At 38.4% G+C, this 57,671-nt stretch carries 46 protein-coding genes and 4 tRNA genes (1 of these 50 running past the window's edge); 27 read left to right on the plus strand and 23 right to left on the minus strand.

From position 1 onward, the window contains the following. Nucleotides 1–124 precede the first annotated feature (124 nt). Nucleotides 125–1,327 carry a YbfB/YjiJ family MFS transporter gene (locus H5084_RS11305; protein WP_182690520.1) on the minus strand — a complete coding sequence of 401 codons (1,203 nt, stop codon included), beginning with the start codon at nt 1,325–1,327 and terminating at the stop codon, nt 125–127. Between the two features lie 167 nt (nt 1,328–1,494). On the opposite strand from H5084_RS11305, the gene H5084_RS11310 reads away from it, so the two are divergent. Further along, nucleotides 1,495–2,328 (plus strand): LysR family transcriptional regulator, encoded by an 834-nt coding sequence (locus H5084_RS11310; protein WP_182690521.1) that lies wholly within the window; start codon nt 1,495–1,497, stop codon nt 2,326–2,328. A 376-nt stretch (nt 2,329–2,704) separates the two neighbouring features. Here the strand turns inward: H5084_RS11310 and H5084_RS11315 are convergent, their stop codons facing one another. The 3 genes from H5084_RS11315 to H5084_RS11325 form a co-directional block, all read right to left on the minus strand. Beyond that, nucleotides 2,705–4,783, minus strand: coding sequence for a DUF4962 domain-containing protein (locus H5084_RS11315; RefSeq protein ID WP_182690522.1), 2,079 nt, complete (start codon nt 4,781–4,783; stop codon nt 2,705–2,707). A 467-nt stretch (nt 4,784–5,250) separates the two neighbouring features. Beyond that, a complete protein-coding gene (locus H5084_RS11320; RefSeq protein WP_028867296.1) occupies nt 5,251–5,628 on the minus strand; it encodes a DUF3461 family protein in 378 nt (125 codons plus the stop codon). A gap of 465 nt (nt 5,629–6,093) precedes the next feature. Then, a complete protein-coding gene (locus H5084_RS11325; protein WP_182690523.1) occupies nt 6,094–7,506 on the minus strand; it encodes a sodium:alanine symporter family protein in 1,413 nt (470 codons plus the stop codon). A 213-nt stretch (nt 7,507–7,719) separates the two neighbouring features. On the opposite strand from H5084_RS11325, the gene H5084_RS11330 reads away from it, so the two are divergent. From H5084_RS11330 to H5084_RS11340, 3 genes are all read left to right on the plus strand, one after another. After that, nucleotides 7,720–8,328 (plus strand): DUF5610 domain-containing protein, encoded by a 609-nt coding sequence (locus H5084_RS11330; RefSeq protein WP_182690524.1) that lies wholly within the window; start codon nt 7,720–7,722, stop codon nt 8,326–8,328. Nucleotides 8,329–8,856: 528 nt separating this feature from the next. Beyond that, nucleotides 8,857–10,335 carry an ABC transporter substrate-binding protein gene (locus H5084_RS11335; RefSeq protein ID WP_182690525.1) on the plus strand — a complete coding sequence of 493 codons (1,479 nt, stop codon included), beginning with the start codon at nt 8,857–8,859 and terminating at the stop codon, nt 10,333–10,335. Then, on the plus strand, nt 10,319–11,950 hold the full coding sequence (locus H5084_RS11340; protein ID WP_051368903.1) for a GGDEF domain-containing protein: 1,632 nt from the start codon (nt 10,319–10,321) through the stop codon (nt 11,948–11,950). Before H5084_RS11335 ends, H5084_RS11340 begins: the two co-directional genes overlap by 17 nt. A gap of 122 nt (nt 11,951–12,072) precedes the next feature. Here the strand turns inward: H5084_RS11340 and H5084_RS11345 are convergent, their stop codons facing one another. Continuing rightward, nucleotides 12,073–12,393 (minus strand): hypothetical protein, encoded by a 321-nt coding sequence (locus H5084_RS11345; RefSeq protein WP_182690526.1) that lies wholly within the window; start codon nt 12,391–12,393, stop codon nt 12,073–12,075. 92 nt (nt 12,394–12,485) lie between these two features. Next, nucleotides 12,486–13,502 carry an EF-P beta-lysylation protein EpmB gene (epmB, locus tag H5084_RS11350; protein WP_182690527.1) on the minus strand — a complete coding sequence of 339 codons (1,017 nt, stop codon included), beginning with the start codon at nt 13,500–13,502 and terminating at the stop codon, nt 12,486–12,488. Between the two features lie 29 nt (nt 13,503–13,531). Between epmB and efp the strand changes: the two genes are divergently transcribed. After that, a complete protein-coding gene (gene efp / locus H5084_RS11355; protein ID WP_028867301.1) occupies nt 13,532–14,101 on the plus strand; it encodes an elongation factor P in 570 nt (189 codons plus the stop codon). 102 nt (nt 14,102–14,203) lie between these two features. On the opposite strand, the gene frdD is transcribed toward efp, so the two are convergent. The 4 genes from frdD to frdA form a co-directional block, all read right to left on the minus strand. Beyond that, a complete protein-coding gene (frdD, locus tag H5084_RS11360; protein WP_051368907.1) occupies nt 14,204–14,608 on the minus strand; it encodes a fumarate reductase subunit FrdD in 405 nt (134 codons plus the stop codon). A gap of 10 nt (nt 14,609–14,618) precedes the next feature. After that, entirely contained in the window at nt 14,619–15,008 is a 390-nt protein-coding gene (locus H5084_RS11365; protein WP_028867303.1) for a fumarate reductase, read from the minus strand. Nucleotides 15,009–15,119: 111 nt separating this feature from the next. After that, the gene (locus H5084_RS11370) at nt 15,120–15,893 is read right to left on the minus strand and encodes a succinate dehydrogenase/fumarate reductase iron-sulfur subunit (protein ID WP_409077636.1); all 774 of its coding nucleotides are present in this window, start codon (nt 15,891–15,893) and stop codon (nt 15,120–15,122) included. 2 nt (nt 15,894–15,895) lie between these two features. After that, nucleotides 15,896–17,665 (minus strand): fumarate reductase (quinol) flavoprotein subunit, encoded by a 1,770-nt coding sequence (frdA, locus tag H5084_RS11375; protein ID WP_182690528.1) that lies wholly within the window; start codon nt 17,663–17,665, stop codon nt 15,896–15,898. 356 nt (nt 17,666–18,021) lie between these two features. On the opposite strand from frdA, the gene epmA reads away from it, so the two are divergent. From epmA to H5084_RS11390, 3 genes are read left to right on the plus strand one after another with little or no spacing between them, the layout of a single operon-like run. Next, nucleotides 18,022–19,002 (plus strand): elongation factor P--(R)-beta-lysine ligase, encoded by a 981-nt coding sequence (gene epmA, locus H5084_RS11380; protein ID WP_182690529.1) that lies wholly within the window; start codon nt 18,022–18,024, stop codon nt 19,000–19,002. 44 nt (nt 19,003–19,046) lie between these two features. Further along, the gene (locus tag H5084_RS11385) at nt 19,047–19,274 is read left to right on the plus strand and encodes a hypothetical protein (RefSeq protein WP_028867307.1); all 228 of its coding nucleotides are present in this window, start codon (nt 19,047–19,049) and stop codon (nt 19,272–19,274) included. A 54-nt stretch (nt 19,275–19,328) separates the two neighbouring features. Further along, nucleotides 19,329–19,589 (plus strand): DUF4404 family protein, encoded by a 261-nt coding sequence (locus tag H5084_RS11390; RefSeq protein ID WP_028867308.1) that lies wholly within the window; start codon nt 19,329–19,331, stop codon nt 19,587–19,589. A 248-nt stretch (nt 19,590–19,837) separates the two neighbouring features. On the opposite strand, the gene rpsT is transcribed toward H5084_RS11390, so the two are convergent. After that, on the minus strand, nt 19,838–20,098 hold the full coding sequence (gene rpsT / locus H5084_RS11395; RefSeq protein WP_028867309.1) for a 30S ribosomal protein S20: 261 nt from the start codon (nt 20,096–20,098) through the stop codon (nt 19,838–19,840). A gap of 306 nt (nt 20,099–20,404) precedes the next feature. Between rpsT and murJ the strand changes: the two genes are divergently transcribed. The 13 genes from murJ to H5084_RS11460 all read left to right on the plus strand — a co-directional run bounded on the left by murJ (nt 20,405) and on the right by H5084_RS11460 (nt 36,083). After that, nucleotides 20,405–21,964, plus strand: a complete 1,560-nt coding sequence (gene murJ / locus H5084_RS11400) for a murein biosynthesis integral membrane protein MurJ (RefSeq protein ID WP_182690530.1) — start codon at nt 20,405–20,407, stop codon at nt 21,962–21,964. A gap of 109 nt (nt 21,965–22,073) precedes the next feature. Beyond that, nucleotides 22,074–23,003, plus strand: coding sequence for a bifunctional riboflavin kinase/FAD synthetase (gene ribF / locus H5084_RS11405; protein ID WP_182690531.1), 930 nt, complete (start codon nt 22,074–22,076; stop codon nt 23,001–23,003). Nucleotides 23,004–23,029: 26 nt separating this feature from the next. Further along, on the plus strand, nt 23,030–25,864 hold the full coding sequence (ileS, locus tag H5084_RS11410; protein ID WP_182690532.1) for an isoleucine--tRNA ligase: 2,835 nt from the start codon (nt 23,030–23,032) through the stop codon (nt 25,862–25,864). A gap of 120 nt (nt 25,865–25,984) precedes the next feature. Then, on the plus strand, nt 25,985–26,524 hold the full coding sequence (lspA, locus tag H5084_RS11415) for a signal peptidase II (RefSeq protein ID WP_182690533.1): 540 nt from the start codon (nt 25,985–25,987) through the stop codon (nt 26,522–26,524). Nucleotides 26,525–26,536: 12 nt separating this feature from the next. Continuing rightward, nucleotides 26,537–27,004: an FKBP-type peptidyl-prolyl cis-trans isomerase gene (fkpB, locus tag H5084_RS11420; protein ID WP_245600351.1), complete on the plus strand. Its 468-nt coding sequence runs from the start codon at nt 26,537–26,539 to the stop codon at nt 27,002–27,004. A 24-nt stretch (nt 27,005–27,028) separates the two neighbouring features. After that, a complete protein-coding gene (gene ispH, locus H5084_RS11425) occupies nt 27,029–27,973 on the plus strand; it encodes a 4-hydroxy-3-methylbut-2-enyl diphosphate reductase (protein WP_182690534.1) in 945 nt (314 codons plus the stop codon). Between the two features lie 146 nt (nt 27,974–28,119). Beyond that, complete coding sequence (locus tag H5084_RS11430; protein ID WP_182690535.1) at nt 28,120–28,644, plus strand: GspH/FimT family pseudopilin; 525 nt, start codon at nt 28,120–28,122, stop codon at nt 28,642–28,644. Next, nucleotides 28,641–29,120: a type IV pilus modification protein PilV gene (pilV, locus tag H5084_RS11435; protein WP_182690536.1), complete on the plus strand. Its 480-nt coding sequence runs from the start codon at nt 28,641–28,643 to the stop codon at nt 29,118–29,120. The genes H5084_RS11430 and pilV overlap by 4 nt, the downstream gene beginning before the upstream one ends. After that, nucleotides 29,108–29,872 carry a PilW family protein gene (locus H5084_RS11440; RefSeq protein WP_182690537.1) on the plus strand — a complete coding sequence of 255 codons (765 nt, stop codon included), beginning with the start codon at nt 29,108–29,110 and terminating at the stop codon, nt 29,870–29,872. The genes pilV and H5084_RS11440 overlap by 13 nt, the downstream gene beginning before the upstream one ends. A 1-nt stretch (nt 29,873) precedes the next feature. Beyond that, the gene (locus tag H5084_RS11445) at nt 29,874–30,350 is read left to right on the plus strand and encodes a hypothetical protein (protein WP_182690538.1); all 477 of its coding nucleotides are present in this window, start codon (nt 29,874–29,876) and stop codon (nt 30,348–30,350) included. 6 nt (nt 30,351–30,356) lie between these two features. After that, nucleotides 30,357–30,764: a type IV pilin protein gene (locus tag H5084_RS11450; protein ID WP_182690539.1), complete on the plus strand. Its 408-nt coding sequence runs from the start codon at nt 30,357–30,359 to the stop codon at nt 30,762–30,764. Nucleotides 30,765–30,781: 17 nt separating this feature from the next. After that, nucleotides 30,782–35,377, plus strand: a complete 4,596-nt coding sequence (locus H5084_RS11455; protein ID WP_182690540.1) for a pilus assembly protein — start codon at nt 30,782–30,784, stop codon at nt 35,375–35,377. A 367-nt stretch (nt 35,378–35,744) separates the two neighbouring features. After that, the gene (locus tag H5084_RS11460) at nt 35,745–36,083 is read left to right on the plus strand and encodes a P-II family nitrogen regulator (protein WP_028867321.1); all 339 of its coding nucleotides are present in this window, start codon (nt 35,745–35,747) and stop codon (nt 36,081–36,083) included. Between the two features lie 135 nt (nt 36,084–36,218). On the opposite strand, the gene H5084_RS11465 is transcribed toward H5084_RS11460, so the two are convergent. Continuing rightward, the gene (locus H5084_RS11465; RefSeq protein ID WP_182690541.1) at nt 36,219–37,010 is read right to left on the minus strand and encodes an outer membrane protein assembly factor BamD; all 792 of its coding nucleotides are present in this window, start codon (nt 37,008–37,010) and stop codon (nt 36,219–36,221) included. A gap of 159 nt (nt 37,011–37,169) precedes the next feature. On the opposite strand from H5084_RS11465, the gene rluD reads away from it, so the two are divergent. The 3 genes from rluD (at nt 37,170) to clpB (ending at nt 41,790) form a co-directional block, all read left to right on the plus strand. Further along, nucleotides 37,170–38,150: a 23S rRNA pseudouridine(1911/1915/1917) synthase RluD gene (rluD, locus tag H5084_RS11470; protein ID WP_182690542.1), complete on the plus strand. Its 981-nt coding sequence runs from the start codon at nt 37,170–37,172 to the stop codon at nt 38,148–38,150. 9 nt (nt 38,151–38,159) lie between these two features. Next, nucleotides 38,160–38,915, plus strand: coding sequence for a peptidoglycan editing factor PgeF (gene pgeF, locus H5084_RS11475; protein ID WP_182690543.1), 756 nt, complete (start codon nt 38,160–38,162; stop codon nt 38,913–38,915). Between the two features lie 298 nt (nt 38,916–39,213). After that, nucleotides 39,214–41,790, plus strand: a complete 2,577-nt coding sequence (gene clpB / locus H5084_RS11480) for an ATP-dependent chaperone ClpB (RefSeq protein WP_182690544.1) — start codon at nt 39,214–39,216, stop codon at nt 41,788–41,790. A 180-nt stretch (nt 41,791–41,970) separates the two neighbouring features. Here clpB and H5084_RS11485 read toward each other — a convergent pair whose 3' ends face one another. The 3 genes from H5084_RS11485 to nagB all read right to left on the minus strand — a co-directional run bounded on the left by H5084_RS11485 (nt 41,971) and on the right by nagB (nt 45,444). Further along, nucleotides 41,971–43,203, minus strand: coding sequence for an ROK family protein (locus tag H5084_RS11485; protein ID WP_259396779.1), 1,233 nt, complete (start codon nt 43,201–43,203; stop codon nt 41,971–41,973). A gap of 193 nt (nt 43,204–43,396) precedes the next feature. Further along, nucleotides 43,397–44,533 carry an N-acetylglucosamine-6-phosphate deacetylase gene (nagA, locus tag H5084_RS11490; protein ID WP_182690545.1) on the minus strand — a complete coding sequence of 379 codons (1,137 nt, stop codon included), beginning with the start codon at nt 44,531–44,533 and terminating at the stop codon, nt 43,397–43,399. A gap of 110 nt (nt 44,534–44,643) precedes the next feature. Then, nucleotides 44,644–45,444 (minus strand): glucosamine-6-phosphate deaminase, encoded by an 801-nt coding sequence (gene nagB / locus H5084_RS11495; RefSeq protein ID WP_182690546.1) that lies wholly within the window; start codon nt 45,442–45,444, stop codon nt 44,644–44,646. Nucleotides 45,445–45,712: 268 nt separating this feature from the next. On the opposite strand from nagB, the gene nagE reads away from it, so the two are divergent. Together nagE and glnS are read left to right on the plus strand one after the other, a co-directional pair. Next, the gene (gene nagE / locus H5084_RS11500; protein WP_182690547.1) at nt 45,713–47,179 is read left to right on the plus strand and encodes an N-acetylglucosamine-specific PTS transporter subunit IIBC; all 1,467 of its coding nucleotides are present in this window, start codon (nt 45,713–45,715) and stop codon (nt 47,177–47,179) included. 391 nt (nt 47,180–47,570) lie between these two features. Beyond that, a complete protein-coding gene (gene glnS, locus H5084_RS11505) occupies nt 47,571–49,232 on the plus strand; it encodes a glutamine--tRNA ligase (RefSeq protein ID WP_182690548.1) in 1,662 nt (553 codons plus the stop codon). Nucleotides 49,233–49,543: 311 nt separating this feature from the next. On the opposite strand, the gene H5084_RS11510 is transcribed toward glnS, so the two are convergent. The 4 genes from H5084_RS11510 to H5084_RS11525 form a co-directional block, all read right to left on the minus strand. Then, nucleotides 49,544–50,230, minus strand: a complete 687-nt coding sequence (locus H5084_RS11510; RefSeq protein ID WP_182690549.1) for an exonuclease domain-containing protein — start codon at nt 50,228–50,230, stop codon at nt 49,544–49,546. Next, on the minus strand, nt 50,230–52,074 hold the full coding sequence (locus tag H5084_RS11515; protein ID WP_182690550.1) for a DUF294 nucleotidyltransferase-like domain-containing protein: 1,845 nt from the start codon (nt 52,072–52,074) through the stop codon (nt 50,230–50,232). The genes H5084_RS11510 and H5084_RS11515 overlap by 1 nt, the downstream gene beginning before the upstream one ends. 84 nt (nt 52,075–52,158) lie before the next feature. After that, a complete protein-coding gene (locus tag H5084_RS11520) occupies nt 52,159–53,877 on the minus strand; it encodes a sodium:solute symporter family protein (RefSeq protein WP_182690551.1) in 1,719 nt (572 codons plus the stop codon). Nucleotides 53,878–53,892: 15 nt separating this feature from the next. Then, on the minus strand, nt 53,893–54,156 hold the full coding sequence (locus H5084_RS11525; RefSeq protein ID WP_028867334.1) for a DUF4212 domain-containing protein: 264 nt from the start codon (nt 54,154–54,156) through the stop codon (nt 53,893–53,895). 573 nt (nt 54,157–54,729) lie between these two features. Here H5084_RS11525 and H5084_RS11530 point away from each other — a divergent pair. Further along, nucleotides 54,730–55,878, plus strand: a complete 1,149-nt coding sequence (locus H5084_RS11530; RefSeq protein ID WP_182690552.1) for a PilT/PilU family type 4a pilus ATPase — start codon at nt 54,730–54,732, stop codon at nt 55,876–55,878. 1,345 nt (nt 55,879–57,223) lie between these two features. On the opposite strand, the gene H5084_RS11535 is transcribed toward H5084_RS11530, so the two are convergent. The 4 genes from H5084_RS11535 to H5084_RS11550 all read right to left on the minus strand — a co-directional run. Continuing rightward, nucleotides 57,224–57,300, minus strand: a tRNA-Asp gene (locus H5084_RS11535). A gap of 64 nt (nt 57,301–57,364) precedes the next feature. Next, nucleotides 57,365–57,441, minus strand: a tRNA-Asp gene (locus H5084_RS11540). Nucleotides 57,442–57,515: 74 nt separating this feature from the next. Beyond that, nucleotides 57,516–57,592 (minus strand) — tRNA-Asp (locus tag H5084_RS11545). Nucleotides 57,593–57,652: 60 nt separating this feature from the next. Further along, nucleotides 57,653–57,671 (minus strand) — tRNA-Asp (locus tag H5084_RS11550); it runs 58 nt beyond the window's last position.

Consider the following 57,671-nt stretch of genomic DNA (forward strand, 5'->3'; position numbering starts at 1 on the left):
GCTAGGTAAAGGTAAAGGTAAAGGTAAAGGTAAAGGTAAAGAGTAAGGATGAAGGCTAAATGAGTAAGGCGACTATTGAAGAAGGGGACTCGCTTTTTGGTCGAACGTCGGCTAAATCACTCCTCTATTCGGGTGTCTTCGCGGTAGTAAGACGAAGCGCCGCTGCGCTTTTATCAAGATTTAACAAAGCAAACAAAAACAGCGTGCCAATCATCACGATACTGGCAGACAGGTATAACCCAATATCATAACTTCCAAGTGCTTCAGTAAGGTATCCGGTTGATACGGGGGCAATAATTTGTGCCGCACCATAGGATAAGGTCATTGTGCCCATGAATTTCGCTGGGTTGCTAGGGTAAAACTTGCCTGCCATGGTTAATACTAGGCTGACACAGGCGATAAAAGTGCCGCCAAACAGGAACGCACTTAATACTACAATTGGTAAGCTGTCATTGATGGCAGGCAGAATAATACCTACTGCTTGTAAAATATAAGCAGCTAATAAGGCTTTTAAGTAACCGATATTGCGTGCGATTCGATCCCATATTAGCGGTGCTGGGGTTGCTGCGATGCCAATGAGTAGAAAGGCAATACTGCCTTGTCCTTGTAAACCTTCAACACGCTCGACAATATCCACAATAAAAGTCGAGCTGACGGCATAGCCATAACCTGCACAAAAATAAGCTAACATCATCAACGATTTAAAGGCTTTGCTTGGTGGGCTATCCTGAACTACGGCTCCCGCTTTAATACCGGCTAAAGGATGCGGCATCCATAACCATGCGGGGATCGCGAATAGTACGCCCATCACTGCTAATGCTACCCACTGTTGTTGCCAGTCGGCGGTCATCGTCAGCATTAATTCTATTAATATTGAGGTCACTATAATACTCAGTCCAGCACCGGAGAAGTGGATACCCAATTCTGCACGATGATGATTGTTCACTAACCATTTCAATATCAGCCCCGAGGCAATAATTAAACCTCCCGAAGCGCAGACCCCAGCAATGAAACGTAATATCGACCAAGTGAACATATCGGTTGTCATGACCATTGCCGCTGAAGTGACAATGGTTAATACAAGATACAGTCGGTGTAAGTTATATTTGTAGTTGAGGTTGTGCATGCTAGCAGCAAGCAATACACCACACATGTAGCCTATGAAGTTGGTACTTGCTAACCATCCACCACCTAATTCCGTTAAGCCTGCCCCATCCTGCATTATCGGTAACAACAAGCTATAGGAAAATCTCGCGATACCAACGGTGACAATTAAGCTACAGATCCCTGCAAAATAAACACGCGTTTTGGTGAGTGCTAATAACATTTTTAATCACTTTTCAACGAAACCATCAATAAACCATACGTCAACCTGTTAATCTTAAAAATTGAATTATTTAGAACAAAAGCTTCTTATAAAAAGAATGGTATGTGAGATACTTAATTGAAGTGCTAATAAAAGTTTTTAATGGAAACTGCAAATGGAAGTTATCAATGGAAATTTTAACGCTCAAGACTTTTAAAGCAGTGGTTGATGAAAATGGCATTAAAGGTGCCGCTGATAAGCTACATACGGTTCAATCTAATATTACTAATCGCATTAAAAAACTTGAAAAAGAGTTGGGGACCAAGTTATTTAGTCTTATTGGCCGAAAGTTACAGTTAACACCGAGTGGGCAGCAGCTTTACGAATATGCCGACCAGATTTTGCAGTTAGAATATCAAGCAACCTCGGCTATTTTGCGTAATAAAGGCACGTACGAGTTAAGAGTGGGCATGCCTGAAACATTTGCTGCTGTGCATATGCCGTTGGCACTGAAACAACTCAAGCAAAACCACGCTGATATTAGAACCAAAATTCATACTGATACCAGTGACCGATTGGTGTCTTCTGTGCTGAATAATAAGGTGGATTGCGCTGCGATAGGTAATGCTCCTGAACATGAAAACCTGATTGTTATCCCGATAGTGAAAGAAGAATTGATTATGGTGACTTCGCGAGACAGTGGACATGATCCAGTTTTATTAGTACGTGATGAAGGTTGTGGTTATAGAAAACACGCGATACTTTGGCAACAAAAGGCAGGCCGCTCTAATGATGAGCTGATGGTAATGAGTAGTGCCGATGGTGTATTAGGTTGCATCGCGGCCGGTTTAGGTTACACCATTATCGGTAAAAACATGGTAGTTGGAAGCCGCTACGAAAAATCATTGGTCATGACACCAGTCAGCCACGGCCCCAAACACGTCCAACTCTCAATTGTCTACCGCAAAGGCAGCCCGTTAGAGTCAGGCATATTGACCCTAGCAAAGCTGTTAACTAAGTAGAGATTGCTATGTATTCAATGTTGATTACTTGGTTTTTAGTTACTGAACCATCAGTACTGCCGTCGACAGGATGCAATATCAGTGAGTAATAATTCTACTGCTTCAATCAGTAGAAACGAGCCAATTTCCTAGATTAGGAGGTTTTGATAATTTAGAACCATTTTGGGCTTCCAAGGTGGAACAACAAGCAACAATTATTCATTAAGCTTCAATGAGCGTAGACGAATTACACTCTCACATTTCATCGACAATATAGAAAAAGCACTCATTGTTGCGACGACAAAAAAAGGCCGCCTATATCGCTATAGGCGGCCTTTTTAACTTTTCACTCAGTAAGAATGCACTACAAACTTAACGTATGTATTAACGTCAAAGCTTAAAGCTCGATAGTCACTACTTCACCATCAATCGTCAACTCTAACGAATTACCCGCTAATTTATAGCTAACATCGGTTTTAGGACCATTGATTTTGCTTGGTACTAATAGCGTTAAAATATTATGCTCTTTCTTTGCTTTAAACTTAGCTTCAACATGACGGTGTACTTCAAGGTCTGCGTATTCAGCTGGGTCAACTTCACCAAAACCTTCTACGTTTTCAATTGAAAGTAGGTCGTCTTTACAATCGTTAATAAATGACACATCTAATAACGCGTTATCACCAATGATTTTGAATGAATCTTTCGCTGTTTCTGTTTTGAATGTGGTGTGTAATAACCAAGTCAGATCTTGCTCTGTTTTTAACGTCGCAGTATCACGCATTACGAATACTTTACCTTTAGCAAACCAGATTTTACGTTTGTAAGATTCTAAATCAGGGTTATGGAATTGGTATGAAGTTGATGCATCACCTTCCACAAATAACAGGTCAGATTCAGTATCGTAATCGCTGATTTTACCGCCTGCTTCAATACAGTATCGATCTTGATGCTCGCCTTCAAACTTAGTGGTTGTGTTCTCTGCGTACTGACCTTTGCCACCAAATAATGGGAGGTTTTTAGAGAACGTACGACGACGCCATTTGATGTGCATGTCTACACCGAAACCACCGTAGTAACCTGTGATAGCGGCTAATGTATCGCCAAATGCATGTAGTGTGTACGCATTTTGGTCGCCGTGTGAATGGCTGATTGAACCAAACGGGCTACATTTGTAAACCATGTGAATGTGTTCTTCACGGTTGGTCATATTACTGTGGAATGCTGCCCAGCCTGTGGTTGGGAATACTTTAAGTAGTGGTTTACCTGAAGGTCTAACTTCAGGCATGTCATTCCATAGGTAATCAAAACGTAGGTCATCGTAACCAAAGTCCCACCAACCAAAATTGTAGAATTTAGTATGCGCTTCAGTATCACGCGCTTTTAATTGGTTGTAGTACCAAATGTATTCAGGTTTGTTATTAACGCCGGCAAAATGTTTGATGTTGTAAGCGAGTTTAAGGCCTGGGAAATCGCCAATACTTGATTGGTCACAAAAGCTTGCTCGTTTTGAGTGAACAGGCATGCAGTACAGTGGGAAATCACCGGTATTTTTATAGAATTCTTTGTTGAACATGTTGATAGAGGTGTAGCTTTTTAATAGATCAAAAGATTCCCCTAAGAAGGCCATTTGTGTGTTCCAGTAATCTGGGCCTTCAGCCCATGCACCGTCTTTACCGCCCCATGGTGGGTAATGCGTTGCATAGTATTCAATACCGTATTCGATGTATTCACGGGCTTTAGGGTATTCGTTGTAAAGCGCGATACACGTTGGAATCACTGCCGAGCTGATACTGCGAACGCCGTGACTATTGAGTGGATTTGCTAATAAATCCACGGTTACTTTAAGGTGATGCATGATCTCTTCTAAACGAACAATCAGTGCTTTTTTAACTGTTTCACGTTCTTCTTCTGAGAAGTAAGCGTGTAGCCAATCATAACCCCAAGCCATTGCTGCGATAACACGGAAAGCCGCTTCGTCGTTGTAACCACGTGAGGTGACGCCTTCTGGATCGTAACCGGCTAATTGTAATGTCCATGCTTTTGCTTTCGCGATGATTGCGTCATCTTCCAAAACAATACCTGCGATAGACAGGTTACGCGTTGCATTGAATGCTTCTTGACAGCTCACGTACATTTGACGCCAGTAAGGACGCCACAACGAGGCTTTACCAACCGTTTCTTCTGGGTAAGCTTTTGGTTCTGCATAAGGTGCAACGTCTAAAAACTTATTAGTAGAGTTGTTCATGAACGCATCAAATTTACAGTACCCTGCATCGTTTTTAAGATTTGTTTTGAATGCAGCAAGATCCTTGCTTTGAACTAATAGGCGAGGATGCTCAACGCTTAAATTATCAAGGAAAGAAAGGTCGATATCGGCTTTTTCAACTTTAACAGGCATCACATCAATAAGATTACCTGCAGACTTGTCGTTTTCTAGTTTGATCGCTTTAATCGCGTCAAAAGACTTGTTAGACATTTAATACCTCTAATTTATGAAATTAATAAACCTATGTACTCGCCTCGTTCAATGTCACTGATATACGCTGTTGAGTAAGGAATGTTAAATAATGCCAATGCTTTTAAGTAGCTTCATTATCTCGCAGGTTAATAGCGTTGGATAAAGTATTGAGCTGAAATAAGGTAAATCATTAATTATCAATGGCTTAAAAATTTCATCACTCATTAGTATTGGTTGTATTGCGAGTGAGAGGGCTACTCTGCACTCTAGTACGTATTTTATATCATTTGTATTACTTAATTACAATATAGCAAGGGTTAGAGGTATGAATTTTAGGGCTAGCTCACAAGCTGTTAAAAGTCATCTATTAGGTTGCGTGTGGATAAGAGGGCAATAAGGCAATAAAAAAGCGACGGGATAAGCGTCGCTTTTGATTTTTAGCGTGAAGACTGTGCTGCAGTAGCTGTTACTTTATTACGTAAGGTTTATAGCTTTTCTATTTTTTTCTCAATTTCTAATATTTTGCTATCCACTACTAATTGTAAGTGTTTTAGATCAGACAAAATTTGTTGTTTAAGCTCTTTTTCTGAACTCTCTTGTAGGCTAAGGCTATCTAGCTCTTTAATTATTTTATGTAGTGTTGGGTTGATTTCAGATAGGTCTGTAAATTGTTCAGTATTTTGACCGCCACTGACTCGTTTGATTTGGCGTTGGAATTTAAATTTACTGCTTCGACCAATTAACATGCCACTATGTTTGCGGAAATATACTTTTAAAATATCTTTATCGCCTTCCTGACGTAATGAGTAGCGTTTGATATTTTCTGGGTTACGGATGCCGACATCTCTAAGATTTGGGTACATTTTTTCTCCTTTCAGTCTAATGCTAATGTGATTTAAAATAGTATGACTTTCAGTGTGGACTATCAAAAAAAAATATCAATTCTTATTATCTCTAATTGTTTAGTTATGCCGATCCAAGTCAATTTATGTCTGGTTATCCGCCTTCATTTGTATCTGTAGTCATTTGAAATTTATCAGTGTTAACCATCATTACTGTCAATCATGGATTTATGGTGATGACTAAAACAATCAACTTACTGGCGCTTAATTTTCTAATACTGCTCTGTATTGATTTGTATTTACGTATTAAATGAAATGGTTATTTGAGTCGCAATTGACGGCTCAGAGGTAATGTCATGGGGAATACTTTAGCGGGCATAAATATGTAAGGGGCGCTGATATTTTGATGTGATAGAAGTAAAAAAGGCCCAAAATAGCAAATGATTTTGAGCCTGTTGTTGGTATTATTTTAACTAATTAGTTAACTTATTTTTTAACTTCCCAGATACCCGGTTCTATTTTTTTATCTAGCTCTGGTAGCTTAGTGCGATCAAAAGTAGGGACTTTTCCGGCATCAAGTTGTTGGTTGTAATCTTTTGCTAATTTAATCACTTCATTTGAAAGTAATAGAATAGCAATCAAGTTGACGATCGCCATTAATCCCATTGATACATCAGCTAAAGACCAAATAACACTATTACTTTGCGTTGCACCAAACAGAATCATTGCTAGAACTGTAATACGCAAAACAATCAAACCACGTGTATTTTTATGTTGTAAAAATACTAAGTTAGTTTCAGCGTAAGAATAGTTAGCAATAATAGAGGTAAAAGCAAAAAACAATAAAGCAATCGCCACAAATGAACCACCCCAATCACCGACTTGTATATCAAGTGCACGTTGTGTGATTTCCACACCACCCATACCAGTGAATGACTCTAAGCCACCTGATAATAAGATAATTGATGCCGTTGCTGTACAGATAACAATAGTGTCGATAAATACACCTAGCATTTGCACATAACCTTGTGATGCAGGATGTGGAGGGTAAGGTGATGCGGTTGCTGCGGCATTTGCAGCACTACCCATACCGGCTTCATTTGAGAATAAACCGCGTTGTACACCGGTCATGATCATTGCGCCAAAGGCACCGCCAGCCGCTTCTTGCCATCCAAAGGCAGAGTCGACTATCATACCAATAATGGCAGGTAATTCGGTGATGTTAATAATCACAACAAATAGTGCAATCAATAAGTAGACTAAGGCCATTGCAGGAACAATTCTTTCTGCTACTTTTGCAATACCACGAATACCAGTGAAAATGACGGCACCAGAGACAATCGCTAATATGATACCGACGGTTAATTTATCAAAATCGAATGACTCATGTAATGCTGCAGTAATTGAGTTGGCTTGTACGGCATTAAACACTAAACCAAATGCAATGATGAGGAAAATGGCAAATAAACTACCCATCCAGCGTGCATTTAACCCACGCTCCATATAATAAGCGGGACCGCCTCGAAAGTTACCATCTTCATCATGTACTTTATAAGCTTGAGCTAGCGTACTTTCAGCGAAGCTGGTTGCCATACCTAATAAAGCAATTACCCACATCCAAAAAATAGCACCCGGGCCACCCACAGTGATTGCGATTGCAACACCTGCTAAGTTACCTGTTCCAACACGTGCGGCTAAACTGGTCGATAGAGCTTGAAAAGAAGAGATACCTTCTTTGTCTGATTTGCGACTGCCCTTCATCACTGTAAAAGTGTGAAAGAAATGGCGAAATTGGATGAAACCTAATCGTATAGTGAAGTAAACCCCTGTACCGATCAGTAAATAAACGAGGATTTGTCCCCATAATAATCCATTGATGGCGTTAAGTAGCGTTAACATAAAGATACCTTTTTAATAGATTGCGCCGATCCCTTTAAAATAATTAAAACGCAATAGGGTGATGAATAAGCGCAGGATATTATCAAATATTAGTTTTTTTTTCTTATTTTTATGTGGCAAGCTTAATTTTACAAAAAAAGGCTGATTATTTCTTCAGTTTTAGGCGGTTCAGCCGATAAGGCGTTACATTATTTAGCTCTATGGAAGGTGTTTATGCAAATTAATTCGCGTCAAACTTATGTTGAAGTTGAGCAGGGTGGTAAAACCCTTAAAAATGAAGCAGCAGCTACTAAAAACGAACCTGCTACTACTGAAAGCTTGCAACAAATTAATAAAAAACAGTTAAACGCTGCGATATTGCAAGGTGCGGTAGATCAGTCTAATAAATCCAGCAGTAGTATTAAAGATCAACCCCTAGCCTTGGTATTAAAAACCGCACTACAAGGTATTAATGATGCGTTAAAAGAGATTGAACCGACTCAATCGTTGCAACAAAGTTATGAGTCTGAAATTGATTTTAGCCCAGAAGCAACGGCTGAACGTATTGTGACATTTAGTACTAATTTTTTCAGTGCCTACCAAGATCAGCATCCAGAGTTAGACCCACAACAAGCCCGTGATACTTTTGCTGATTTGATGTTAGAAGGTGTTAAGCAAGGTGTTGGTGAAGCAAAAGATATATTAAAAGCTTTATCGGTACTAGAAGGGGATGTTGAACAGGATATCGATAAGACAATGTCATTTATTTTGGATGGGTTTGAAAAATTTAGAAACCCTGAGCCTACTGTCGAAAGCGAAGTTACCGAAGGCAATGTTGTTTAAGTGGCATTGTAGCCACTAATCACACTACAATTCAAAATAATGCATTGTAGAAAGTACAATTATAAAAAGCCTAATGGTAGCTACGCAATCGACTGTCATTGTAAGTGATGTTGGCAATACTCTAGACCTGTTAATACGACCCTGTAAATAATTCTGGCGGTGTGCCTTCAACTCATTTATTTTGAATAGCTTCTTTACTTACCTCACTTAAAATTCAGTTGCCCTGAAAGGGGTGTTTTCTCGTTGTTTTTTAAAGAAATGTTTTACAATATTTTTATCAATTAAATCAACGCTCTCATAAAACTGTAACGTAGCACGAATTTTAACTACCCACTTCCCGCTATTGCATCGAATCTGTTTATATTTATTGCATAATATGAGTTAATATATGGCTGTTTTTATTTATTGTTGATGTAGTCAATTACATTAACCTTTTTCAGATTGAGCGTATATATGGCCCGGTATGATTTTTTTTGTAAATTAAACTTTTTTTGTCAATTTTCTTCAGTACTTTGTTTTTATTTATTAATGACTAGTTTTGTTTTTGCAATTGATAATGAACAGTCGATTATTGATCCTGAAAAATTACATATAGGTCTTACTTTAGAGCCTACTTCGTTAGATCCGACTACAGATGCTTCCGCCGTTATTCAACGTATTACCTATCAAAATATTTTTGAAGGGTTAACTCAAATTAACCAAAAAGGGCAGGTTCTGTCTAGCTTGGCAAAAAGTTGGGTAATTAGTGATGATGGCTTAACTTATACCTTCCTATTACATGAGGGTGTTTATTTTCATAATGGTGTTTTGCTTACTGCTGATATTGCTCGATCTTCTTTAATGCGTCTAATGAATAAGGCTAGTCATAACCCTATTAAGCATAAATTTGCACATATCAACACGATTACCGTCAATAATGATAATGAGGTAAAAGTACAGTTGCAATGGCCTGATCCCCATTTTTTGTTTAACTTAGGTTTAGGTGGTGCCGTCATTCAAGAGCCAAAGAGTTATTCGACTAATGGTCAAAAACCAATGGGGACTGGGCCTTATATTTTTCAGGAATGGGAAAAAGGAAACTTTTTAAAGCTTAGGGGGAACCCTAATTATTGGCAGACCTTACCTTCCATCAAACAAGTGTTGATTACTTTTGTGCCTACACGCTCAGAAGTCGTTGAGTTATTAACGCAGAGTACAATTGATGGTTATGACAATATGTCTGAAATTAATTTTTTACAGATTTTGAGTACACAATCTCGTTATAAGCAAGTGTTTGGGCAGACGCAAGGTGAAATTATTATCGCCTTTAATCATGCTAATAAAATGTTAGCTTCTTTGCCGATCCGCAAAGCCATTAGTTATGCGATAGATAAAAATAAAATAAAATCTAATTTGTATTTTGGTGAAAGTGAATTGATTAGTAGCTTTTTTCCTGCCGGTCATGAAGCTAGTTTACATTTGTCTGAAGGGTATTCATTCAATTTAGATAAAGCAAAATCGTTAATGGAAGGCAATATAGTAGCGATAAAACCATTACGTTTAATTATTCCACCAACCACCTACGCCCGTTATATAGGGGTATACATTCCACAAATGTTAGAACAGATTAATATTCCAGTGAGTGTGGAGTCGGTGACCTGGGAGGAATGGACAAAAAGAGTGTATATTGACAAAGACTATGATTTGTCAGTCGTTGCACACACCGAAGCCAATGACTTAGAAGTTTATGCTAAAGATAATTATTATTTTAATTATAGTAATGTTGAATATAAACAACTAATGAAAAAATTAATGAAAACAACGCCGCAACGACAGCGCATACCACTGTTGAAAAAGGCGCAAAGGTTATTAATTGAAGATGCAGCCAGTGTCTTTTTAATGATGTTACCGAAAACAGGTATTTGGGATAGTCGTCTGCAGGGATATTGGGTAGACGAGCCATTACCCGCTCTCATTTTTTCACAAATTTCTTGGAGAAATAATACCATGAATGTATTGGTACAATAATAATATGGTACGTATACGAGATAGACTAAGTTTACGTGTTATTACTTTGACCATTGTCTTAGCAGCAATGAGTGGCATTGTTGGGGTTTCTGGCATTCTCTCACTGCAAGAGTTCAAAGAGGATTACCAAAAAGTAAAAGATGATCACTTTGAAACTTTACTCGATATAACAGAGTTGAAAGGCCAAGCTAATGAAATGTTAAGAACCACCAGTGGTATGTTTTTGGCTGAGAATAAAAATGATCTGCAGTGGGATGTTTTACATGTCACGGATAAAAAACAATGGACTGAAAAATTATTTAAAAACATTGCTGACGCGACTGATAATTACCAAGACTTAGATGAATTGAAACGTCGCTTGTATGAACAAACTGATCAGACCTTAGCTGCTATGTTGATTAAGTATGATATCTCCGATGATTTTTATATCCAATATACAAAAGCAGAAGCCTACAAGCATCAAAAAATGCAGCAAGGTGATCATACATTAGTGATCGCGACTGAAAATATCCTGTCTCTTTTTAGTCCAATGAACAATAAAAATTTAGCCATAGACCAAACAGTGAAGTTGGAAGATGTCAGCGCACTAATTAATCAAATTAAAGATAAAATACCAGAACAAGAATATACCCAGTTGATCGCTTTGTTTATTGCGGATGATTCGCTTTTTTCTATTTATTCAAGCTATGTTACGCAACTCGAACGTATCAAAGTACTACGCTTGGATAATAGACAGTTGAGTTATTTAATTGCCGCTGTCACTGGTAAGAGCATTTTATCAATACAGAAAAAATTCCTGATTAATCTCCATAAAATAGAAGAAGAAATAGCGGTGCGTAAAACGCGTTTGTATATTCTATTATTTATTTGCTTTTCAACGGCATTGGTTTTAGCTTTATTACAAATTGGGTTTTTAAAACGTGTTGAGTTGATCCGTAAAGTGATTAATGCGGGATATAATAATACTCAGCACGAGATTCCAATTAAAGGTAAAGATGAGTTTAGTAAAATGGCGATTGCCGTTAAAAGCTATATCGATGAGCTGTTAAAAAAAGAACATGAAATATCTGAGAATAATAAAAAATTAAAACATTTAGCGACCCATGATGGCTTAACTAATATCTATAATCGCCGTTATTTTGATGCAAATTTTTTAAAGGAGCATGTGCGCTATTTACGCTACAAAGAAGCTTATTGTCTAGCAATGTTCGACTTAGACCATTTTAAGCATATTAATGATGCCCATGGTCATGATATTGGAGATAGGGTGTTAATTGAATTTACTAAGCGGGTGTCTGAAAAAATGCGTAAAACGGATATATTTGCGCGTTTCGGCGGCGAGGAGTTTGCATTATTAATGCCGCGTACTAATGAACATAATGCGACGAGATTAATGCAACGTATCATTGAAGAGACTAATTCCACACCTTGTATTATTGGTAAATTAAAAATTGATTTTACGACCAGTATTGGGTTAGTAGAAGTACAAAAAATAGAAGATATTCAAGATGCATCAAAGCAATTGATATTTGCCGATAAAGCGCTATATCAAGCTAAGCAGACAGGGCGTAATAAACTTTGTGTGTATAGTGCTGACATTGAGGATAAAGAGTAGCAGTTGTTGATGGTATTATTTTGTAACATAACTTTGCAGCATACTTTATAACTTACTTTATAACGTACTTTATGACATGCGAGCGTTCAGCACGCATGTCATTGCTTGTATTTTCTGCTCTATTACTTAGGTTTTAAATTTTCTTTAAAAGCATTTAATGTTTTAAATAATAATTCAATCTTAACCACAATCGCTGGCAGCTGCGTTTTGTAGTGATCTTCGTTATCCGTTTGAATCGCTTGTAAGTCTGCCGCTAACTCTTCTACGTAGGGTAAAAAAGTATCTGAGTGGTTAGTAAACGGCGTATCATTAGTAAAAATATGAGCAAAACCCGCTGTTTTTTGTTTACGTAATTCAGCTAGTGCTTTATCTGCATCTACTGCGCGGTGATAAATTATTTTAATGTTTTCTTGAAGCTGTGCTTGTACGTTTTCTTTGCTCATCAGATTCTCCTGTGTGAACGTGTCGATATCAATAACCAACAGATCTTACTGTGTGTTATTAATTCGTTGCGATTAATTGTTAGTCCGCTTTATTATAACGAATGTATTAAGGTTTTACTTTGCTGTCCTGCAATTTCTCTACTTAAGCGGGGTACTAAATAACCCGGTAGCTCACTTTGCATCGCTTTATGTAGTTTTTGGGCCACTGTTTCATCAATATCAAAGTGCGCAGCCCCTTGTACTTTATCTAACAAGAATAAATAATACGGTAAAATGTTGGCTGAAAACAATGCTTCACTCAATGCGACGAGTGCTTCTGTATTATCATTAATACCTTTTAATAACACACTTTGATTCAATAATTGTATACCTGCTTGGTGACAACGTTGCATAGCTTGTATAAAGTCCTCATCAACCTCTTGTTGATGGTTAATATGCAGTACTAATACAACCTTAAATCGACTTCGTTGTAAACGATCCGCTAACGCTTGTGTAATACGTGACGGGATCACCACGGGTAAACGGGTGTGTATGCGTAAACGTGTTAACTGTGGCAAGGCTTCAAGCTGATCAAATAACTCAAATAGCTGCTTATCCTTAGTCATTAATGGATCACCCCCACTGAGAATAACTTCATTCACTTCAGGGTTATTTTGGATATAAGCAATAATATTAGCCAGTTCTGATTTGTTAATACTATTTTCAGCATAAGGGAAATGTCGTCTAAAGCAATATCGACAATTTACTGCACAACCTGTTTTTAAAATGAGTAAAACACGGCTTTTATATTTATGTAATAACCCTTGCTGTTGATTATTTTGTTCCACCAATGGGTCGGTAGTAAAACCCTTCACCGTTAATTCTTCATCGTTAATTGGCAATACTTGTTTTAATAAAGGATCATTAATATTGCCTTTTTGCATCTTCTTTACAAAGGGCATGGGAACCAGCATCGGGAATTGTTTTCTCGCAAGTTGACTGATTAGGTCATTTTCCTGCTCAATCTCCAATATTTCTAACAGTTGTTGCGGATTTTTCACTGCTTCTGCTAGTTCCTTTTGCCATGTTGGCAAGTCAGCGGTATTATTCACGTTAATAATTTTGGGCATTTTTTATCAGTTTAGTAATAGAGGTTATAATGGCAACATATAGTACCAGTGATTTTAAAGGCGGGCTAAAATTCATGCTCGATAATGAACCATGTGTGATCATGGAAAATGAATATGTTAAACCTGGTAAAGGCCAAGCATTCAGTCGAGTTAAATACCGCAAACTTATTTCAGGTAAGGTAGTGGATAAAACATTTAAGTCAAATGAAACAGTAGAATCTGCTGATGTAATGGACTTTGATCTTGCTTACTTATACAACGACGGTGAGTTTTTCCACTTTATGGACAACAATACATTTGAACAGATCGCTGCGGATGTTAATGCAGTAGGTGATATGGACAAGTGGTTGGTAGAACAAAACATTTGTACTATTACGACGTGGAATGATGCACCGATTGCAGTTATGCCACCAAACTTTGTTGAATTAGAAGTCACTGAAACAGATCCTGGCTTAAAGGGTGATACGGCTGGAACAGGCGGTAAACCTGCAACATTATCAACCGGTGCCGTTGTACGTGTTCCTTTATTCATTCAAATTGGTGAAGTGATTAAAGTAGATACACGCAGTGGTGAATACGTTGGTCGTGTTAAGAAATAAGCGATTAAATGTGTTGAACATTTAGTATTATTTATACTACGTTTAAACAAAAACCAGCATCAGCTGGTTTTTTTATAGCAATAATAGGTTCATATTCAACACTTACAGACTGAGCATTTGTAATAATAAAGTAAAAACAAATACACTGACTGCAAAAGCAAATCCATAGCAAATCACCTGTTGCCAATCTCGACCACGTTTAATACCTAGGTCATGTAATGAATGGAAGATGCGGTGTAGGGTATGCCATAAAGGTAATGCCACTAATACCAATACGATTGGTGCGCCATACCAACTGCTTACAAACTGATGAAGTTTTTCATAGCTTAGATGTTCGGCATCAATCAGCCCTAGTGGTATTAATAGCCCTGTGACTAATACCATTACTGGTGTTAAGAAGGCCGTTAGCATGCCTCCTGCGCCAAATAATCCCCAAAATATCGGTTCATGGGAGCGAATATATTTTTTCTCTGGTAATTGATTCGTTGTTGTTTGTTGAGCGTTCATGAAACCTCCTCTAGAGCATGATGACCACTAGGCAAAAAATAGTGACAATAATGAATGAAATGTAATGGCCCGCAACAATGAATTTTGCATCGAGTGGTTTACCTTTGATGTAGAGATCCACGGCTTTAGGCGCTAATGAAAACCAAGTAATGGTATGGTACAAAGCAATCAATAAAACCAATAAATGGAAAATGATTGAAATAGGATGTTGTAAGGCACTTAACCATGCGTTGAATGCCTCTTCTCCTTGGCTTAAACGGAACACTCCCCATGCCAAAATAAGGCTATATAGCGTGATTAAAATACTGCTGCCTTCTCTAATCATATATTTGCTATAGAAAGCATTCTTTAACCACCAGTCATTGTTCATTTCTCGTTGATACGGTTTACGTTTACTCATTTTATTCACTCCAAAATAACAGATAGCAAACTTACTGTGATCGGCATGGATATTAATACGAGTCGATATAAATAGTTTGCTATGACCTGATCAATGTTTTGTATCGTGTCTCTAGTCCGGTTTAAACATACCAATTAAATAATCTTTACTGCTTTCCACTTTTAATAACTGGATAGCGGCTGCGGGATCAACTCCTTTTGGACAAACCACTGAGCAATAACCGACAAAGGTACAAGACCAAACTCCTTCTTCTTGATTGACTATTTTCATCCGCTCAGCACTGCCTGCATCTCGACTATCTCGGTTATAGCGAGCTAATAATGCAAGTGCTGCTGGGCCTGTGAATTTTTTATCGAGGCCATATTGTGGACAAGCTGAATAGCACAAACCACAATTGATACACATTGAAAATTGTTTGTATTTTTCCATTTGTTCGGGAGTTTGTTTGTAAGTACCTTCCGAGAGACATTTATCATCAGTTGCAGGAATAATATAAGGTTTGATCTCTTCTAACTTTTTAATGAAATCACCCATATCGACTACTAAATCACGTTCAATAGGGAAGTTAGCTAATGCTTCAAGTTTAACTTTCTGCGGGTAGTAGTCTCGTAGAAAAGCTTTACAGCCTAACTTAGGGATATTATTTACCATTAAACCACAGCTGCCACATATCGCCATTCTGCATGACCACCTAAAGCTGACGCTGCTATCAAGGTGATCTTTAATATATTGCAGCGCTTCTAAGATAGACATATCTGGGTTATATGGCACTTCAAACAGTTGTGGAAAGGGTTTGTCATCTTGCTCTGGTCGATAACGAAGGATCTCGACTTCGATGACTTTATTGGCCATTGTTGAATGAGCTGGCATTGTTTGAGCTGACATAATCATTTCTCCTTCGTTTCAGAGGCAGCGCCATACACTCGCTCTGCTGGCTGGCTCTTGGTGATGGTGACATCGGCATATTTAATTACGGGCGCATTGTCAGCTTGGAAATAAGCTAATGAATGTTTTAAATAGTTGATATCATCACGGGTTTGGTAATCATCAATTCGCTGATGTGAACCACGTGACTCTTTTCGTAAAATGGCGCTATGTGCCATCGCTTCAGCAGTATCTAATAAATAACCTAGCTCAATGGCATATAAAAATTCGGTGTTGAATACGCTCGATTTATCATTAATTTGAATCGATTTGTAACGTTGTTTTAGCTCTGCCAGGGTATCAATGGTTTGTTGCATTGATGCTTGGGTTCTATAGATCCCGACACCTTGCTCCATACAGTCCCCCATTGCTTGGCGAATATCTGCCATTTTTTCTGTACCATTACTGTTTAATAATGCTTCGGTACGGGCAATCACTTGCTCTGCTTGTTGGCGTAGTGGAGTGATATCTTGGTGTGTGGCTTGTTGTGCATATTCGGCAGCTTGTTGTCCTGCCAACTGGCCAAAAACAGCTAATTCAGTTAACGAATTTGAACCTAGGCGATTTGCTCCATGCAAGCCAACGGATGCACATTCTCCAATCGCATATAAACCCGCTAAGCTAGTGGCTGTTTTGGCGTCGGTAGCAATGCCACCCATGGTATAATGTACGGTTGGACGTACCGGAATCGGTTCGTGTACTGGGTCAACACCGACATAAGCTTTCGCTAGTTCTCGAATAAAGGGCAAGCGCTCGTTGATTTTTGCTTCTCCTAAGTGGCGTAGGTCTAAATGCACCACATCACCTCGATCACCACTGATCACATTACCTTTTTGTTGTTCTTGCCAAAAACATTGGCTAATTTTATCGCGTGGGCCTAGTTCCATATGTTTATTTTTAGGCTGACCAATTGGAGTCTCTGGTCCAAGCCCATAATCTTGAAGATAACGGTAGCCATCTTTATTGATTAATACACCTCCTTCACCACGACAACCTTCAGTCATTAATATGCCTGAACCAGGTAAGCCGGTTGGATGGTATTGTATAAACTCCATATCACGTAATGCCACGCCATGGCGGTAGGCTAATGACATTCCATCACCAGTTACGATGCCACCGTTGGTATTGTAAGTATAAACACGTGCTGCACCGCCCGTTGCCATGATCACTGATTTAGCTTGAATAAGTTTCGCTTCACCTTCTGCGATATCTAAAATCACAACACCCTGAATTTTGTTATCTTCAACAATTAAATCAAGGCAAAAGTGTTCATCGAATCGAGTGATCTTAGGGTGTTTAATGGAAGTTTGAAAAAGCGTATGAAGGATATGGAAGCCGCTTTTATCGGCTGCGAACCAAGTGCGCTCTTTTTTCATGCCACCGAAGGCGCGCACGTTAATACTACCGTCATCTTTGCGGCTCCAAGGGCAGCCCCAGTGTTCTAACTGTGTTAATTGCTTCGCTGCATTTTCAACAAAGTACTGCACTACATCTTGCTCGCACAACCAGTCTCCGCCGGAGACAGTGTCCTCAAAATGTTGATCTAATGAATCACTATCTTGAACGACACCGGCGGCACCACCTTCCGCGGCAACGGTGTGACTTCGCATAGGATAAACTTTTGAGATCAGGGCTATCTCAAGTTGTGGGTGATTTTCTGCAATTTCGATGGCCGCTCTTAACCCTGAACCGCCCGCACCAATAATTGCAACGTCTGTTTTGATTATCTGCATAAAACTCTCCAACAAAATGAAATATTTGTTCGAAAATCAGTCTATCAGTTTGATCCTTAAAAACATTGATCAAAACAGGGTTAATTAACGTGAAATTAATATAAAAACCATGTATTAAAAACACGCCTTAAAAAACATAATAAATGAGTTTAAATTGTTTATAAAAGTGTGTTCTTGGTAATAGTTTTTTCGTAAAATTTATGAGCTTGTTTTTAAACATCGCGAGATCCAAATGAAGTTATGTTGAGAAACGTTAATCGCTTTAATCTTTCTTATAATTGTTTCATTTTCAATATTTTTAAAGCACTATTTATAAGCCACGTTATTATCAAGCTTGCGCTTAAAAAGGAAATAAAATGAATTGGTTACCAAGTGCCTCATTAGCACAATTACAGGCACGAGCCGATATGCTAAAAACAATCAGGGATTTTTTTAGTGAACGACAAGTATTGGAAGTTGAAACACCTTCTTTAAGCCAAGCAGGCGTTACGGACGTGCATTTACAGTGTTTTAAAACAAAATTTGTTGGCCGTAATATTAGTGATAAACCTCTCGTTGATGGTGGTGTAGCTTTGTATTTACAAACATCGCCTGAGTTTCATATGAAACGCCTACTTGCTGCTGGTAGTGGTTGTATTTATCAGATATCAAAAGTGTATCGAAATGAAGAATCGGGGCGTTTTCATAACCCTGAGTTCTCTTTATTAGAATGGTATCGAGTTGGTTTTGATCATCATCAGTTGATGGATGAAATGTCTCTGTTACTCAGTGATATTTTACATTGTGACACACCGCTACGTTGTACTTATCAACAAGTTTTTTTAACGCATTTAAATGTTGATCCTTTAGCTGCAACAATTACCGAACTTAAATTAGCAGGGGCACACCTGCAACTAGGTGAGGTATTAGATAATGAAACTGATAAAGACACCATTTTACAATTGTTATTTTGTATTGCCATCGAGTGTAAAATAGGCCAAGACGTGCCATGTTTTGTTTATGACTTTCCAGCTTCACAGGCTGCATTAGCAAGAATTAATAAAAAAGATCCACGTGTTGCTGACCGTTTTGAGGTGTACTATAAAAGTGTTGAGCTCGCGAATGGATTTTACGAGTTAAATAGCAGCCAAGAGCAGTTGCATCGTTTTCAATCAGATAATCAACTACGACAAAAAATGGGATTAGCTGAAATGCCTATTGATCATAAGTTTGTTGCTTGTTTAGATCATTTGCCTGATTGTGCAGGAGTGGCGTTAGGGTTAGATAGATTGTTAATGTTATCTAGCAAACAGTCTCATATTAATGATGTATTGAGTTTTAGTGTTGATAATGCCTGAGCTTAAACTGCCACATAGCTTGATCAAAATACAGGGAATAAAAGATGGCAAAGTTATGGTTAACCGATAAGAGCTACCCTATTTGGTCTTATCTGTTACGTATTATTTATTGGTTGCTTGCTATTTATCTATCGAGCTTATTTTTACAGGCTTATGGTCAGGAAAGTTGGTCTAAAGTAGGGCTTATTGTGTTAAGTATTCTGTTTGTGATCATCTTTTTAGTGTTTGCTCGTTTGATTGACCGTTTTTTAAAGGTGACGGTAAAGGACTGATGCTACACTGAAAATAAGTTCTGTATTTATCTATTATTGAAAAAAGAGGTGTTTATGCCAATTAAGAAAGTGCAATCCGAATTTGATAAGTTGTCAGAAGTCTTAGCTGATGGTGTGGTGGCTGATGAATGTACCGCTGGAGAATTACAAAAAGTACATGATCAATTACAATTAGCTATCCGCTCTCGCGATCCAGCACAATTAATCAGAGATAAAAAAATAACCGAACAATTACTCATGTTTGAAGAAACCAATCCAGTGGTAGGTAAAGTGGTTAAAGATTTAATTAACGCTTTATCAGGAATGGGTATTTAATAAAATTTTGTAGTTACTCGGTCACACCAATACAAGCGAGTGCAATTTACTAAAATAAAGAGTGAATGCTCAGGGCTAATTTATTTATATAAGTTACTTATGTAAATTATTTAGATGGGTTATTTATGTTTAGCTCAAGGCTAAAAACCGCTATTTAAGTGAGCATGACACAAATTTTAGTTATAAAAAAACCGACACTAAGTCGGTTTTTTAATAAGCTTCATAAAGAGCAAATTCTTAAATAAGAATTAAAGCGCTTTAATTTTAGCAGAAAGACGACTTTTCTTACGAGCAGCCATGTTTTTGCTGATCAGACCTTTAGTTGCGTAAGCATCTAAAACTGATTGTAATTTAACGAACTCAGCCGTAGCTAGTTCTTTGTTTGCAGCTTCGATTGCAACAACAACTTTCTTGATGAAAGTACGCATCATTGTACGACGACTTGCATTATGTTTACGGCTTTTTTCAGATAATAAAGCACGTTTTTTAGCAGACTTGATATTAGCCAAGACCTTAACTCCTAAATTCTGTATAACAAGGGATAATCAAAGGTCGTGGAATATGCCCTGTAACACGTATATTGTCAAATGGTTTTTTATTAACCAATAAAAGAACTGGCAACAAACCAGGTGGATGGTTAAACTGCGCGCATTTTATACTCAACCAATTACAGATGCAAATTTAGAGTCGCATGATTGCTTGATATATCGGCAGTTAACGCTATTAAATTTAATTAAAAGGTGTATTTTAGCACCCTCATCAACATCTCTTAATTAATTGAGTTATATCCCATTCAAGCGCGTAGGAATTAAAGTGTGAGTAAAAAGCTAATAAAATCAGGCATGATCGTCAGTTCAATGACATTAATCTCGCGAGTGTTAGGGTTAGTGCGAGACATAGTAATCGCTAATTTAATGGGGGCGGGAGCCGCGGCAGATTTATTTTTCTTCGCCAATAAAATTCCCAATTTTTTACGTCGTTTATTTGCAGAGGGCGCATTTGCACAAGCTTTTGTTCCAGTATTAACTGAATATGAAAAAACACAATCTCGTGACCAAGTAAAAGATCTGATTTCAGCGGTTTCAGGTACTTTAGGCACAATTGTTACTGTTATTACTATTTTAGGTGTTTTAGGTTCTTCTGTTATCACTGCGTTGTTTGGTTTTGGCTGGTTTCTGGAGTGGTGGAACGGTGGCGCTGAAGCGTTTAAGTTTGAACTTGCTTCGGATATGCTAAAAATTACTTTTCCTTATTTATGGTTTATTACTTTTACAGCACTTTCTGGTGCAATTCTTAATACGCTTGGCAAGTTTGCGGTGGCCGCTTTCACACCCGTATTTTTAAATATAGCCATTATTGGCTGTGCTATTTTCCTCTCTCCGCAACTTCAACAACCTGAAATTGGTTTAGCAATTGGAGTGTTGTTAGGCGGTGCGATTCAATTTTTCTTTCAAATCCCATTTTTGAAAAAGGAAAAGTTATTAGTTAAACCGAGCTGGCAATGGCACCATCCTGGCGTGGTTAAAATTAGAACCTTGATGATCCCGGCTTTGTTCGGAGTGTCTGTTAGTCAAATTAACTTATTATTAGATACCTTTATTGCCAGTTTTTTACAAACAGGCTCCATTAGTTGGTTATATTATTCAGACCGTCTATTAGAATTTCCATTGGGTTTATTTGGTATCGCGATTGCTACGGTGATATTACCGAGTTTATCTTCTTCCCATGTTAATCAGTCACCACAAGCTTTTGCTAAAACTATCGATTGGGGGATCCGCAGTGTATGTTTCTTAGGCTTTCCTGCCATGTTGGGGTTAATGGTACTCGCTGAGCCCATGTTGCGTGTTTTATTTATGCGTGGTGAATTTGATATACAAGATGTCAGTATGTCAGCGATGAGTTTATGGGCTTATGCCAGTGGTTTATTAAGCTTTATGTTAGTGAAGGTACTCGCGCCAGGTTATTACTCTCGCCAGGATACAAAAACGCCGGTTAAATTTGGCATTATCGCGATGGTTAGTAATATGGTGTTGAATGTCATTTTTGCGATCCCATTTGGTTATGTTGGTTTAGCCATTGCGACATCATTATCGGCGACGTTAAATGCCGGGTTATTATGGTTTGGTTTATATAAGGCCGGCGTTTATCAATTTCAGAAACAAAGTGTTGCGGTATTAGTACGTATCGTTTGTTCTGGTTTGGTGATGGCGGGAACCTTATTGCTATTCAGTCCTAACCTGACGACTTGGACAGAATTTAGCTTAATTGAAGCGTCGATACAGCTATTTGCTTTGATCATTGGCAGTGTGTTTGTTTATTTTGCGACTAATTTACTTTTGGGTTTACGACTGCACCATTTTAAAGTGAGTAAATAGAATTAATGTGAATTCTCTAAAATGAAAGCTGATTACTTTGCAACCTTAATATATAATCGCCTCTTTTGTATTTTCAATGTTCGCATTAACAGTTAATTAAGACATTATCATGGAATTAATACGCGGAATTCACAATCTACAACAGAACCAACAAGGTTGTGTGCTAAGCATCGGTAACTTTGATGGAATTCACCTTGGGCATAATGCGGTTTTATCGCGTTTGCTTGAAGAAGCCAAACGTTTGCAAGTGCCCGCGACGGTGATGACCTTTGAACCACAGCCTGCTGAGCTTTTTTCAGGTAAAAATGCCCCTGCACGCTTAAGTCGCTTACGTGATAAATTTGTACAACTTGATAAATTACACTTAGATCGCTTGTTATGTATTTCTTTTACGCATGAATTTGCTAACCTCAGTGCCGATGACTTTATTGAACAGTTATTAATTAAAAAGCTAAACGTAAAATTTTTAGTGATCGGTGATGATTTTCATTTTGGCTATCAACGTCTTGGTGATTTTTCACTATTACAGGAAGCCGGTAAGAAATACGGTTTTGAAGTTGTTGATACTAAAAGTTTGTCACAAGATGTTGGCCGAGTAAGCAGCACACGTATTCGAAGTGCATTGGCTAAAGGCAACCTACAACAAGCCGAGCAAATGCTAGGTCGAAAATACAGTATTACAGGCCGTGTTGGACATGGCCGTAAGTTAGGTCGTACGATAGGTGTGCCGACTGCTAATTTGTTTTTAAAACGTCGAGTTTCGCCTGTTTCAGGTGTTTTTGTGGTATCTGTACTGGGTATTGATGATACAGTTTATCGCGGTGTTGCTAACATTGGGCGTCGTCCTACTGTACAGGGTGAAAGGCAACAATTAGAAGTACATATATTTGATTTCCAAGGCGACCTGTATGGCCGTCAGCTTGAAGTTTTACTTGAACATAAATTGCGTGATGAAGTGCGCTTTGATTCATTCGCAGAATTAAAAATACAAATAGATAAAGATATTCAGCAAGCTAGAGAATGGCATCTGCTTAATTAATAAATCGTTAGATGGAATAAAAACCGATGAGTGATTACAAAAGTACATTAAATTTACCAAAAACTGGTTTCCCGATGCGAGCAAACTTGGCGAATCGTGAGCCAAATATGCTTAAAAATTGGTACAAACAAGATCTTTACGGCAAGATCCGTGCGGCCAAAAAAGGTAAAAAAACATTCATTCTGCATGATGGACCTCCTTATGCAAATGGCGATATTCATATCGGTCACTCGGTTAATAAAATCCTGAAAGATATTATTGTTAAATCTAAAACGTTATCTGATTTTGATGCGCCTTACATTCCTGGTTGGGATTGTCATGGTTTACCTATTGAGCTCAAAGTAGAACAAAAACACGGTAAGCCAGGTAAAAAGCTAACTGCTGCAGAATTTCGTGTTAAGTGTCGTGAATATGCTGCTCGTCAGGTTGACGGCCAACGTAAGGACTTTAAACGTTTAGGTGTATTAGGTGAGTGGGATAACCCATACCTAACCATGAACTTTAAAACAGAAGCAAATATTGTTCGTGCGTTAGCTAGTATCATTAAAAATGATCATTTACACAAAGGCTCAAAACCTGTTCATTGGTGTACAGATTGTGGCTCTGCGCTAGCAGAAGCGGAAGTTGAGTACGAAGATAAATTATCACCAGCAATCGACGTTGCCTTTAATGCCGTTGATGTTGATGCAGTTTTAGCGTGTTTTGAAAAACAAGCTGATGATTTTGGTAATGGCGATATTTCTGCTGTTATTTGGACAACAACTCCTTGGACACTGCCTGCTAACCGTGCCATTTCACTTGCTGCAAAAGTTGAATACTCATTAGTACAAGCCGGTGAACGTCGTTTAATCTTAGCGACTGATTTAGTGGCTGACTGCATGACTCGTTACGGTATCGAAAACTTTACTACGTTAGCTATCACTAAAGGTGCCGAGCTAGAGAAACAGTTATTCCAACATCCTTTCTTAGCATTACAAGTGCCAGCGATTGTTGCTGACCATGTCACTATTGATGCGGGTACAGGTTGTGTTCATACTGCACCGGGTCACGGTCAAGACGATTACTCTGCGGGTTTAAAATACGAATTAGAAGTGGCTAACCCTGTTGGTGACAATGGTGTTTTCCGTGAAGACACTGAATTCTTCGCAGGTTTGCATGTATTTAAAGCAAATGACAAAGTATTAGAAGTATTAAATGAGCGTAATGCTTTATTACATCACGTGAATATTAAACACAGCTACCCACATTGCTGGAGACACAAAACGCCTATTATCTTCAGAGCGACGCCACAATGGTTTATCTCTATGGATCAAAAAGGCTTACGTGATAGTGCATTATCAGAAATTAAAGACGTTAAATGGATCCCAAGCTGGGGTCAAAACCGTATTGAAAAAATGATTGAAGGTCGTCCAGACTGGTGTGTATCACGCCAACGTACTTGGGGTGTACCGATCACTTTATTTGTGAATAAAGAGACCGACGAATTGCATGAGAACTCTATTGAAATGATGGAGTTGATTGCACAAAAAATCGAAAAAGAAGGTATTCAAGCTTGGTTCGATTTAGAGCCTGAATCTATTTTAGGTTTTGAAGCTGAACAGTTCCGTAAAGTGACCGATACACTAGATGTTTGGTTTGACTCTGGTACTACGCATGCTTCAGTAGTCGGTGTTCGCGAAGAATATAAGCAAGCAGATGGTTCTCAAGCGACGGCTGATTTGTATTTAGAAGGTTCTGATCAACATCGTGGTTGGTTCCAGTCTTCATTGTTAACTAGCACGGCAATCAACGGCGTAGCGCCATATAAAGAAGTATTAACACATGGTTTTGTGGTTGATGGCGATGGTAAAAAAATGTCTAAATCATTAGGCAACGTTATGTCTCCACAAACCGTGATGAATGATCTAGGCGCTGATATTTTGCGTTTATGGGTTGCTTCTACGGATTACACTGGCGAAATTACCGTTTCTGATGAAATCTTAAACCGTAGTGCAGATAGCTACCGTCGTATTCGTAATACATCACGTTTCTTATTATCGAATTTAAATGGTTTTGATCCACAAACTGATTTAGTTGCGCCAGAAGAGATGGTGGCATTGGACCGTTGGATTGTTGCTAAAGCCTTAACGTTACAAAATGAAGTAATTGAAGCTTACGATAACTACAACCTACATGTTGTTTATCAGAAAATAATGCACTTCTGTTCAATTGATTTAGGTAGTTTCTACTTAGATATTATTAAAGATCGTCAGTACACCGCTAAAACGGGTAGTAATGCTCATTTAAGCTGTCAAACTGCGCTGTATCATATTGTTGAGTCTCTAGTACGTTTGATTGCGCCAATTCTAAGTTTCACTGCAGATGAAATCTGGGGCCGTTTACCGGGCGAGCGTAATGAATTTGTATTTACTGAAACTTGGTATGAAGGTTTGTTTGGTTTATCTGATAGCGAAGTGATCAGTAATGATAAATGGACTCAGCTGATTGCGATTCGTGCTGAAGCGAATAAAGCCTTAGAGCTGGCTCGTAAAGAAGCGGTGATTGGTGGTGGATTAGAAGCTGAAGTAACTTTGTACGCTTCCGATGAAATCAGTGCATTACTGGATACCCTAGAAGACGAATTACGTTTTGTACTAATTACTTCACAAGCTAGCGTTAAACCTTTTGCGGATGCGCCTGCTGATGCCGTTGCAACTGAATTAAAAGGCTTATCGGTACAAGTACAAAAAAGTGCTGCGGCTAAGTGTGATCGTTGTTGGCATCATCGTGAAGAAGTTGGTCAAGATGAGAAACACCCTGAGTTATGTGGACGTTGTATTACCAACGTTGACGGTGAAGGTGAAACTCGCCAATTTGCTTAATGAGCAATAACATAAATTAATGCTTTTATACTAAATGCATTTTGACTAAACGCCTTGGTTATGAAAATGATTTAAGGCGTTTTTTTTAATCTTTGTCTTCACCATTATTTGGGAATATCAATGACACAGAAATCAACACCCTCTAACGTTAGTGTTCGTTCTGGTTTATCTTGTTTATGGTTAACTGTTGTGGTTTTAATTATTGATCAAGTGACTAAATATTTGACGATACAGATGTTAGATTTGTATGAATCCTATGAGGTTTTATCCTTCTTTAATTTTACCTATGCACGTAACTATGGCGCGGCTTTTAGCTTTTTAGGTGATGCGGGAGGGTGGCAGAAGTACTTATTCACGGCGATTGCTTTTGTAGTTTCTGCTTATCTTTTATATTCAATGAAAACCACCAGCGCAACTCACCGCTGGATGAATAGTGCATATGCGCTTATTTTATCAGGTGCGATAGGCAATGTAATGGACCGTTTAATGTTTGGCTATGTGGTCGACTTTTTAGATTTTGATTTAGGTTTTTATCGTTGGCCTACTTTTAATGTGGCGGATATCGCTATTTTTATTGGTGCCGCCATGATCATCATCGATGCACTATTGTGGGCTGAAAAACGCGAAGAAAGTGAAAAACAAGCAAATGAGAACAAATAAGGAATAACAACAATGACAGTAAAAATGGCCAACGAAACCGTCAATAATGGCAAAGTGATCACTGCAGATAGCGAAGTTTTAATGCATTTTTCAATTAAGCTTACAGATGGTTCTGCCGTTGATAGTACTAAGGTCGATAATAAGCCGGCTAAATTTGTAATGGGTGACGGTAGCTTAACACCGGGCTTTGAAGAATGTCTGTTAGGTTTGAGCGAAGGGGATTCTCAGAGTTTTACGCTTGCGCCTGAGTCTGCTTTTGGATTACCTAATCCAGATAACTTTCATTATATTGAACTTAGTAAATTCTCTGCCGATGTACCTGCAGAAATAGGGACTATTATTAGTTTCACGCAGCCAGACGGCAATGAAATTCCGGGGATTATTCGTGAAATAGTGGCGGATAGTGTGACCGTTGATTTTAACCACCCGTTAGCAGGACAAACAGTGACGTTTGAAGTTGACGTCTTAGAAGTTTTATAAATAATCTGAAATATTGAGAGCCTTATGAAAATTATTTTAGCTAACCCTCGTGGTTTTTGTGCTGGTGTACACCGTGCGATCAATATTGTTGAACGTGCATTAGAGCTTTTCCCTGCCCCTATTTATGTGCGCCATGAAGTGGTGCATAACCAATATGTGGTTGATGACTTAAAAGCGCGTGGTGCGGTATTTGTTGAAGAACTTGATGAAGTGCCGGACGATAATATCGTTATTTTCAGTGCGCATGGTGTTGCACAAAGTGTACGAGAAGAAGCAAAACGACGTGAATTGAAAGTATTTGATGCTACTTGTCCGTTAGTGACCAAAGTTCATATGGAAGTCACCCGTGCCAGTCGCCGTAATCAAGAATGCATTTTGATTGGACATCAAGGGCACCCAGAAGTGATCGGTACGATGGGGCAGTACGATAGTGAGGAAGGTGGTATTTATCTTGTCGAGTCACCTGAAGATGTGGCTTTACTGGAAGTTAAAAATCCAGCTAGCTTGTGTTATAGCTCTCAAACAACCTTGTCAGTTGATGATACCGCGCATGTTATTGATGCATTGCGGGTTAAATTCCCAAGTATCGAAGGGCCACGAAAAAATGATATTTGTTATGCTACTCAAAACCGACAGGATGCAGTTAAAGATCTCGCCGATAAAACAGATTTAGTCCTAGTTGTTGGGTCGACTAATTCATCTAATTCCAACCGCTTACGTGAAAAAGCAGCCAGTGTTGGTGTGACATCATACTTAATTGATGATGAATTCGATATCAAAGATGAATGGTTTGAAAATATACAAACAGTAGGTGTAACAGCTGGGGCATCAGCTCCGGATGTACTAGTACAAGCAGTGATTCGAAAGTTACAAAAAATAGGTGGAAATGTAGTTATAGAGAATCCTGGTGTTGAAGAAAACACGGTATTCGAAGTACCTGCAGAACTACGTATTAAACAAGTCGATTAATATTTTTTACTTGTTTTCATTTATTTAAAAAAATATCGCATTATTTGTAACACTTTTTAGGTATTTTAAGGTATTTAGACTAGTATAAATAATGACCTTGATTGAGGTCATTATGTTCATCTATTTATTTTTATACTAAGGGTGTTATGACGCGTTTTACTACCCACAAAAAAGACCAAGGTTTTACCTTAGTTGAGCTCATTATAACCATTGCAATCGCAGCGATTCTGTTAAGTATTGTTGTGCCTTCGTTTGCTAGTCTGATTGAATCAAGTAAAACACGTGCCACACGTGATGCATTAGTGAGTTCGATTTATAGCGGCACAGAAAAAGCACAAAGCGAAGGTTTTTTTGTCTATCTATGTCCAACATCCGACGGCAGTACTTGTACTAGTGTTACCGATTGGGGAAGTGACTGGCTAGTTTATGAAGATAAAGATTCAAGTGCGACTTTAGATCTAAGCAATGGCGACATCATTGTTACCCATCTCACTTCTAAGACCAACTCAATAAAAAGTAATGTTGCTCAAATTAGGTTTGCTCCAACGGGGCATGCAACAGCGAACACATTTCAAATCTGCAGTAATCTCGATAATTCAGTAGTGTATCAAATTCAACTCAGTGTAATGGGCCGTGTTAGCTTTGCTAATGCTACGGGAAATTGCTCATGAGTGGTTATAAAGGTTTCACACTGATTGAGGTTTTGATTGCACTCATTATTGTTGCCGTCGGTGTACTTGGTCACGCTAAAATGCAGGCAAAATCAATGGATATGGCGCAACGAGCTAGTTTTACACAAACGGCCAATATAGCACTAACAGACTTAGCGCAAAGGTTAAGAGCAAACGCTGATCTTGCACCTAGTTTTATTAGAGATAATCTTTCTGGAAATGTCATTGTTGCCACTAAAAATTGTTCTTTAGTGACCTGCTCCGACAGCGAGTTTGCAACGGCCGAATTAGCAGAATGGTTTAACCATCTACGAGGTAGCTTACCTTCTCCCAGTTTTTCTGTTGTTAATAATGGTAGTGTTTACACCTTAACTTTAATTTGGGATGCGGCTAAAACAGGTGCAAGTAGCGCTGTGTGCGACGCTGGAAACCCTAATTCATACCAATGTGGGAGCCTAAGTATATGGATCCCTTAAGAAAATATAATCAAGGTTTTAGCTTAATTGAACTGATGATTGCTATGGTCATTTCATTACTGATTGTTGCTGGGCTTTTTTATTCGGTGATGGGCGATATGCGTGCTTATGAATCTGTGCGTAGTACCCAAGCGTTAACCGCAAAAAGTAGAATGGCAGTGCAAACCATGCGCCTTTATATCCAACAAGCTGGATTTAGAGATATCGCTACACTACGAAATAGCTCACCGTTTGGCGTCGGACTTTCTTCTGCTGGTGTGAATTGGATTTCAGGGCAAACGATACAAGGAATGACCGCTTCAACTGTGCTTACCGATGAAAAGGCAGGGTCTGATATTTTAGTGTTACGTTTTTTAGGATCTGCACAAAGTGGCGTTATTTCCTGTAATGGCAATGATGTTGGTAACAGTATTCTTCACGAGATCACCCTCTATGTAAATGCTAGTAATCAATTAGTGTGTAAGGATAACGATGATGCCGCTCTGGTATTAGATGAAGATGTAGAGTTCTTAGAGTTGTTGTATGGCACAACAGATAACAACACGCGTTATTTTAGTGCTGCAGCAATGACCGATTGGAATGATATTGATCGCATTAAAATTGGCTTACTTTTATCACAAAATGTGTCTGCTCATGGCTTAATTAATAGCAATTCTTATAAGCTTTTTAATCAAACGATCAGTGCCGCCAATGATACCAATTACCGAACTGTGGTGATGGAAACTGTGCTTATTAGAAATAAAGGTAATTAACATGAATTGTATATCGAAAAAAAGTCAGTATGGCGCCGCGTTAATTACGTCGTTATTGATGGTGTTAGTCATATCTATATTGGGAGTGGCCGTTAGTCAGCAAGTGATTGCCTTAAGAAGAGTAAGCTCTGTTAACTACGATCATGTATCCAGTGTTAATAATGCAGAGTCTGCATTATCGGAAGCGCATAAATTTATTCTGTTTAACTATCTAGAACCTGAGAATCTAAAAGGAGACCCTGTTACTACGAGTGCTGATAATTGGTGGCATCTTGAGAGTAATTGGCAAAATAAAAAAACAGTCAATAATGGTCTAGAAGGTTCCCCTGTTTATCTTCTTCAGGATGATGGTCTCGATGAAAGTCTAATGTTAGGTACAAATGCAATTCAACGACGCTTTTACCGTGTAACTGCAAAAGCGCAGGGTAAAGGGCAAGCAGTGGCTTATCTACAAAGCTATTACGCAATACTGGAGTAATCAATAATGATAAAAGACAATACAAAGCCAAGTGCAGGCTTTACTTTAGTTGAGTTGATGGTGGTAATGGCGATTGTGGGTATTCTGGCGTCTATTGCTTACCCTAGCTATACCAGTGTTATGCAGAAAACTCGGCGCCAAGAGGCGGTACGCACATTACTAGAAGCTTCACAAATGATGGAAAGCGCTTACGCAATGAATTTTAATTACACTAGCGTAGTATCTGGTGCTGCTATCACCTCATTTACCACTTCCGATGATTTTAGCCAATACTATAATTTAAGCGCATCGTCGAGTAGCACTACATTTACATTATCTGCAATACCTAAAAGTACACAGGCTAATGATGCCTGTGGCACATTAAAAATCACACAAACGGGCAGTACAACGGCAAGTACAAGTGGATGTTGGTAATGAATAAGGACATTATGATGAAAAAATTATTAAACGGAAATATACAACCGGCAATGCAGTTGTTGTCTTCAACCCGGTTATTGTCATCAACATTGCTATTGTCATCAACACTGCTAGTGATGCCAGCCTCAGTAAACGCAGCTGATTTAGATTTAGCGACTAAACCGCTTTATACGGGCACTACAGAATCACCAATGATGATGCTCGTGATGGGACGAGACCATACACTTTATTATGAAGCCTATAATGATGCATCTGATTTAAATGGTGATGGTATTATCGATATTAAGTTTATGCCTGATTATGCCTATGAAGGGTATTTTGATTCTAGGTATTGTTATAAACCTGTGTCTGATATCTTTGTCCCGCAAAGGGTTGCAGCTACCTGTACAGAGTCTAAAGAGTGGAGTGGTAACTTTCTTAATTACCTAACCATGACGCGAATGGATGTGCTGAAAAAAGTGCTTTTTGGTGGAACGCGTAGTACTGATGACGTAGATAAAACCATACTAGAACGTGTATTTATTCCACAAGATGCGCACAGTTGGGGTAAAGCCTATACCTCAATAGCTGTCGATGGTTATGATATTGCTGATTATGCACCATTGTCAGTGCCAAATTCAGGTAAGCAGCACTTTTTTGGTTCTGTGACTTATACTGGTTTAGGTTCAGATCCTATTTTAAGGGTGCGTGAAAATGCAAGCTATGGAGGTGAAGATCCTGGTATTTGGAATTGGGCATCCACAGAGCGCCCTGTTCTCCGTACAAATGGTGGGACACAATCTAGCGCTCAAAATTACGTGGTGAGGGTTGAAGTTTGTAAAAGTGGCTTTACAGATGGAAATAATTGCAGGGTTTATCCAGAAGGTAACCCAAATGGTAACTTTAAACCGACTGGGCTATTACATGACTATGGTGAGAAAAACCAAATGTTGTTTGGTTTATTAACTGGCAGTTATAATAAAAATTTATCAGGTGGTGTACTTAGAAAAGCAATTGGGCAATTTTCCACGGAAGTGAATGTAAATACAGGGCAATTTACATCACTCTCTGATGGGATAGTAGCAACTATTAATAAGTTAAGAGTTCATGGTTTCAATTATGGAGATAAGTCTTATAACCAGAGTTGTGGGTGGATAACTAATGGTCCAATATCCGATGGAAAATGTGCTTCTTGGGGGAATCCTACGGGAGAGATGCTTTATGAAGCGATGCGTTATTATTCTGGCGTTGGAACTGCAAGTCCAAGTTATGAGACCTCTGGAAGTTACGATGAGGATATCGGTTTAACCGCACCTGCTTGGGATGATCCGTATGCTAACCGTGGTACGTGTGCCGATCCTAATGTGCTTTTAATCAGCGATATAAATCCTTCCTACGATTCAGACCAATTACCAGGCGTTTATAGTGAATTTATAAAAAGTGTTAATAAAGATGAAGTTTATATAGGAACAACCTTACCCAACTTTAGTATCAGTGAATTACTTTCAATAATTTCTACTAATGAAAATAAAACCTCAGGACAATTCTTTATTGGTCAATCAGGCGTTGATAGTAATGGAGCTCCGACGGCTAAAGAAATAACAGGTCTTGGTTCTGTGAGAGGGCTTGCACCTGCTGAGCCAACAAAAAAAGGTAGTTATAGCTCATCTGCGGTGGCTTATTATGGACATAATAATGATATACATCTGGGTAAAGATGAAAAACAAAATGTGACGACTATGGTGGTTGCATTAGCGTCTACGCTGCCTGAGATTAATGTAAATGTAGCTGATCGAGTTGTAAAGATTATTCCGTTTGCTAAATCGGTAAATGGAGGAGACTCTCCAAGTGAAAGTAAATTCCAACCAACTAACACTATTGTGGATTGGTATATCGAATCAATTTCAGATACTAAAGGCATTTTTCGAATCAATTATGAAGATGTAGAACAAGGTGCTGATCACGATATGGATATGATTGTTAAATATACATATGAAGTTAAAAGTGATCTTTGCAAAATATATGATGATAATAAAGTATGTATGGAATCTGGGGAAGGTGTTGAGATTAAACTCGATTCTACTTATGCGGCAGGGGGAACTGTTCAACATGCCGGTTATATTATTTCAGGAACCACAAATGATGGTATGTATTTAGAGGTTAGAGATCATGATAATAACAATTATAGATATTATCTAGATACACCTGAAAGCTCTGATTATAGGAGTAGGAAAGAAAGTGGTAGCAATGAGTATTTAGGATTAGAAGCTACTCGGGTTTTCTTTCCAAGTAATACAAAAGCAGCAGATTTTTTACCTTCGCCTCTTTGGTATGCGGCTAAGTGGGGAGGGTTTTCAGATATTAATCATAACCAAAAACCAGACCTTGTCAGCGAATGGGATGCGGATCAAAATGGTGACCCTGATAACTATTTTCCTGTTACCAATGCTGGCCAATTACAGTATCAATTAGCTGCTGCCTTTGATTTAGCCTATGACGGCAACGTGGCTAGTACCTCTCCTGTTTTTTCGTCTAACTTTTTAAGGGTAGGTAGTTTGGTGTATCAAACTTCCTTTGAAGAAGCTGCTTGGAGCGGTGATGTTGAAGCTTATATTGCAAACACCAGTGGAGAGTATCCGTCAACTGCTTCATGGAGTGCTGCTGATCAGTTAGATGCAATGGATATTAGTACTCGTAAAATATTCTCTCGCCGTGACGACGCTACTGCTGGATCGCAAGGGACGGTATTTGAATTTATAGCCCCTGATACTGATTCGCAAACAAATATTGCCTTTACTTCGGACCAAGTGAGTCTGTTATTAAGTAACTTTAATAGTACGGGAAATACTGAACAAGAGGATACAGAACAAGGTAATAATGGTAATAATGGTAACAATGGTAACAATGGCAATGACAACGTAACTGAAACTGAAAACGAAACAGATGATGATGCAGCGGGTCAACAATTACAAGCCGTTATTAATTATATTCGTGGTGATAGAACACATGAAGCAGAAGACACTACTTATGAGTTTAGAGAGCGTAATAGCAGACTAGGAGATATCATCTATTCCGCCCCTTATAATGTTTCTATCGGTAAAGGACATGAGGTTGAAGATGAAGTTTTAGTTTATGGTGCTAATGATGGCATGGTACATGTTGTTGATGCTGAGAGTGGTGAAGAGCTTGTGGCGTATATACCAAGTGGTGTTTATAGTGCTCTAGGTAATGTAGTACACACTAGCTACATCCATGAATATTCTACAGATGGTGGTATTACTGCTTATTCAGATGACTCCGATAAGATTGATCTTACGATTGATGGCGAAACAAAAGAAGTGGGACGTACGACAGTAGTAGGCAGACTAGGTCTTGGGGCTAAAGGCCTATATGCAATGGATGTATCTAAAGTTAAGTCGTCTAATGGCAGTATGATGAAGTGGGAAATCACTACCGATTCTACTGGGTTTGCAGGGATCGGTAAGAGCATCGCTTCTCCCACTATTGTGAAACTTCATAACGGGGAAACAGGCGTTATTTTTGAGAATGGCTTCAACTCAACGGATCCAGAAGGGGCTATCTATATTGCCAATTTGAGTACGGGGGCTTTAATCAAAAAACTCAGTGTGGGTAGTCAAACCGATCCAACGGGGGCTGGTAGACATAACGCATTAGCTCAACCCGCTATCATTGATAATAATGGAGATAGTATCGCTGATTATATCTATGCGGGGGATCTATTTGGCAATATGTGGGTGTTTGATATTAGTGGAAATAGCACTAACGAGTGGGGCAATAAAAAAGATAATAATAGTCCGTTGTTTACGGCGCTTAGCCCAACTCTAAGTGGTGTAGAGTATCTGCCTCAACCTATTACAACACGTCCCTCTGTTGCTAGGCACCCAAGTGGTAGCGGTGTGATAGTTGCATTTGGCACGGGTAAGTATATTGAAAAAGGTGATACGGAGATTGAAAACCAAGCAACACAAAGTTTTTATGCTATTGCTGACCCATTAGATACTTCAGTGGTTACTGCAGTGAGGTCATCGGGTGCATTTAGCACATTACAAAATCAAACAATTATAAAAGAAACGAGTACGAATCGAATATTATCAAGTAACCCCGTTGATTGGAGTAATGTTAATGGTTTTTACTTGGATTTTATCAATACTGAGGAAGATGAATCAGGTTTTGCTAATACTAATAACTATGGCGAAAGATTAATTGGAAATAGCTTAGTTTTTGCTAACAAAGTGAGTTTTACTACATTAATGCCGAATCCCGATGTGTGTTCAGCTGGAGGGACAGGTTGGTACATGGAGCTAAACTTATATACAGGGCAAACTTGGAATTTAGGAACGACTAAGATTGATGATCCTTTAACGGCAGAAGATGAATCGATTCCGGATGATAGCTCTAACCAGTTTTTAGATGGGGTCAGTAATGGGATGACATCAGTAGTGTCGCCTAATATAGTCATTATTGAAAATGAAGATGGGACAACTACTGAAGTGCTGGGTTCTGATGAGGTTGCTTTAAAAACCTGTATTACATTAAGCACAGGCAAAGTTATCTGTTTTGACGATACAGCAATTGCAACAGGTCGCTTAAGTTGGAGACATTTATACTAACTTTAATGGTTATGCTTTAGCTGAGAAAAGCCTAGCTAAAGTAGGATTTAGGTTAAAAGTATTTTGATGGCATGTTTAATCTTGGGAGATGCTTATCATAGGAGATAAGCTTTACCATTAGGTAGTTAATTTCAAATACAGTGAAGCAAGTTATATTCACGGTAAAAGTTTGTTTTTTATTGATTTGTAAATAGTGTAATATCAATAATGATATTAGCCTGTAGATTATTGGTGGAAATGAAAGTAAGTCAGCCATATCATGATGACTGTAGCTTTAGCGGTTGGTTTGATTATTAACGTGAATATTAATAAGTCAAATACACTACTTTCATCCATTGTACTTTGAAATCAACATTAAGAGTTTATTATGAAAAAAATAGAAGCAATTATTAAACCATTCAAAATGGATGATGTACGTGAAGCACTTGCAGAAATTGATGTGACAGGTATGACAGTATCAGAAGTAAAAGGTTTTGGTCGTCAAAAAGGGCATACTGAATTATACCGTGGTGCTGAGTACATGGTGGACTTTTTACCAAAAGTTAAAATTGAATTAGTAGTTAGAAAAGAAGATGTTGAGCGTTGTATTGAAGCGATCATGAGCACGGCTCAAACGGGTAAAATTGGTGATGGCAAGATTTTTGTTACCCCTGTAGAGCGTGTTATTCGTATTCGTACCGGTGAAGAAGACGGCGAAGCAGTTTAAGCAGTGTTTAAGTAATCAGCTCTAAACTGATTGCTGTTAAATCACAAACAATAAAAAAGGAGAACTAAGTTCTCCTTTTTTATTGTTTGTGCCCTGTAAATAGCTTTATATGATTCTGATTATTTACAAATAGTATTACCAGTCAAATAGAGTCCAGCTTTCTGTGCGTTTTACCACTCGGCTATTTGGATAATTTAGTTTTAAGACTGCTAATGCATTTTTTTCTGGCTCTACTAATCCTAGCTCCCTGTAGGCAATTATCATGATCTCTAGGGCATCTTTGACAGACTCTGTATCAGGGTAATTATTGAGAACAGTTTTGCCACGGTTGATAGCTGCTATATAAGCTTCACGTTTGATATACCATTCCGCAATTGATATTTCATAGCGCGCGACTCTATCTTTGATAAATACCATACGTTGTCGAGCATCTTTTGCGTATTGACTATTCGGGTAATACTTTAGAATGTGGTTAAAGTCTTTAAAAGCACGTTGTGCGTAACTTTGGTCACGATTAAAGCGGTCCACACCAAATAGATTTTGGAAAAAGTGATCGTCAGAAGATAAGTTAGTTAGTCCACGCATATAATACAGATAATCTAAATCTTTATGAGTTGGATTTAAACGAATGAACTTATCAATATTAGCTAATGCAAGTGCCATTTCATTACGTTTATAATAAGCGTAGATAAGGTCTAATTGCACCTGTTCTGAATGAGGTCCAAAAGGGTAGCGGCTATCTAGCGCTTCTAAAATATCAGTGGCTTTTTCAAAGTTCGCTGTTTCTAGTGCGACAGAAGCCTCTTGATATAAAATGACAGGAGGTTTGTCAGCAATCTTTGGTTTATTGCTTTTTTTCGATGAACAGCCAGTAATAAAAATGGCAATGAAAAAACTGGTCGTTATTAGTCTAAGGATCTTATTCATAAGTGTTATAATGTCGGCCAATATTAAAAAGTACAGTATCGGCTATCGCCGAAAGAAATAAAAGTAAAAAAAGATAAAATGTGACAAGATAAGTCTGTCTGACAAAATACTTTTTAAAAAATCAATTACAACAGCACAAAATTACAAGAAGAGAGCATTATGAGCCAAGCATTAAACCTATCTGCAGAAGTAACAGATGAACAGTTAGGATTTCGATTAGACCAAGCAGTTGCCGCTTTGTTCCCAGATTATTCGCGTTCTCGTATAAAAGAATGGATATTAGCGGGCCTGGTACAAATTGATGGCAAAGTCTCTTCTACCCCACGTGAAAAAGTATTTACGGGTCAGATGTTAGAAGTGAACGCAGTATTAAAAGATGAAGTGACCTTTGTTGCACAAAAAATTGAAATTGATATTGTTTATGAAGACGAAGATATTTTAGTGATCAATAAACCGGCTGGGTTAGTTGTTCACCCTGGTGCAGGTAATGCCAGTGGCACATTATTAAATGCATTGTTATACCATTACCCAAGTATTGCTGAAGTACCCCGTGCTGGTATAGTACATCGATTAGATAAAGAAACATCAGGATTGATGGTAGTAGCAAAAACTGTTCCTGCACAAACTCACTTAGTGATGAGCTTGCAAGCACGCCAGATGACGCGTGAATATGATGCGATTGCCTCGGGATGTTTTACCGCTGGTGGTAAAGTGGATGCACCTATTGGCCGTGATAAAGTACACCGTACTAAAATGGCCGTTAATCATACGGCAGGTAAAGATGCGATCACACATTATCGTATTGCTGAAAAGTATCGCGCACATACACGTTTACGTTTACGTTTAGAAACTGGGCGTACTCATCAAATTCGTGTGCATATGATGTCTATCGGCCATGTATTGGCGGGCGACCCTGTCTATGGTGGTCGTCCTCGCCCACCTAAAGGAGCTTCTGAAAAGTTAAGTGAAGCATTACGTGGTTTTAGACGCCAAGCGCTACATGCGACTATGTTACGTCTTGAACATCCAATTACAGGTGAAGAGATGGAATGGCACGCTGAACCACCTGAAGATTTTAAACTGTTAGCGGCTGCGTTACGTGCAGATACTATCTCACATGAAAACGAATTAGATTTATAGTTCACTTAGATGCAGTTAATCAAACCTAATTGGGCAGCCCCTGCCCATATTCATGCTTACTCAACTACTCGCTTAGGTGGGATTAGTGAAGGTGAATTTTTAGGTTTGAATCTGGCGACACACGTTGCGGATCTTGAACTACATGTGTTAAAAAATCGTGCGTTACTCACAGAATATTTACTCGCTAATGAACAACTACATGCTCCTGATTTTTGTTGGTTAAATCAAACTCATAGTCATGATCTAATAAAATTATCTGCATCGACAGCGCAAGCAGTTAATGCCGATGCAAGTTGGACGAATAATAACGAAAGAACTTGTGTGGTGATGACTGCGGATTGTTTACCTGTGCTAGTGACAGATAAGCAGGGCAGTTTTGTTGCGGCTATCCATGCAGGATGGCGTGGATTATGTGATGGTATTATTGAAAACAGTATTGAACATATTTGTGATACGTTATCAGTCAAAACAGATCAACTTTTAGTATGGTTAGGTCCCTGTATTGGGCCTACTGCCTTTGAAGTTGGTGATGAAGTTCGAGCGCAGTTTGTTCAACAGGATGCACAAGCAAGTGAAGCTTTTGTTGCGTTTAACGATAAATGGTTAGCTAATCTGCACCTGCTAGCCAAGTTACGTTTAACGAAATTTACAGGTATTACTATTACAGAAAGTGATTTGTGTACCTTTAACGATGCGGAGTTATTTTACTCGTATCGCCGAGATGGCAGAACTGGTCGCCTTGCTTCTTTTATCTGGATTGATTAAAACTAAAAACAGTTACAATGCTTTTATTGAAGCTGTGGTTATTGAACTGTCGTTATTGAACTGTCGTTATTGAACTGTTGTTATTGAAATCGTAGTTATTGAATCGTAGTTGCTCACCCTCAATTTATACTTAACCCTAAATTTACTAACCTATTCTTAGCATTAATACGCTTATCATTAGTTTCCTAATATTTAATTTATAAATATATTCTTTTTTGTTCATTATTTTGCTTTTACCACCTTGAAATTATTCTCTTTACCCCCATCTTTTATAGGTAAACATTTCAGGAGAATCATCATGCGTTTAGATAAATTAACTAGCAAATTTCAATTGGCATTATCCGATGCCCAATCTATTGCTTTAGGCCGTGATCATCAATACATCGAAGCGACACATGTCTTGTTAGCAATGCTCAATCAAGACGGTGGCGCAATCCGCGGTATTTTGTCTGATCTTGAAATTAACATTAACCTAATGCGTTCACAGCTATCTGCCATGTTAGATAGAATGCCTAAAGTATCTGGTATTGGAGGGGAAATACAGCTCTCTAATCAGTTGGGTATTACCTTTAATTTATGTGATAAGTATGCGCAAAAAGCAAAAGATAAATTTATTTCATCGGAAATATTCTTAGTCGCAGTTTGTGAAGATAAAGGCGAACTAGGAAAAGTGTTAAATAAACTTGGCTTAACAAAAAGCAAAGTTGAAAGTTCTTTAAAGAAAATCCGTCAAGGTCAAACTGTTACTGATGTTAATGGTGACGGCCCTGAACAAGCCCTAGACAAATATACTATCGATTTAACCGAACGTGCGGCGGCAGGTAAACTTGACCCAGTGATTGGGCGTGATGATGAAGTACGTCGCATGGTACAAGTGCTACAGCGCAGAACTAAAAATAACCCCGTGATCATCGGTGAACCAGGTGTCGGTAAAACGGCTATTGTGGAAGGTTTAGCACAGCGTATTGTGAACGGAGAAGTACCGGAAGGTTTGAAAAATAAACGTGTTTTATCATTGGATATGGGGTCATTGATTGCCGGTGCCAAATACCGAGGTGAGTTTGAAGAGCGTTTAAAAGCAGTGTTAGCGGAGCTAAACAAAGAAGAGGGGCAAATCATCTTATTTATTGATGAATTGCACACTATGGTAGGCGCTGGTAAAGGCGATGGCGCAATGGATGCGAGTAATATGCTTAAGCCTGCGTTAGCACGTGGAGAGTTACACTGCGTAGGCGCGACTACATTAAATGAGTACCGTCAGTATATTGAAAAAGATGCGGCATTAGAGCGCCGCTTTCAGAAAGTACAAGTTGACGAACCAACAGTTGAAGATACGATTGCGATACTACGTGGTTTAAAAGAGCGTTACGAATTACATCATCAAGTTGAAATAACCGACCCTGCGATTGTGGCTGCGGCGACGTTATCACATCGTTATATTTCTGATCGCCAATTACCCGATAAAGCTATTGATTTAATTGATGAAGCTGCGTCGAGTATTCGCTTGCAAATGGACTCTAAACCTGAAAGTTTAGATAAATTAGGGCGTAAAATTATTCAACTAACCGTAGAGCAAAAATCACTGCAGAACGCTACCGATGAAGCCAGTGTAAAACGGTTAAATGATATTGAGCAAACTTTAAGAATTAAAGGCAAAGAATATAAATCTTTAGATGAAGTGTGGAAAACAGAAAAAGCGGCGCTATCTGGTACACAAAATATAAAACAAGCTTTAGAGCAAGCGCGTATGGATCTAGAAGTCGCTAGCCGCGCGGCTGATTTAACACGTATGTCTGAACTTCAATATGGGCGTATTCCAGATTTAGAAAAACAATTAGATTTAGCATCTCAAGCTGAAATGCAAGAGATGACGTTGTTAAAACACTCTGTCACAGAGAATGAAATTGCGGATATCCTATCGCATTGGACCGGGATCCCTGTGTCTAAAATGTTAGAGGGCGAGCGAGATAAATTATTAAAAATGGAAAAACATCTTCATTCTCAAGTGGTTGGGCAAAATGAAGCAATTGATGCTATTGCAAATGCAATTAGACGTAGCCGTGCTGGGTTAAGTGATCCTGACCGTCCAATTGGTTCTTTCTTATTCTTAGGCCCTACCGGTGTGGGTAAAACGGAATCATGTAAAGCATTAGCGAACTTCTTGTTTGATAGTGTCGATAACATGGTACGTATTGATATGTCGGAGTTTATGGAGAAACATTCTGTCTCTCGTTTGGTTGGTGCTCCTCCAGGTTATGTGGGTTATGAAGAGGGTGGTTACTTAACGGAAGCGGTACGCCGTAAACCTTATTCTGTTATTTTATTGGATGAAATAGAGAAAGCACATCCTGACGTTTTTAATATTCTATTACAGGTATTAGATGATGGACGATTAACAGATGGGCAAGGGAGAACCGTTGATTTTCGTAATACAGTGATCATCATGACCTCTAATATAGGTTCTGAAATAATTCAAGAGGCGTTTCCTCGCGCTTCCTATGACGAAGTTAAAAACACGTTATTGGGTGTGTTAGCGAAACAATTCAAACCAGAGTTTTTGAACCGTATTGATGAAACAGTAGTGTTCCACCCATTAAGTGAAAAACACATTAAATCGATTGCAACGATTCAATTACATGCATTACAGACACGCCTTAAAGCAAGGGATTACCATCTAACGTTTAATGATGCATCGATTGAATTTTTGGTTAGCGCTGGATATGACCCTGCCTATGGTGCTCGTCCGTTAAAAAGAGCGGTGCAACAGTTGTTAGAGAATGCATTAGCACAGAAAATATTATCGGGAGAGTTAACCACGGGTAGTAATATATTGGCTGATGTTGAAGACGGGAAAATAGTATTTGTGCAACAATAGCGTGCTGTCACTGTTTTTACTAAGCTAATTCATACTTAATGATACAGCACTGTGAAAGTACAATGACGGTAAGCAAAATGACAAAGGCCAATGATTAATATCGTTGGCCTTTTTATTTGCAGGGGCAGCTAAATATTTTATGTGAATCAGGCAGTTAAGCTTTTTATACGAAGAAAATAGTTAAACTTTGATCCTTTGTAATAAATCACCCTCATAAATCGCCTGTTTAATTAAAGCAAAAGCGGCAATGCTTAAATCAGGCTTTAATTCAGTTGAAGTGACGATCAGTTGATCATGAAAATTAGGCAGTGTTTGTTGTTTAATGCAATCTTCAATGGTAGAAAATAATACCTCACCTGCTTGTATTATTTTACCTGTGATCACTATTTTTTCTGGGCTTAATAGATTCACTAATATGGCAATATTTTTACCCAAATAGTTGGCTGCCTGTTGCGTGATTGCATAACATAATTTATCACCACTTGCTGCTGCTAGATAAATATCATCAATGTTCATGCTATTCACATCCAATACACAATCACTGCCAGCATTGATCGCTGCTTTAACTTTATCGTAAATCACCAGATCGCTGACCTCTGTTTCTAAACAACCAATATTGCCACAATGACAGCGTTTACCTGTGGGGTTGGTTTGGATATGACCTATTTCTCCGATATTACAGCTTTTACCTAGTAGTTCTTTATTTTCGATAATAACTCCTGAACCAACGCCGTGATGAACACTGATCAACACTGAATCTTGCGTGTTTTTGGTGGCACCAAAGTAATTTTCAGCCAATGCAAGGCAGCGAGTATGGTTGCCAATAAAGGTAGGAATATTAAACGTACTTTCAATTTTATTAACTAAAGGGTAATCATTTAAAGGATAAGTTGGCGTATAAACCACGATGCCTTTTTTAGGATCAACCAAGCCAGAAAGGGTAATGGAAATAGCAGATATTTTTTCATTAATTAACGGCGGCTGAGTCATAAACTTTGCAATTTCAGCGATCAGAAATTCAATTAACAAATCACTGCTCTCAACCTTAGGAATAGCTATCTGTTTACTCATTAAGTTAATGCCAGATAAATTATAATGCACGATCGACAATAATTTTTGGCCCAACTTAATGGCAATCACATTTACGGCATCAGAATTTGGCGCTAAAGAGATGGCTCTTCGTCCGCCCGTAGATGCTTGTAATTCAACTTCTGCAATCAATCCATTTTCAATTAGTTGACGCGTTATTTTAGTCACACTCGCGGGTGCTAATCTACTTATCTTTGCTGTTTTAACGCGAGAAATAGGTGCGTATTGCTCAATGATTTTATAAATGATGGCACTATTTAACTGCTTTATTTGTTCGATATTAGCTATGGTTGTTTGCATCGTATCGTGATTGACTGTGTTCATTAAGTGAATACCTACCGTGGTGTTTATCTCGACGCAATGATAGCAGATTTTTTTAGGTCAAAGATGAGGTTTAAACAAAAGACATTAACTTTAAAAAGTATGCCTTTTGACCCAATAATTGTTATGTGGAGCCAGTATCGACATTCGAGCACGTAGTTGGTGCTCGCCTATTGAATGTTGTATTAAAGTGTTGTTATTCAGTTGCTTTATAATTACCGTTAACGACGGTGCCGGTGACTTTATAATCATTGTTAAAAATAGCTAAGTTGGCAATTTTACCCACTTCAATACTGCCTAGTTTATTATCTACAGAAATCGCTTTCGCAGGATAAATGGTTGCCATACGAATCGCTTCTTCTAAACTAATGCCTACAAATTTTACACATTGTTCAATTGACTCTATTAAGGTCACAGCGGAGCCTCCTAAGGTACCATCTTTGCCAACACACTTTCCCTGTTGGTAATAAACAGTGGTGCCTACAAAATCAAATTCACTAATATCAGATCCCGCAGGCGCAGTTGCATCGGTCACTAGTATTAATTTATCACCCATGATTCTTTTTGATAAACGTACATTTTCGTAAGCTACATGAAAACCATCGACGATAATGCCTGCGTAGATATTATTATCGTAAATTGCACCTACTACGCCGGGCTCTCGTCCGCTAATAGATGTCATTGCATTAAATAGATGCGTGGCAGAAGAGGCGCCGTGTCGAATCGCCGCAGTGGCCTGTTGATAAGTGCCATTGCTGTGCCCTAAAGAAACCACAATTCCTGCATTGGCTAGCTGTTCAATAAATGCGTTCGGCGTTTTTTCCGGTGCGATGGTTATTTGACTAACGACATCACTATTTGCACAGATCAAATCAATCATTTCAGGATCGGGCTGACGAATAAACTCCTGGCGATGAATACCTTTTTTCTGCACGTTAATATAAGGGCCTTCGAGGTGTAATCCGAGTACTTCATTAGGCTTTTTTTGCATATATGCACGTGTTACATGCAGTGCTTTTTTAATACCTTGGTCAGTATCGGTAATAAAAGTTGGAAGGTAGCTGGTGGTCCCTGATTTGAGATTAGCTGCTTGCATTGTCGCTAGTGTTTGCTCTGTTTCTGCACCATTAAACATAACACCACCACAGCCATTTAATTGTAAATCAATAAATCCAGGTGTTAAGTTTTGACCCTGTAAGTCAATACGATCAATATTATTGGTTAATGCATTGATCGGTATGATCGCGCTGATTTGTTGACCTTCAATAACGACTGCATGATCAATAAGAATTGATTGAGTTGTATAAATAGTGCAATTGGTAAGTGCATACATTATAAATCTCTCCTTGGGCATACTTCATTAGATAAACGGATGCGTTTCAATCTAAGTGATAAATCAGGTCCAACTGCAATATCTGTTATGTTAAACCTGATGTGAAGTGATTATAGGAAGCGGATATTTTCTGCTTCTAGTTCGGTGAAGTACTTAAGTGTTTTAACTTTAAGCTCCATCGTTGATGCTGAATCACATACGATAATTGCTTTTTGATGTAGTTGTAATGCGGTAACAGTCCAGAGATGGTTGACGCTGCCTTCTACAGCAGTTTGCAATGCTAACGCTTTATGGTGGCCAGTGACAAGTGTTAATACTTCTTCTGCGTCTAATAATGTACCGACGCCAATAGTCAGCGCTAACTTAGGTACTTTATTAATATCGCCATCGAAAAAACGCGAGTTAGCAAGACGAGTGTCGGGTGTTAATGTTTTAACCCGAGTACGTGATGCTAATGATGAACCTGGTTCATTAAAAGCAATATGGCCATCACTGCCAACGCCGCCCATGAATAGATTAATTTTACCGTAGCTTTTTATTTTATCTTCATAGCGTTGACACTCTGCACCCAGATCTTCAGCTAGGCCATTTAATAAATTGATATTTTGAGCCTGAATATCGACATGGTTAAAAAAATTATTATGCATAAAGCTATGGTAACTTTCAGGATGAGCAGGCTCCAAACCAACATATTCATCCATATTAAAAGTGACAACGTGTTTAAAGCTGATCTTTCCTGCTTTATGTAACTCAATGAGGTGTTGATAAGTTGCCAACGGCGTACTACCCGTGGGCAAACCTAAGACAAAAGGGCGATCCGCAGTGGGGTTAAACTTATTAATTTTATTAACGATGTATTGAGCGGACCATAAACCAACATCGGATAAGTTGTTAAGTGGAATCAAGCGCATTTTAATCTCCAGGTAATGAATATCTCTACTTAATTCTCATCGTAAATTAAGTTTGGGTTTAACGCCACTTATTTTCACTTTTTAGTTCAAATATAAGTGATTTGAATCACAAAATAGGGGGATTGCATTTGCGCGTTTTAAGAAACTCTTTAGAGTCATAGGCTAGACATGTTGATGAAAGGCGTTCCATAGGACCAACTTGATAACAACAGGTTCTAATCATAATAATCAATGCGAATTAAGTCGCTGTTTCAAGGAGAGTAAAATAGTGAATATTTTAGGATATATGCAAAAAGTGGGCAGGGCCTTAATGGTTCCAGTGGCAGTATTACCCGCTGCAGCAATTTTAATGGGGATTGGTTATTGGATTGATCCTAATGGCTGGGGTGGTGATTCTCAATTGGCGGCTTTTTTAATTAAAGCGGGTGCAGCTGTAATTGACAACATGGCGCTATTATTTGCGGTGGGGGTTGCTTATGGCATGTCTAAAGATAAAGATGGTGCTGCTGCGTTATCTGGTTTAGTAGGTTGGTTAGTGGTTACTACACTACTTGCGCCAGGTGCGGTTGAGCAAATTACTGGAGAAGCAGCTAATGCTTCTTTTGGACGAATTGAAAATCAATTTGTTGGTATCTTAATCGGTATTATATCTGCTGAATTATATAATAAATTTTCAGAGGTTGAGCTACACAATGCTTTATCATTTTTCTCGGGCCGACGTTTAGTGCCGATTGTGGTTTCAATGGTAATGATTGTGGTGTCATTTGTTTTAATGGCTATTTGGCCACTTATTTTTACTGGCTTACAGCATTTTGGAGAAACCATTTCTGGTATGGGCGATATAGGTGCCGGTATTTACGCTTTTTTCAACCGCCTATTAATTCCTGTTGGTTTGCACCATGCACTCAATTCAGTATTTTGGTTTGACGTAGCGGGCATTAATGATATCCCTAACTTTTTAGCTGGCCAGGAAACCATCACTAAGTTTGCCGCAGAAGGTAAAACAGCTATTGGTACTGTTGGTATGTACCAAGCGGGTTTCTTCCCTATTATGATGTTTGGTTTGCCGGGTGCTGCATTAGCAATTTATACGACGGCAAAAGCTGAGCATAAGCAAAAAGTGGCTTCTATTATGTTAGCTGCTGCATTAGCCTCATTCTTTACTGGTGTGACAGAGCCTTTAGAGTTTTCATTTATGTTTGTAGCGCCGTTATTGTATGTTGTACATGCAGTATTAACAGGTGTTTCAGTATTTATTGCCGCTAATATGGAATGGATGGCTGGATTTGGCTTCTCTGCTGGTTTAGTGGATATGGTACTTTCTTCACAAAACCCACTCGCTAAACAATGGTATATGCTGTTAGTTCAAGGTGTTGTCTTCTTTGGTATTTATTATTTTGTATTTTTAACATTAATTAAAACACTTAATCTTAAAACACCAGGTCGCGAAGATAACGAGACGGAAGTAGTTAATACCGCTACTAAAGCTGTTGAAGGTAATGACCAATTAGCCACTAGTTATGTTGCTGCATTAGGTGGCGCTGATAATATCGAAGTGATTGATGCCTGTATTACTCGTTTACGCTTAACCTTAAAAAACCGTAGCATCATAAAAGAATCAGAACTGAAGGCGTTAGGGGCAATGGGTGTTGTGAAACTAGGAGATAATAATCTTCAGGTGATCATTGGTCCGCAAGCTGAAAGTATTGCTAATAGAATGAAATTATTAAAATAAGCATAAATAAATGACTTAACTAGGCACTCTTTGAGTGCCTATTTTTTTATTTTAAAAAAGGGGGGATAGTTATAAATGACAGCGAATAGTGATTCTATTGTACTGATTAATACACCTGCTTTATAATTGAAAATTTGACCAAAATAAGTATCACCTCTGCGGCTTTACCTCTTAAATTACCTTGTTTTTCGACCTAACGTGTAGGTTTTTTTATTAATGAAAAGGCTATGACGCTTAATTTATTGCCTTTAACAATCGCTATCGACCTAGTGAAATCACGAGAACAGCTATATATCACCGTGAACCTTTCATTTACCATTATTTCACTTGAGCTTAGGGCTAGAATATACGATGATTGCCTCTTTATGAATCATGTATTTTAGAGGTCACAATGTCTGAACTGGAAGCACGCCCAAGTAATTTTATACGCACCATTATTGAAAACGATCTTGAGAGTGGTAAACACCAGACAATCCATACGCGTTTCCCGCCTGAGCCCAATGGTTATTTACATATTGGTCATGCAAAATCTATCTGTTTAAATTTTGGTTTAGCGCGCGACTATCCTAATGCTGCCTGTAACTTACGTTTTGATGATACCAATCCAGTTAAAGAAGATGCTGATTATGTTGCTGCAATCGAAAAAGACGTCTCTTGGTTAGGATTTGAATGGCAAGGTGATGTTCGTTATTCATCTAATTACTTTGAACAACTTTTTGATTACGCCGTAGAATTAATCGAAAATAATAAAGCCTATGTTTGTGAATTAAATGCAGAGCAAACTCGTGAATATCGCGGAACCTTAACTTCTCCTGGTAAAGATAGTCCATTTAGAGATCGTCCTATTGAAGAAAGCCTAGACTTATTCAAGCGTATGCGAGCGGGTGAGTTTGCAGAAGGCTCTATGATGTTACGTGCAAAAATCGATATGGCTTCGCCTAATATGAAAATGCGTGATCCGGTTATTTATCGTATTCGTTTTGCTCATCACCATCAAACTGGTGATAAATGGTGCATTTACCCAATGTACGATTTTACACACTGTATTTCGGATGCGATTGAGGGGATTACTCACAGTTTATGTACGTTAGAGTTTGAAGATCATCGTCCATTATATGATTGGGTTTTAGCGAATATCAGCATTGAGTGTAAGCCACGTCAAATAGAGTTTTCACGTTTAAACTTGCAATATACATTAACGTCTAAGCGTAAATTAAATGCATTGATCGAAGAAAACATAGTCACAGGTTGGGATGACCCTCGTATGCCAACTATTTCTGGTATGCGTCGTCGTGGTTATCCTGCTGCTTCACTGCGTGAATTTTCAAAACGCATTGGTGTAACAAAACAAGAAAATACCGTTGAATTAGCCTCTTTAGAAGCTTGTGTACGTGAAAACCTAGAAGCTAATGGTGCACGTGCAATGGCAGTCCTTGACCCGATTAAAGTGACTATTTCAAACTATGAAGAAGGTAAGATTGAACAACTTGTCGCACCTGCTCATCCTAAAGATGAAAGTATGGGTACACGTATTGTTCCTTTTACGCGTGAAATTTATATTGATGCTGCTGATTTCCGTGAAGAAGCAAATAAAAAATATAAGCGTTTGGTATTAGGTAAAGAAGTTCGTTTACGTAATGCTTATATGATTAAAGCTGAAGAAGTGATCAAAAATGATGCTGGTGAAATTACAGAGATTATTTGTTCATACGATCCAACCACTTTAGGTAAAAACCCTGAAGATGGACGTAAGCCAAAAGGGGTTATTCACTGGGTAAGTGCAACATCAAACCATCCTGCTGAGTTCCGCATTTATGATCGTTTATTTACGGTAGAGAATCCAGCGGCTGCAGAAGATATCCATGCTGTTATTTATCCTGAATCATTAGTGGTTAAACATGGATTTGTGGAAAATAGCTTAGTGGAAGCACAACCTGAGGTTGCTTATCAATTTGAGCGTGAAGGCTACTTCTGTGCTGATAATAAAGACTCAAGTGCTGACAAGTTAGTGTTTAATCGCACGGTTGCATTACGTGACTCATGGGCTGGTTAATATAAAGCAAAGTTTGTTTACTAAAAAGGTCTGCTCAACGCAGGCCTTTTTTATTAGTATTTAATGATAGCAACTCCGCTAACTAACTGGTCAATCTTACAGGTTAAAATGAACTATTTTCGCGTCAAAAATTTGTAAATAGAACAACCATTTACGGCAACTTTTGCCTTAAACTAGCTCCTTTTTTCTGCGTAATATTTGATCATGAAATTAACGGAATTGGTATTATTTTCTAATATTCAAAAATTTCTAGATTCAGCAATTTATCTGATTAAAAAATTCTAATATCATTTATGAAAGGTCAATGCGCTTTAATGTCTGTTCAATAACTGCTGTAGCGTGACTTTATCTATGCCCCCCATCTTACTTAATTGCGCTAATAATAATTCAGCACAAGCTAAAGCATCGGTTAATGCGTTATGTGCATTATAGATAGGCAAATTATAGCGCTCTCTACAGGCATTTAAACGCAAGCTGCTGGTGTTTAAAGATTGATGTTTACGTAGCTCTCTTTTTTTATCGATTAGCAATGTATCAATAGCAAATAGCGCAAAAGACTGTTTTGCCGCACCCACTAAGGATTGTTGTAAAAACTGTAAATCCAAGCTCGCATAATGAGCTACGATGACTTTATCTTGGCACTGCTCAAATAACCATTGCAGCACTTCTTGTAATGGCAGTGCATTATCAAGGTGCCTATCTAAAACACCATGAATGACAGCACTTTGCCCGACGGTTCCTTGTATTTTAATGAGTTTATATTGTGCAAGTTTAGGTTGGATCTTCGCATTAATGATAGGGATCACCCCAATGCTCACCATTTGATCTTTTTTGCTGTCTAAGCCTGTCATCTCAATATCTAACGCTAATAGTTTAATGTCTGAAATGGGGCTATCTAGTTGGCTTAATAAGTATTGGTAATGATCTTGTAAGGCATTCAGCTTGTTATTTTTAATCAAGCGTTTTAATTGATACTGTAACCACCATCGTTGAAACATTAAAATTGCCTTAAGAATTTTAGCCTAATTGTGCCTTGTGCTTCATGAATCACTTTAAAGGCATCCTTTAATTGATGACGAACTAATGAAGACAGACTATCGGGTAAAATATAGTTAGAAACAGGTTGTGTATTATTAAATTGCTGCCCTTGATTGGTAAGGCGTTTATGGGCAATAAATTCCCAAGCATCCAATAAATTCATTGCAACTTCTTTATCTATTTTAGATTTTTCGATTAAACTTTCTAGACGTTTGCTAGTGTTTACTTCTTCTATACCTGCTGCTAGTGCATAGGTTCTAACGATGTCATTGATTAAAGCATTGCCTTTATGTTTTAAATCTATCCCTTTTACTTCACTACCATCTCGTTCAATTACAAAACTTCTGAAGAATCCTAATGGCGGTGTCGATTGCAGTGCGTTTTGACTTAGTGCAGCAAGAAATATGTCATTTCCTTTAGTCTTGTTTAATACCGTTGTTTGTAGGGTTGTGAATAGACTTAACTCTCCATATATACCGCGCATATCAAAGAAGATAGTTGCGTTTAATAATGCACTGGGTTGAGGCGTATTGACCCATTTTGAAAATTGTTGTTGCCACTGTTGCAGTGTTAATTGCCACTGTGGATTTTGTGCCATGATATTGCCAGGGCAAAATGGAAAACCACACTCATTCAAAGCACTACAAACAAATTCAGAAAGTTGCTTAAAGTAACATTTATCTTGTTCAGAAGGCGTTTTCTCTAAAATTAATGCACTATCTTGATCTGATCCTGCCATTTGATCTTGGCGGCCCTGTGAGCCAAATGCTAGCCAACAGAATGCCATTGGAGCAGGGCCAAGTTGTTTTTGTTTTAATACGATTAAACGACGTGTTAATGAGTCTGTGACAGAGGTAAGAATACGGCCTATTTCAATGGCCTTAGCATCACTGCTAATTAGGTTGTGTAATAAGTCAGGTATCTTTTGGCTAACTTGTATCAATGCTTCTAAGCTATTCTGACGTTCTATTTGACCAATTAACAATAATGGCTGAGAGCTTTGACTGCGGATTAAGTCTGTACTGGTGATGATTGCGATTGGTCTTTCTTGGTCGACCACAGGTAAATGATGAATATTATTTTCACTCATTTTTAACATCGCTTCAAAGATCAATGCATTTGGTTCGATAATCGTCGGTTCTTTGGTCATGATTTGTTCAACGAGTAGGTCACCGCCGAGTCCTTTTGCTAAGACACGATTGCGTAAGTCACGATCGGTTAAGATACCGCACAATTTATCTTGGTTAACAACAACCAGAGAGGAGAGACGTTTCTTAGACATTAGCTGTGCAGCTTCATGAATGCTGGCATCGGCAGTGATGGTGGTGAGATCTCTGGACATAATGTGAGTAATACGGGCGGTACTGATATGGCTATGTTGTAATGATCCCTGGTTGCGTAATCGTTTGGCAAAGGCTTGATTAAAAAAACGGTCGAATGAATGACTATTAGCGCGTAATTGATCAAACATTTTAGCTGAAAGGTGGTAGACCAGCGCATCCTCTAAAATATGTACTTGGTTGACGATTTTTTCGCCCGATAGCATACCGCTAAAGCCAAAATATTCGCCTTCCGCGACTCTATCAATGAGCTCTCCTTGTTGAGTGGTTACTTCAAATGCACCACTACGTACAATATATAATTGCGGCTCATTACTGTCTACGTTGACCAACTTTTGTTGTTTGCTGTAATAGGAGATAGTTAATTCTTGGCAACATTGTTTTATCGTTTGTTCATGTAAAGAATCAAAAGGGGCTAATTTGCGCATGAAGTCAAAAATGGGTTGTAACTCACTGTTATCCATAAGCACCTAGCTATAAGTTGTGGAAATGTTTGAGGTTAAAAGATCTAAAAAAAGCGCCGAAGCGCTTTTAAATTAGAGTTTATTTTAATGATCGTGTGCTTCGCCTGCTCCTTTAGGGAAACGAATTGATTCGACCATATCGACCACTTCTTGCGGAATTGGCGTAGTCATTTTGCAGACTATAATGGCAACGGCAAAGTTAATTACCATACCTAACATACCAATGCCTTCTGGCGATACACCAAACAACCAATTTTCAGACATATTCGCAGCTGGGTTTACAAATTTAAAATAAACAATGTAAGCAGTTGTAAATGATAAACCTGCTAGCATACCTGCGATAGCGCCTTCCTTATTCATTTTTCTAGAGAAAATGCCCATAGTAATCGCTGGGAATAAAGAGGAAGCGGCGAGACCAAAGGCAATGGCGACCACGGCGGCTACAAATCCTGGTGGGTTAATACCAAAGTAACCCGCCATGATGATGCCGGCACCCGATGCCATTCGCGCATACATTAACTCCTTTTTATCGGAGATATTGGGCATTAAGTTCTTTTTCAGTAAATCATGAGAAACAGAAGTTGAAATAACTAACAATAGACCTGCCGATGTAGATAATGCAGCAGCTAGACCACCTGCAGCCATTAATGCAATAACCCATGCAGGTAAATTTGCCATCTCTGGAGTTGCTAATACGATGATGTCGCGGTCAACATTCATTTCATTGGTTTCTGTATTTGAATAGAACATTCTACCGTCATTGTTCTTATCTTCCCATTTGATTAAACCTGTTTTTTCCCAGTTCTCAATCCACATTGGCGCTTCAGCATGAGGTACACCTTGGCTTTCAGGACCATTAATAGATTGGATCATGTTTACTCGAGAAAATGAGGCAAGTGCAGGGATAGTGGTGTACATAATGGCGATAAACAATAATGTCCAACCCGCAGAACTACGCGCATCTTTCACTCTTGGTACGGTGAAAAAGCGTACGATTACGTGTGGTAAACCAGCAGTACCAAACATCAATGCACCGGTAATAAATAGAACATCAATCATGTCTTTAGAGCCTTGGGTATACATTGAGAACCCTAAGTCTGTAGAAAGACCATCAAGTTTATCCATTAAATAAACACCTGAACTATTACCCGTTGCATCCAGTAATTCTGCACCGAATCCTAATTGAGGGAAAATATGGCCTGTCATCATGATTGAAAGGAAAACAGCAGGTACCATGAAAGCAAAAATCATCACACAATATTGCGCTACTTGCGTGTAAGTGATCCCTTTCATGCCACCTAAAACAGCATAGAAAAATACCACACACATGCCGATATAAACACCGGTATCAACTTCTACTTCTAGGAAGCGAGAAAATACAACACCTACACCACGCATTTGACCAGCAATATAGGTAAAGCTGATGAAGATGGCACAGATAACGGCCACGGTACGTGCAGATTGTGAATAGTAACGGTCACCAATGAAGTCTGGCACGGTGAATTTACCAAATTTACGAAGGTAAGGAACCATCAATAGAGCCAACAGTACATAACCGCCTGTCCAACCCATGATGTATACACTACCGTCATAACCAACGAAAGAAACAATCCCTGCTAGTGATATAAATGAAGCGGCTGACATCCAGTCTGCTGCTGTTGCCATACCATTCAAAATAGGTGGTACACCCCCGCCTGCTACATAGAACTCTTTTGTTGAACCCGCTCGTGTTTTAATTGCAATGCCTATGTACATGGCAAATGTAACCCCAACCACTAAATAGGTTAATGTTTGAACATCCATCTTTATTACTCCCTGTTATTCGTCAACACCATATTTTTTGTCAAGTGTGTTTGATTTTTTTACATATACAAAAATCAGTATTAAAAAGACATAAATTGAACCTTGTTGAGCGAACCAAAATCCTAATTTAAAGCCCATAAAACTGAATTGATTTAATATATCAACGAGTAATACGCCGCAACCAAATGAGACAAAAGCCCAAATAGCCAATAATTTGATCACTAGTTTTAGATTTTCATTCCAATATCCCTTTGCTTTTTCTGCGTCTTCAAAACTCACTGTCATTCTCCTTAATGGTCTTAACGAAGAAGAGATTTAAAAGCGAAAACAGTTTTTTTGTGTTTAATTTAAACATTAATCAAACAAAAAATAAGCATTCACTTTTTTAGCTCTTATCTAACGACTTAAAAAATAATTTCCTTATCAAATAAGCGTGCGTTAATAGTATGTTAAATTCATTATTTTAGTACGCTGAGACAAAGAGCTAGATCATGTTTTATCGAATGAAAATTGAGCAGTTCATCACATAAGGAATCTATAGTATTGTTTTTGTGATTAAAGTTCACATAGTGCAGATGAGTATTTAGTATGACTTTACGGAGATAAGTTACTTCAGGAAAAATTTTAAAAAATAAAAAGTGAATTTTTATGCGCATTAATTAACATTTAATTCACATTTTAGTTTCTTTTTTATACTGATATAAAGTGGCTTATAGGTGTTGCTGAGGTCGGCTCCCATAAATGCTATTTATGGAGCGATAAAATAAGTGGAATATTTAGTAAATAAATAAAAAAATGTAATTCAAGACTATAATCAATGGAATTTAAAATTAACAGGTTAGTAGAGAAGTTATGGAATTTGAAAAAATGTTACACGAACTTGCAAGTAGGGATGGTTCAGACCTGTACTTAGCTACTGGGGCGCCACCTTCTGGAAAGTTTGAAGGGCAATTAACTCCTCTGATAGAGACTACTTTAAAGCCAGGTGAAGTGAGTGAAATCGCTTACCAAATAATGGATAGTGAACAAAAAGCTGAATTTGAACAGACATTAGAGATGAATCTGGCTATCTCTTTAAGTGGTGTTGGTCGTTTCCGTATCAATATATTCAAACAACGCAATGAAATCTCTATCGTTGCACGTAATATTAAACTAGATATCCCCAAGTTTGATGATCTGCGTTTACCTGAAGTACTTAAAGAAGTCATTATGATGAAGCGTGGTTTAGCTTTATTTGTAGGGGGGACTGGGTCGGGTAAATCAACGTCTTTAGCCGCATTAATCGATCATCGAAATGAAAACTCATCTGGGCATATTATTACTATTGAAGATCCCGTTGAGTTTGTACATCGCCATAAAAAAAGCATTGTTAATCAAAGAGAAGTAGGAGTTGATACGCGAAGTTTTCATGCTGCATTGAAAAATACTTTACGTCAGGCACCGGATGTTATTTTAATAGGGGAAATACGTGATAAAGAAACAATGGAACATGCATTATCCTTTGCTGAAACAGGGCATTTAGTTATTTCAACATTGCATGCGAATAATGCAAATCAAGCAATAGACCGTATTATTAACTTTTTCTCTGAAGATAGACGTATTCAGCTATTAAATGATTTAGGTAATAACTTAAAAGCGTTTGTTTCACAGCGTTTGATCCAAACCATCGATGGAAAGCGTTGTGCAGCAGTAGAAGTCATGATGGGTACCTTAACCATTCGCGATATGATTAAACGTGGTCAATTTGAGCTATTAAAGGAGGTAATGGAAAAATCGAAATCGCTTGGTATGCAAACCTTTGACAGCGCATTATTTGATTTAGTGAAAGAAGGGCGTATCAGTGAAGAAGAAGCGATAAAAAATTCAGATTCACCAACCAACTTAGCGCTTAAATTAAAACTTGATAAAGGCAATATTGCAGATTTAGAAGAAGATAGCAGTAACAAAGGTGGTGGTCTAACACTTGAGCCAAAAAGCAATGATGACCTTAGTTTTTCGTAAATAGACGTTATTTTTCAATTATTCCTATCAAGCGCTTCGGCGCTTTTTTTTATGGGTACTCCTAACTAATTGCATTCATTTATTAAATCCAAGCATTGAGATATTTTTAAAAAGTAAAATTTTATCCATTGCTGGTGGAGTGGATGGAGTTTGGATGCCTGAGCTCTGACGAGATAGGCGGTTTCCTGTAAGTAAAGAGTCAATCAACTCAACTGCTAGTATTTGAAAGTATTATTTTTTAAGGGATTTTAATTAGGGAAGCTTAATTGATATTTTTTTAGGAATTAACTTTTATACACTGTTGGCGGAGTGAACGGGATTTAAATGCGAGAGCTTTGACGAGACAGGCGGTTTCCTGTAAGTAAAGGCTCTAATAAAGAGTCAACCAACTGAACTACTATTCATTTGAATGTATATTATTTTTTAGGGATTTTAATTAGGGAAGCTTAATTGATATTTTTTTAGGAATTAACTTTTATACACTGTTGGCGGAGTGGACGGGATTTGAATGCGAGAGCTCTGACGAGATAGGCGGTTTCCTGTAAGTAAAGGCTCTAATAAAGAGTCAACCAACTGAACTGCTATTCATTTGAATGTATATATTTTTTTTTAAGAGATTTTAATTAAGGAAGCTTAATTGATATTTTCTTAGGAGTTAACTTTTATACACTGTTGGCGGAGTGGACGGGATTTAAATACGAGAGCTTTGACGAGATAGGCCGCGTGCTCTAATAAAGAGTCAACCAACTGAACTGCTATTCATTTGAATGTATATTATTTTTTAAGGGATTTTAATTAGGGAAGCTTAATTGATATTTTTTTAGGAATTAACTTTTATACACTGTTGGCGGAGTGGACGGGACTCGAACCCGCGACCCCCGGCGTGACAGGCCGCGTGCTCTAATAAAGAGTCAACCAACTGAACTGCTATTCATTTGAATGTATATTATTTTTTAAGGGATTTTAATCAGGGAAGTTTAATTGATATTTTCTTAGGAATTAACTTTTATACACTGTTGGCGGAGTGGACGGGATTTGAATGCGAGAGCTCTGACGAGATAGGCCGCGTGCTCTAATAAAGAGTCAACCAACTGAACTGCTATTCATTTGAATGTATATTATTTTTTAAGGGATTTTAATCAGGGAAGTTTAATTGATATTTTCTTAGGAATTAACTTTTATACACTGTTGGCGGAGTGGACGGGATTTGAATACGAGAGCGCTGACGAGACAGGCCGCGTGTTCTAATAAAGAGTCAACCAACTGAACTACTTAGTATTTGAAGATATTGTTTTTTGGGGATAACTGTATTGATACATACTGATAAGTAACTTTTATACACTGTTGGCGGAGTGGACGGGACTCGAACCCGCGACCCCCGGCGTGACAGGCCGGTATTCTAACCAACTGAACTACCACTCCTCCGAGTGTATAACAGTTTTACCACTTTATTTTAAATCGTTGTGATCTCGATTAAACACACTGTTGGCGGAGTGGACGGGACTCGAACCCGCGACCCCCGGCGTGACAGGCCGGTATTCTAACCAACTGAACTACCACTCCACGAGTGTGTTACAGTTATTTCTTTATAAATTAATAATGGTGAAATAAACCATTTAGCTTTCATATAATACTGTTGGCGGAGTGGACGGGACTCGAACCCGCGACCCCCGGCGTGACAGGCCGGTATTCTAACCAACTGAACTACCACTCCACTGGAGTATTACAGTTCAAGCTTTTGACAATTATCTATTACATTTGCAAGCAAATGAGTTGGCGGAGTGGACGGGACT

It is taken from the genome of Psychromonas sp. SR45-3 (genome assembly GCF_014163575.1).
Lineage (GTDB): Bacteria > Pseudomonadota > Gammaproteobacteria > Enterobacterales > Psychromonadaceae > Psychromonas > Psychromonas arctica.

Coding starts and splice junctions, on each gene's coding strand:
- H5084_RS11465 (WP_182690541.1), bottom strand. CDS start 37,010: ATGAATAAGATCCTTAGACTAATAACGACCAGTTTTTTCATTGCCATT.
- fkpB (WP_245600351.1), top strand. CDS start 26,537: ATGACAGTAAAAATGGCCAACGAAACCGTCAATAATGGCAAAGTGATC.
- H5084_RS11450 (WP_182690539.1), top strand. CDS start 30,357: ATGATAAAAGACAATACAAAGCCAAGTGCAGGCTTTACTTTAGTTGAG.
- H5084_RS11430 (WP_182690535.1), top strand. CDS start 28,120: ATGACGCGTTTTACTACCCACAAAAAAGACCAAGGTTTTACCTTAGTT.
- H5084_RS11305 (WP_182690520.1), bottom strand. CDS start 1,327: ATGTTATTAGCACTCACCAAAACGCGTGTTTATTTTGCAGGGATCTGT.
- frdD (WP_051368907.1), bottom strand. CDS start 14,608: ATGAACGCTCAACAAACAACAACGAATCAATTACCAGAGAAAAAATAT.
- ribF (WP_182690531.1), top strand. CDS start 22,074: ATGGAATTAATACGCGGAATTCACAATCTACAACAGAACCAACAAGGT.
- H5084_RS11320 (WP_028867296.1), bottom strand. CDS start 5,628: ATGTACCCAAATCTTAGAGATGTCGGCATCCGTAACCCAGAAAATATC.
- epmB (WP_182690527.1), bottom strand. CDS start 13,502: ATGCCCAAAATTATTAACGTGAATAATACCGCTGACTTGCCAACATGG.
- ileS (WP_182690532.1), top strand. CDS start 23,030: ATGAGTGATTACAAAAGTACATTAAATTTACCAAAAACTGGTTTCCCG.
- lspA (WP_182690533.1), top strand. CDS start 25,985: ATGACACAGAAATCAACACCCTCTAACGTTAGTGTTCGTTCTGGTTTA.
- rluD (WP_182690542.1), top strand. CDS start 37,170: ATGAGCCAAGCATTAAACCTATCTGCAGAAGTAACAGATGAACAGTTA.
- glnS (WP_182690548.1), top strand. CDS start 47,571: ATGTCTGAACTGGAAGCACGCCCAAGTAATTTTATACGCACCATTATT.
- epmA (WP_182690529.1), top strand. CDS start 18,022: ATGAATTGGTTACCAAGTGCCTCATTAGCACAATTACAGGCACGAGCC.
- H5084_RS11455 (WP_182690540.1), top strand. CDS start 30,782: ATGAAAAAATTATTAAACGGAAATATACAACCGGCAATGCAGTTGTTG.
- H5084_RS11520 (WP_182690551.1), bottom strand. CDS start 53,877: ATGGATGTTCAAACATTAACCTATTTAGTGGTTGGGGTTACATTTGCC.
- H5084_RS11340 (WP_051368903.1), top strand. CDS start 10,319: ATGTATTGGTACAATAATAATATGGTACGTATACGAGATAGACTAAGT.
- H5084_RS11460 (WP_028867321.1), top strand. CDS start 35,745: ATGAAAAAAATAGAAGCAATTATTAAACCATTCAAAATGGATGATGTA.
- H5084_RS11330 (WP_182690524.1), top strand. CDS start 7,720: ATGCAAATTAATTCGCGTCAAACTTATGTTGAAGTTGAGCAGGGTGGT.
- H5084_RS11510 (WP_182690549.1), bottom strand. CDS start 50,230: ATGTTTCAACGATGGTGGTTACAGTATCAATTAAAACGCTTGATTAAA.
- H5084_RS11485 (WP_259396779.1), bottom strand. CDS start 43,203: ATGAACACAGTCAATCACGATACGATGCAAACAACCATAGCTAATATC.
- H5084_RS11325 (WP_182690523.1), bottom strand. CDS start 7,506: ATGTTAACGCTACTTAACGCCATCAATGGATTATTATGGGGACAAATC.
- H5084_RS11440 (WP_182690537.1), top strand. CDS start 29,108: ATGGATCCCTTAAGAAAATATAATCAAGGTTTTAGCTTAATTGAACTG.
- H5084_RS11335 (WP_182690525.1), top strand. CDS start 8,857: ATGACTAGTTTTGTTTTTGCAATTGATAATGAACAGTCGATTATTGAT.
- H5084_RS11385 (WP_028867307.1), top strand. CDS start 19,047: ATGGCAAAGTTATGGTTAACCGATAAGAGCTACCCTATTTGGTCTTAT.
- H5084_RS11445 (WP_182690538.1), top strand. CDS start 29,874: ATGAATTGTATATCGAAAAAAAGTCAGTATGGCGCCGCGTTAATTACG.
- ispH (WP_182690534.1), top strand. CDS start 27,029: ATGAAAATTATTTTAGCTAACCCTCGTGGTTTTTGTGCTGGTGTACAC.
- nagA (WP_182690545.1), bottom strand. CDS start 44,533: ATGTATGCACTTACCAATTGCACTATTTATACAACTCAATCAATTCTT.
- pgeF (WP_182690543.1), top strand. CDS start 38,160: ATGCAGTTAATCAAACCTAATTGGGCAGCCCCTGCCCATATTCATGCT.
- H5084_RS11310 (WP_182690521.1), top strand. CDS start 1,495: ATGGAAATTTTAACGCTCAAGACTTTTAAAGCAGTGGTTGATGAAAAT.
- H5084_RS11315 (WP_182690522.1), bottom strand. CDS start 4,783: ATGTCTAACAAGTCTTTTGACGCGATTAAAGCGATCAAACTAGAAAAC.
- H5084_RS11390 (WP_028867308.1), top strand. CDS start 19,329: ATGCCAATTAAGAAAGTGCAATCCGAATTTGATAAGTTGTCAGAAGTC.
- frdA (WP_182690528.1), bottom strand. CDS start 17,665: ATGCAGATAATCAAAACAGACGTTGCAATTATTGGTGCGGGCGGTTCA.
- H5084_RS11515 (WP_182690550.1), bottom strand. CDS start 52,074: ATGGATAACAGTGAGTTACAACCCATTTTTGACTTCATGCGCAAATTA.
- H5084_RS11365 (WP_028867303.1), bottom strand. CDS start 15,008: ATGAGTAAACGTAAACCGTATCAACGAGAAATGAACAATGACTGGTGG.
- efp (WP_028867301.1), top strand. CDS start 13,532: ATGGCAACATATAGTACCAGTGATTTTAAAGGCGGGCTAAAATTCATG.
- pilV (WP_182690536.1), top strand. CDS start 28,641: ATGAGTGGTTATAAAGGTTTCACACTGATTGAGGTTTTGATTGCACTC.
- clpB (WP_182690544.1), top strand. CDS start 39,214: ATGCGTTTAGATAAATTAACTAGCAAATTTCAATTGGCATTATCCGAT.
- H5084_RS11370 (WP_409077636.1), bottom strand. CDS start 15,893: ATGTCAGCTCAAACAATGCCAGCTCATTCAACAATGGCCAATAAAGTC.
- nagB (WP_182690546.1), bottom strand. CDS start 45,444: ATGCGCTTGATTCCACTTAACAACTTATCCGATGTTGGTTTATGGTCC.
- H5084_RS11530 (WP_182690552.1), top strand. CDS start 54,730: ATGGAATTTGAAAAAATGTTACACGAACTTGCAAGTAGGGATGGTTCA.
- H5084_RS11345 (WP_182690526.1), bottom strand. CDS start 12,393: ATGAGCAAAGAAAACGTACAAGCACAGCTTCAAGAAAACATTAAAATA.